The following is a 57,221-nucleotide window of genomic DNA, read 5'->3' on the forward strand; positions in this document are numbered from 1 at the left end:
GGCGCCGATGACCAGCTCGGCGAAGGAGCCGGCGAGCAGCGCCGCGATGGGGAGGAAGGCCCAACCGGGCTGCCCCAGCACCACCAGCACGACCGCGAGCAGCGCCAGCGGGGCCATCAGCCACGGCTGCCGCCGCTTGGAACCCCAGGCCACGACCGCCCAGGCGCCGATCACCAGCACCCCGACGATCCCGGCCACCGCGGTCAGCACCGTCAACTCCCTTCGCCACCGGGTACCGGCGGCCGACGAAGTCGTTCCGCGGCACCCCCTCGAATTCCAGGATCAGGGACCTCGGGCCCTTGTGGCGACCAAACTCACGGGTTGTGCCCAGGTTGTAGCCGTGATGTGACCGCCGGGAGCACCGGGGGATCTGAGCCCTCCGCAATCAGCTTTTCGGCCCGATGAAGGTGTCCAGTAGAGCGACGGAATCCCGCTTGGCGACGGAGAGGATGCCGGCGTCGCGGTGCTTTTCGTTCTTCAGCTTCTGCCAGCGCAGGGTCCACTCGACCCCGATGAGGTCCAGGGAGCGGGTGAGGATGGCGTGGATGTCGGGGGAGGTGTTGCTGAAGAAGTACCGGGGGTAGTCGTAGTACTTCCACTCGCCCCGGACCTTCCGGCGGACCCGGTTGTTGATCCGGCATCCGTCGGAATGGAACAGGCCGCGAGCGAGCTCCTGAGGGCATTCGCCGACTATTTCCTCTTGCCATCCTGCCAGGAGGATTCGTCGGCTGTGCTTCTTGCCGGGACCGTGCTGAGGGAACACGCAGGGCCAGTGCTTCGAGGCCGCCTTCACCTCGGTGCAGCCGACTCGCCGGACGCGGAAAGGTGTGCACGGGAAGACCTTCCCCATGCTCTCCTCGCACTGGCGGATGAGTGAAGGGTAGGAGTCGGTGCAGAAGACGGAGAGGTAGTGGACACCGCGCCGATGGCGGGTGATGTGGCCGTCTCCCAGATAGAGCCCGAGCAGATAGGAGTAGGCGGACCGGTCCAGGGCGGCTTTCGAGCAGATGGGGCAGTAGGCGGTCCGTTCTGCGCGACGCAGTTCGGTGCCGGGGGCGCGTCGGCGGCCGGTGCGCCAATGGCGTACTGATTGGATGGAGACGTCGAGCGCGGTGGCGACTTCTCGGTCGGTCCAGCCGAGCGTGTGCAGCAGGAGGGCTTCGTTCACGGTTTCACGGGGGTACATGGGGCAAGGATCGCCCATCGAGTCGAACTTGAGTTCGATTTCCACAGGAAAAAAAGAAGAGGCGCTGACGCGCCTCGAGGTTTTCTGTGGATGACTTTCCTGGTGCCGGAAGTGGGACTCGAACCCACACGCCCCGAAGGACAATTGCTTTTGAGGCAATTGCGTCTGCCATTCCGCCATTCCGGCCCTATTTCCTGACATCATCTAAATTGCGTAAGATGTCCGGTTTTTGGGGGTGTGGCTCTCCGTAGCAGGGAAGCCGACGTCCCGGAGTCTACACGTTCTCGGTACCCTCGTGTCCGTGACGACGACGCAGAGCCGCGTGGTGATCGCGGAAGACGAGGCCCTGATCCGGCTGGACCTCAAGGAGATGCTTGAGGAGGACGGCTATGCCGTGGTGGGGGAGGCGGGCGACGGTGAGACCGCGGTGCGGCTCGCCGGTGAGCTCAAACCCGACCTCGTCATCCTCGACATCAAGATGCCGGTGCTGGACGGCCTGTCGGCGGCCGAGCGGATCGCGGCCGAGCGGATCGCTCCGGTCGTCATCCTGACCGCGTTCTCCCAGCGGGACCTGGTGGAGCGGGCGCGGGACGCCGGGGCGATGGCCTACCTGGTCAAGCCGTTCAGCAAGACCGACCTGGTGCCGGCCATCGAGATGGCGGTCAGCCGGTACGCCGAGCTGTCCGCGCTGGAGGCCGAGGTCAGCGGGCTGCAGGACCGGCTGGAGACGCGCAAGCTGGTGGAGCGGGCCAAGGGCCTGCTGCAGAGCCGGCACGGGCTGAGCGAGCCCGAGGCGTTCCGCTGGATCCAGAAGAACTCCATGGACCGCCGGCTGACCATGCGCAAGGTGGCCGAGACCGTGGTCGAGACCCTGGAGCAGGAGGGGTAGCCGCCCGGGCGGGCGGCGGCCCCGGGCCTCCCGGGCCCTGCTCCGCCCTGCCCGCTCCGAAGGCGCCCCGAGGCGCGCGACGCCCCCGGCCGGAACCGGCCGGGGGCGTTCTGCGTGCGGGGCCGTACGCGGGGCCGCCGTGTGCGGAGCGGAGCCGTGCGCTCGGCCGGAGCGCCCCGGCCGAGGCGCTCCGGGCCTCGCCGCACCGGCGCCGGTGCTCTTCTCATGTTGGAAGTGTGCAGGTCAAGAGGGGGCGCTGGGTGCAGGAGTGGAGTGTGTTGCGATCCGGTCACGGATTCACACGAAGGGGTACCGGTTGCATCACGTCGCATTAGCGATGCTGAAAGGCTCCGATAAACCGGGCTAAACTCGCGCCACCGATGGATACCTCCCGGTTCCGGACGAACCGTCTGGAACCGTCAGTTCTCAGATGCGCAAGGAGCGCGCGTGCGCACACGCCTCGTGACTGTGCTGCTCGCCGTGATCGCCGCTTTCATGGTGATCCCAGGGGCGGCAGCGGCAGACGCCCAGGGCGGTGAGAACCTCAACGGTCAGATTCGTCAGCCCACCACCGTCGAAGGCCTGGAGATCACGGTCTACGAAGGTACGGAAGGCGACGAGGTGATCGGTGAGGCGACCACCGACTCTGAGGGAAGATGGGAAGTCGAGTTGCCCGGTCCGGGCGACTACCGGGTCGTCCTGGACGAGGAGTCGGTCCCCGACGAGTACGTGGTGCCGGAGAAGCCCGGCAGCGAGCTCGATGTCGAGGTCCGGCCCGACCAGCAGCGGACCGTGGTCTTCCGGTTGCAGACCCCGGAGGAGGCCGCCGAGGAGTCGGCCTCGCCGAGCGCGGAGGACGGCGCCGAGGGCGGTACCGGCGCCGGCGATGGCGGTGCGGCCGAGGAGGAGGGCGCCGAGGAGGTGCCCGGCGTCGACGCGGGAGCCTCGTTCGGCGACAAGTTCGTCCAGCTCGCCGTCTCGGGCGTGATCTTCGGTCTGATCATCGCGATCTCCTCGGTGGGGCTGTCGCTGATCTTCGGCACCACGAAGATGATCAACTTCGCCCACGGCGACATGGTCACCTTCGGCGCCTTCATGGCGATGATGTTCAGCACGATGACGCTCTTCTCGTCGCTGCACGAGTCGGTGGCGGGCGTGCCGGTCCTGGGCTTCCTGCTCAACCCGCTGGTGGTGGGGCTGGTCCTGGCGGTGGTGCTGGGCGGCGGGCTCGGCATGTTCCTGGAGCGCTTCCTGTGGCGCCCGCTGCGCAAGCGGCACGTGGCGCTGATCCAGATGTTCATCGTGACCATCGGCGTCTCGCTGATCCTGCGCCATGTGCTGCTGGTGCTCTTCGGCGCCCGCCGGGAGAAGTACGAGCAGTTCCGGATCCAGCAGCCGCTGGAGCTGGGGCCGGTCTCGATCACCCCGCGGGATCTGGCGATCCTGCTGCTGTCGGTGGCGGTGCTGGTCCTGGTGGCGAGCATGCTGCAGTTCACCCGGATCGGGAAGGCGATGCGGGCGGTGGCGGACAACCGGGATCTGGCGGAGTCGTCGGGGATCGACGTGGACCGGGTGACGCTGTACGTGTGGGGGCTGGGCGGTTCGCTGTCGGCCCTGGGCGGCGTCTTCTACGGGCTGAACCAGACGGTGCACTGGCAGATGGGCTTCCATCTGCTGCTGCTGATGTTCGCCGGGGTGATCCTGGGCGGTCTGGGCACCGCGTACGGGGCGATGGTCGGCGGCCTGGTGGTGGGCCTGGTGGCCATGCTGTCCACGCTGTGGTTCTCGCCGCAGCTGATGAACGTCTGGGCGCTGGGGATCATGATCCTGGTGCTGCTGGTCCGGCCGCAGGGCATCTTGGGCCGCCGCGAGCGAGTGGGCTAGGGGAGATACGGCGATGGACTTCTGGAACATCATCTCGACCTCCCTGACGACGGCCATCGGCCCGATCGCGGCGATCTACGTGCTGGCCGCGATCGGCTTGAACATGCATTTCGGCTACACCGGGCTGCTCAACTTCGGCCAGGTGGGCTTCATGCTGGTGGGCGCGTACGGCGTGGGCATCGGTGTGGGCACGTTCGGCCTGTCGCTGTGGGCGGCGCTGCTGCTGAGCGTGGCGTGTGCGGCGGTGCTGGCGCTGCTGCTGGGCGTTCCGACGCTGCGGTTGCGGGCGGACTATCTGGCGATCTCGACGATCGCGGTGGCGGAGGCGCTCCGGCTGCTGTACCGGGCGGAGTTCGCGCGGCCGCTGACCGGCGGCGTGTACGGGAGGCAGAGCCTGGCCGCGGGGTTCATCGGGGCCAACCCGATCCCGTCGGGCCGGTACGGCGTGGCGGGTGTGGAGTTCAGCGCGAACCAGCTGTGGACGATGCTGGTGGCGTGGGCTCTGGTGGCGGTGGCGCTGCTGCTGACCTGGGCGCTGATGCACAGCCCGTGGGGCCGGGTGATCAAGGGCATCCGGGAGGATGAGGACGCGGTCCGCAGTCTGGGCAAGGACGTGTTCGTCTACAAGATGCAGAGCCTGGTGCTGGGCGGTGTGCTGGGCGGTGTGGCCGGCGCGCTGCTGGCGATCCACCAGCAGAACATCACGCCGGACCAGTTCATGCCGCAGGTGACGTTCTACCTGTGGGCGATGCTGCTGCTGGGCGGTGCCGCGCGGACGTTCGGCGCGGTGCTGGGGCCGATGGTGCTGTGGTTCCTGCTGACGGCGTTCGACGAGACGCTGCGCTCGCTGCTGACGATCGGTGCGCTGCCGTTCCTGGACGGCGGGGACATCGGTGCGCTGCGGCATGCGTTCGTGGGGTTGGCGCTGGTGCTGCTGATCGTGTACCGGCCGCAAGGGCTCATCGGCAACCGCAAGGAGATGCTGGTCAATGTCAAGTGAGGCGAGCGCGGCGCGGGCCGCGGACCGCATGGCCGGTGTGGAGCCGGTGCCGGGTGTGCCCAAGCCGGATCCGATTCTGAAGGCGAGCGGGGTGCGGCGCACGTTCGGCGGCCTGACGGCGGTGGACGTGGAGCACTTGGAGGTGCAGCGGGGCACGATCACGGCGCTGATCGGTCCGAACGGCGCGGGTAAGTCGACGCTGTTCAACCTGCTGACCGGGTTCGACCGGGTGGATGCGGGCGAGTGGTCGTTCGAGGGGCGCCGGCTGAACGGGCTGGGCGGGCACCGGGTGGCCCGGCAGGGCATGGTGCGCACGTTCCAGCTGACCAAGGCGCTGACCCGGTTGACGGTGCTGGACAACATGCTGCTGGCGGCGCCGGGGCAGGTGGGGGAGCGCTTCCTGGGGGCGCTGTATCCGCCGGCGTGGCGCCGGCAGGAGGCGGTCCAGCGGGAGCGGGCGATGGACCTGCTGCGCAGGTTCAAGCTGGACGCGAAGAAGGACGATCTGGCGGGCAGCCTCTCGGGCGGTCAGCGCAAGCTGCTGGAGATGGCGCGCTCGCTGATGGTGGATCCGTCGATGGTGATGCTGGACGAGCCGATGGCGGGGGTGAACCCGGCGCTGGTGCAGTCGCTGCTGGGGCATATCACCGCGCTGCGGGACGAGGGCATGACGGTGCTCTTCGTCGAGCACGACATGGACGTGATCATGGGGATCAGCGATTGGATCGTGGTGCTGGCGCAGGGGCGGGTCATCGCGGAGGGGCGGCCGGAGGACATCCGCTCCGACGAGCGGGTGATCGACGCCTATCTGGGGACCCGGCACGACGGGCCGGGCGGGGGCGGCGAGGCCGCGCGGGACGCGGAGGAGGAGGCCTGATGGGCGACGTCGAGCGCGGGGCCGGGGAGGCTGCGGCGGCCGCTGAGGGCGCGGCGTCGCTGCAGGACGCCCGGGAGGAGGTGCTGGAGCACGCGGGTGCGGGGCCGGTGCGGGACTACGGGGAGTACCTGCTGGTCGCCGATGAGGTGGTGGCGGGGTACATCCCGGAGGTGAACATCCTCAACGGGTGCACGCTGACGCTGGCCGAGGGCGAGGTCGTGGGCATCATCGGGCCGAACGGCGCGGGGAAGTCGACGCTGGTGAAGACGGTGTTCGGGCTGCTTCCGGTCCGTTCGGGGGAGTTGGTGCTGCGCGGGAGGAGCATTGCGAACCTGAGCGCGCACGAGCTGGTGTCGCGTGGGGTGGGCTATGTCCCGCAGACGCAGAACGTGTTCCCGACGCTGACGGTGGAGGAGAACCTGGAGATGGGCGTGTTCCTGCGCCCGAAGGCGTTCCGGGGCCGGTTCGAGAAGGTGGCGGAGCTGTTCCCGCTGCTGGCGGAGCGCCGCCGGCAGAAGGCGGGGGCGCTGTCCGGTGGTGAGCGGCAGATGGTCGCGATGGGCAGGGCGCTGATGATGGAGCCGTCGGTGCTGCTGCTGGACGAGCCGACGGCGGGTCTGTCGCCGATCTTCCAGGACGAGGTGTTCCACCGGGTCAAGCAGATCAACTCGACCGGGGTGTCGGTGGTCATGGTGGAGCAGAACGCCCGCCGCTGCCTGCAGATCTGCGATCGGGGCTATGTGTTGGACCAGGGCCGGAACGCCTATACGGGCACCGGGCGGGAGCTGCTGTCCGATCCGAACGTGATCGAGCTGTACCTGGGCACGCTGGCGAAGGCGGACTGAGGGCTGCCGCGCCGGGTCTCGGCGCGGTGCGGCGGGGAGCGGGGCGGTGTCCGACGGGGGCGCCGCCCCGCTCCGCGGTGTGCGGGGGGGGGCGGGGCCTGGAGGTTGCGGGGTGCGGCGTCGGGTCCTCTGCGGGGGCGGCGGGGGAGGGGCGGCGCCCGGCTTCTCTGCGCCGTGTCCGCGGCGCTCGGGCGGGGCCGCGGCGCCGGGGGCCGGGGGGCCGCCTGGCGGGGGGTGCCTCCCGGGCATGGGGGAGGCCCCCGCGCGGGGTCGTCCGCGCGGGGGCCTCCGGTGTGCTCGGGCCCTCGGGGGCCGCCGGTCTCCCGGCGGCCTCAGGGGGTCAGGGAACGGTGATGGCGTCGACCTTGCTGTGCGCGCCCTTGTCGTCGAAGCCGTAGACCTGGAAGGTGGCCTGGGTGACGTCGCCGTTCTCGTCGAAGTTGATCGGGCCGCTCACGCCCTGGTAGTCGATGTCCTCTCCGTCGGCGATGAGCTGCTTGCACTCTTCGAAGGCGGTGCATTCGGTGCCGTCCTTGGAGACGGCCTCCATTTCGCCGACGAATTCGCCGGGCACGTTGCTGCCGGCCTGCTCGGCGGCGAGCGCGGTGACCATCATGCAGTCGTAGACCTGGCCGGCGAACTGGAAGACCTCGAGTTCGGGGGCGAACTCGCGGAGCCCGTCCATGAACGCGTCCTCGCCGACGTCGGGGGCGGTGCCCTGGAAGCCGGCGATGGTGCCGGCGTCGTCGGAGTCGACCTTCTCGCCGAGGGTCTCGTCGTTCAGGCCGTCGGTGGCGTACATCTGGTCGGCGGTGACGCCTTCCTCGATGAGGCCGGTGATGATCTGGACGCCTTCTTCGAAGGAGACCATGACGACGGCGTCGCTCTCGGCGTTGGCGATCTCGCCGACGACGGCGTCGAAGTTGGGGGCGTTGGGGTCGTAGCCCTCGTTGTAGTCGACGGAGATGCCGTTCTCTTCCAGCGCGTCGGCGGTGGCGTTGGCGAGGCCTTCGCCGTAGTCGTCGGCGCGGTAGGTGATGGCGACGCTCTGGTGGCCGTCGGAGGCGATCTTCTCGGCGAGCACGGGGCCCTGGAGGAGGTCGCTGGGGGCGGTCCGCCAGTAGTAGCCGGTCTCGTCCTCTTCGGCCAGGCCCGGGGCGGTGTTGGAGCCCGAGCACTGGACGACCTCGTTGGTGGTGACGTTGTCCATGATGGCCTGGGTCATGCCCGAGGCGGCGGCGCCGATGATGACGTTGGCCCCGCCGTCGATCAGGCGGGTCGCGGCGTCGTTGGCCTGCGCGGCGTCGTTGGCCTCGTCGCCTTCGAGGAAGTCGGGCAGGTCGGCGCCGTTGACGCCGCCGGCGTCGTTGATCTGCTGCAGGGCGTACTTGGCGGCCTGTTCCTGGGGCGGGCCGAGGTGCGCGAGGTCGCCGGTCTGCGGCAGGACGTAGCCGTACTGCAGGGCTTCGCCGTCCCCGCCGCCTCCGTCTTCCCCTCCACCGCCGCAGGCGGTCAGTCCCAGGGTCAGGGCCGCAGCCGCAGCTGTGAGGCTGATGGCCTTTCTGCTCGGCATCTGAGGTGTCTCCGTTCAAGCCGGCTGGATCGGTGTGGCTTCTGCGCGCTCGGTCCGCGGGAAGGCGGCGTGCTGCGCCGCGCTTAACCGATGGCGTTAGCGGAGCTTAATTCGCGGGCGGCGGGTTGCGGAAGGAGGCGGGAGGGGTTGCTGCCGAGTCGGGTTCATGCCGTTACCGGGTCGTAGTGAAGTCTGGGGTGCTTTGCGAATGTTCCGGGGGTTCTCGGCTGACCTGCGAGGACGCCGCGCGCGCCGGGGCGGTGCGGGTATGGCGGGGCCCGGCGGGAGGGGTCCCGCCGGGCCCGGTGCGCGGCGGGTCAGGCGTCGCGCAGCATGCAGGTGAGCCGGGAGGTGCAGACGCGCTTGCCGTCCTCGCGGGTGATCTCGATCTCCCAGGTGGCCAGGGTGCGGCCGGCGTGCACGGGCACGGCGACGCCGGTGATGTGGCCCTCGGTGGCGCTGCGGTGGTGGGTGGCGCTGATCTCGATGCCGACGGCGATCCGGCCCTCCCCGGCGATCAGGGCGGAGCCGACCGAGCCGAGTGTCTCGGCGAGCACGCAGGAGGCGCCGCCGTGCAGCAGGCCGTAGGGCTGGGTGTTGCCGGCGACCGGCATCCGGCCGGCCACGCGCTCGGGGGAGGCCTCGGTGAGCTCGATGCCCATCCGCTCGCCGAGGCTGCCGCCTCCGGCGGTGGAGCCCATGATCTCGGCGAGCCGTTCGGTGTCCACGCTCATCGGGGTCCGTCCCTTCAGGGGTCGTGCGCGGGGCGGGTCCGCCGGGCCGCGCGAAAAAGTCCGCCCCGCATCCTAGGATTCCCCATGTGGCGAAGACTCAGCAGACCCCCGCACAGAACAGCACGCCCTCGGCCCCGGCAGAGGGGGGTGGAGGCCGCCTGCTGCTGCTGGACGGCCACTCCATGGCCTTCCGCGCGTTCTTCGCGCTGCCGGCGGACAAGTTCGGCACCAGCACCGGGCAGACCACCAACGTGGTCTACGGCTTCACCTCGATGCTGATCAAGCTGCTCCGGGACGAGCGGCCCACGCACATCGCGGTCGCCTGGGACCTGTCCGGGCCGACGTTCCGCCACGACTCCTACGCCGACTACAAGGCGGGCCGGGCGGAGACGCCGCCGGAGTTCCCCTCCCAGGTGGAGCTGACCCAGGAGCTGCTGCGGCTGCTGGGTGTGGTGTCGGTGTCGGCGGAGGGGTTCGAGGCCGACGACGTGATCGCCACGCTGGCCGCCCAGGGGGGCGGGGCCGGCATGGAGGTGCTGATCGCCTCGGGCGACCGGGACGCCTTCCAGCTGGTCAACGGCGGCTGCACGGTGCTCTACCCGGGCAAGAGCCTGTCGGACCTGACCCGGATGACGCCGGAGCGGATCGAGGAGAAGTACGGGGTTCCGCCGGAGCGCTACCGGGACCTGGCCGCGCTGGTCGGGGAGAAGGCCGACAACCTGCCGGGCGTTCCGGGGGTGGGCCCCAAGACCGCGGCGAAGTGGATCCTGAAGTACGGGTCGCTGGACGAGCTGGTGGCGCGCGCCGACGAGCTCACCGGCAAGGCCGGGCAGAACTTCCGCGACCACCTCGACGACGTGCTGCGCAACCAGCGGCTCAACCTGCTCGCGCCGGACGTGCCGCTCGAGGTGGGCGTGGCCGACCTGGTGCGCGGCGCGGCCGACCGGCAGGGCGTCGACACCCTCTTCGACGACCTGGAGTTCGCCTCCACGCTCCGGGACCGGCTGTTCGCGGTCTTCGGCGAGGAGGCGGAGGGCGGCGCGGAGGCCGCCGCCGCGGAGGCCGAGGGGTTCTCCGACGAGGTGGAGGCGGCCGAGCCGGGCGGGCTGGGTGCCTGGCTGGCCGAGCACACCGCGCGGGGCCGCACCGGTCTGGCGTTCGACGGCGAGTGGGGCCGGGGCACGGGCCGGCTCTCCGGGATCGCGGCGGCCGCCGCGGACGGCGCGGCGGTCCACATCGATCCCGCGGCCCTGGGCGAGGAGGACGAGCGGGCGCTGGCCGCCTGGCTGGCCGACGCGGACCGCCCCAAGGCGGTGCACGACGGCAAGGGGCCGCTGCTGGCCGCCGCCGCGCACGGCTGGGACCTGGCCGGGGTCACCGCCGACACCGCGATCGCGGCCTACCTGGTCCAGCCGGGGCAGCGCAAGGCGGGTCTGGTCGACCTGTGCCGCAGCCACCTGAACAAGGAGCTGGAGCGCCGGCAGGAGGACGGCGGGCAGCTCTCGCTGGACCTCGGCGGGGAGGGGGCGGACGCCGCGGAGGCGGCCCGCGCCGATCTGGCGGTGGCCGCCCGCGCCACCGCGGAGCTGGCGGACCGGCTGGACGTGCTGCTGGAGCAGCGGGGTGCGGCGGGGCTGCTGCGCGACATGGAGCTGCCGCTGGTGCGGGTGCTCGCCGGGATGGAGCGGACCGGCATCGCCGCGGACCGGGCCTACCTGGACGGCCTGGAGGGCGAGTTCGCCGTCGAGCAGCGGCGGGCGGTGGAGGAGGCGCACCGGGTGGTGGGCCGCGAGTTCAACCTGGGCTCGCCCAAGCAGCTGCAGCAGGTCCTTTTCGAGGAGCTGGGGCTGCCCCGGACGAAGAAGATCAAGACCGGCTACACCACCGACGCCGACGCGCTGGCCTGGCTGGCCGCCCAGACCGACAACGAGCTGCCCGCGATCCTGCTCCGGCACCGGGACCAGACCCGGCTGCGCACCACGGTGGAGGGGCTGGTCAAGACGATCGCCGAGGACGGCCGGATCCACACCACGTTCAACCAGACGGTGGCGGCCACCGGCCGGCTCAGCTCGACCGAGCCGAACCTGCAGAACATCCCGGTGCGCACCGACGCGGGCCGGCGCATCCGGCGGGCGTTCGTGGTGGGGGAGGGGTACGACGCCCTGCTCACCGCCGACTACAGCCAGATCGAGCTGCGCATCATGGCGCACCTGTCGCAGGACGAGACGCTGATCGAGGCGTTCGCGACCGGGCACGACTTCCACGCCGAGATCGCGGCGCGGGTGTTCGGCACCGGGGTCGGCGAGGTCAGCGCCGAGGAGCGGGCCCGGATCAAGGCGATGAACTACGGCCTGGCCTACGGGCTCAGCGAGTACGGGCTCTCCCAGCAGCTGGGCGTCACGCCCAAGGAGGCGCGGGCGCTGATGGACGACTTCTTCCTCGTCTTCGGCGGCGTCCGCGACTACCTGCACGAGGTGGTGGAGCAGGCCCGGCGGGACGGCTACACCGAGACGATCCTCGGCCGCCGCCGCTACCTGCCCGACCTGACCAGCGACAACCGGCAGCGCCGGCAGATGGCGGAGCGGATGGCGCTGAACGCGCCGATCCAGGGGTCGGCGGCCGACATCATCAAGGCGGCGATGATCGACGTGGACCGGGCGCTGGGCGAGAGCGGCCTCCGGGCGCGGGCGCTGCTGCAGGTCCACGACGAACTGGTGCTGGAGGTGCCCTCCGGGGAGGTGGAGGACGTCCGGAAACTGGTTTCGGAGAAGATGGCGGCCGCCTATGATCTGCGTGTGCCGCTGGCCGTGTCGGTCGGCGTGGGTGAGAACTGGCGCGACGCCGCGCACTAGGGGCGCGGCGGGTCCGCGCGGACGAGGCGATGGGAGGGGCCGGCGATGGGCGGGAGCGGGACGCCACCGGGCGCCGGCCCGGAGCTGCCCGAGGCCGAGCTGGTCTGGCGGTTCTCCCGGTCGAGCGGGCCGGGCGGGCAGCACGTCAACACCTCCGACACCCGGGTGTCGGTCTCGCTGGACCTGGCCGCCACCTCGGCGCTGACCGAGCGGGAGCGGGAGCGCGCGCTGGAGCGGCTGGCCGGCCGGCTGCGCGGCGGGGTGCTCACCGTGACCGCCTCGGACAGCCGCTCCCAGGCGCGCAACCGGGAGCTGGCCCGGGAGCGCCTGGCCGAGCTGGTGCGCGGGGCGTGCGCGCCGCCGCCCAAGGCGCGCCGGGCGACCCGGCCGAGCCGGGCGGCCCGGCAGCGGCGGCTGGACGGCAAGCACCGCCGCTCCCAGCTGAAGCGGACGCGCTCCCGAAGGTTCGAGGACTGACCGAATACCCGGCGCCGGGGCGGTCGGGGAGGGCGTCCCCGCCCGGGGAGCGGTCGCGGGCGCGTGTAGCATGCGCGGAATACGGTCTTGGTCGCATTCGCCGCCCGGATTCCGATTGACCAGGACGCCCGCGTCTCATATTCTGGCCGGAGCATTGAGAACGCGCATGCGCTGTCCGGCCCCACAGACGGTACCGAGGGGCGGGGCGCGCGGCGGGCGCCCCGGTGAGACGGGGGTCGTGCGGCGGGCGGTGTCAGGGACGGTCCTTCCGTTCCTGCTTCTGTCGTCTTCACAGCCCTTGCTCTGATCCGGGCGGACGTGTGCGCTCTCGGTGTTACAACTTTCTGCCAATGTCCGTATCCGGAGTCCACCCACACATGACGAGCAGCACCGAGGCCACCTCGACACCCCAGGTAGCGGTCAACGACATCGGGTCCGAGGAAGCCTTCCTCGCGGCGATCGACGAGACCATCAAGTACTTCAACGACGGTGACATTGTCGAGGGCACCATCGTGAAGGTCGATCGAGACGAGGTCTTGCTCGACATCGGCTACAAGACCGAAGGGGTGATCCCCTCCCGGGAACTGTCGATCAAGCACGACGTCGACCCGGGCGAGGTCGTGGCCGTCGGCGACCACGTCGAAGCCCTGGTCCTCCAGAAGGAGGACAAGGAAGGGCGTCTCATCCTGTCCAAGAAGCGCGCGCAGTACGAGCGCGCCTGGGGCACGATCGAGAAGATCAAGGAAGAGGACGGCGTCGTCACCGGCACCGTCATCGAGGTCGTCAAGGGCGGTCTCATCCTCGACATCGGCCTGCGCGGCTTCCTCCCGGCCTCCCTGGTCGAGATGCGCCGCGTCCGCGACCTGCAGCCCTACGTGGGCCGCGAGCTCGAGGCCAAGATCATCGAGCTGGACAAGAACCGCAACAACGTGGTCCTGTCCCGCCGCGCCTGGCTGGAGCAGACCCAGTCGGAGGTCCGCCAGACCTTCCTCAACACCCTGCAGAAGGGCCAGATCCGCAAGGGCGTCGTCTCCTCGATCGTCAACTTCGGTGCGTTCGTGGACCTGGGCGGCGTGGACGGCCTGGTGCACGTCTCCGAGCTGTCCTGGAAGCACATCGACCACCCGAGCGAGGTCGTCGAGGTCGGCCAGGAGGTCACCGTCGAGGTTCTCGACGTCGACATGGAGCGCGAGCGCGTCTCCCTGTCCCTCAAGGCCACCCAGGAAGACCCCTGGCAGCAGTTCGCCCGCACGCACCAGATCGGCCAGGTCGTTCCCGGCAAGGTCACCAAGCTGGTTCCGTTCGGCGCGTTCGTCCGCGTCGAGGAGGGCATCGAGGGCCTGGTGCACATCTCCGAGCTGGCCGAGCGCCACGTGGAGATCCCCGAGCAGGTCGTCCAGGTCGGTACCGAGATCTTCGTCAAGATCATCGACATCGACCTCGACCGGCGCCGGATCAGCCTCTCGCTGAAGCAGGCCAACGAGAGCGTCTCGCCGGACCAGGAGGAGTTCGACCCGACCCTCTACGGCATGGCCGCCGAGTACGACGAGCAGGGGAACTACAAGTACCCCGAGGGCTTCGACGCGGAGACCGGCGAGTGGATGGAGGGCTTCGAGGCCCAGCGCGACGAGTGGGAGCGCCAGTACGCCATGGCGCAGTCCCGCTTCGAGGCGCACCGCAAGCAGGTCGAGGAGGCCCAGGCCGCCGAGGCCGAGGCCGCCGCGGCGCCCGCCTCCTACGAGGGCGAGTCCGAGGCCGGTTCCTCCTCCTCGGGCGGCTCCAGCAGCGCCTCGGAGAGCACCGGCGGCGCCCTGGCCTCCGACGAGGCCCTGGCCGCGCTGCGGGAGAAGCTCGCCGGCGGCGGCGAGTAGCGCTCACCGGCACCCGGTAGCAGCAGTACCCGAGGGCCGCTCCCCGGAAGGGGGGCGGCCCTTCGCCGTGCCCGGGGCCGGGCCGCGGCGGCGCGGCCCGGCCCCGGCGCCCGAACCGCTCGCCCCCGGCCGCCGCCCGCGCGCATCGGGGCGGCCGGAGGGGCCCGGCGCCGCCGAACGGGAATCGGGCCCTCCGCGGCGATTCGGCGGCGCGGCGGGGCCGCGCGGGGTATCGTCGGCCGCAGGCGGTCCGGACCGGCTGCGAGGAGGGTCATGGCGGCACCGGAGCGGGGCGGCGCGCCATCGGGCGTCGCCGTCACCGAGGCGGAGCGGGACGACATCGGGGAGCTGTGGGCGGTGCAGCGCGCCGCCTACGTCGATGAGGCCCAGATCTACGGGGACCCGTTCGTCCTCCCGCTCACCGAGAGCCGCGGCCAGCTGCTGCGCGCCGTCGACGGCGGCGCGGTGCTGCTCAAGGCGGTGGCCGGCGGGCGGATCGTGGGCGGGGCGCGGGGCAAGGCGGTGGGCAGCGCGGCCACCGTGGCGCGGCTGTTCGTCGCCCCGGACCGCCGCCGGGAGGGCATCGGCGCCGCCCTGCTGGCCGAGATGGAGCGGCGGCTGCTCGCCGCCGACCCGCCGCCGGCCGCGATCACCCTGTCCACCGGGCACGGCGGCCGGGCCGCCCCGGAGCTGCTGCTCGCCGCCGGCTACCGGCAGACCCACCGCGAGGCGCTGCACGACCACCTCACCCTGCTGCACTTCCGCAAGGAGGCCGGGGAGGCCGCGGAGGTCCGGCGGCCCCGGGCCGGCGGGCCCGGTGAGCCGGTGCAGGAGCGCGTCCCGTAGGCTCGGCGCCATGCTGCGCGTAGGACTCACCGGGGGCATCGGCTCCGGAAAGAGCGAGGTGTCGGGCCGGCTGGCCGCCCGCGGGGCGGTCGTCATCGACGCCGACGCCCTGGCCCGCGAGGTCGTCGAGCCGGGTACGCCCGGGCTGGCCGAGGTGGTCGCGGAGTTCGGCGAGGAGGTCCTCACCGCCGAGGGGGCGCTGGACCGCCCCCGCCTCGGCGAGATCGTCTTCTCCGACCCGGACCGGCTGGCCCGGCTCAACGCGATCGTGCACCCGAGGGTGGGGGCGCGCAGCGAGGAGCTGATGGCGGCGGCGCCGCCGGAGGCGGTGCTGGTCTACGACGTCCCGCTGCTGGTGGAGAACGGCCTCCAGGAGCTGTACGACGTGGTCGTGGTGGTCGACGCCCCGGAGGAGGACCGGGTCCGGCGGCTCACCGGGAACCGGGGCATGCCCGAGGACCAGGCCCGCGCCCGGATCGCCGCCCAGGCCTCCCGGGAGGAGCGCCTGGCCGCCGCCGACATCGTGGTGGACAACTCCGGGACCCGGGAGGAGCTGGACGCCCGGGTCGCCGGGCTCTGGCAGGAGCTGGAGCTGCGCGCCGCGGTCAAGCGCGCCGAAGAGGCCGGCGACGGGGCGCCCCGGGGCTGACCCGGCGCGGGGGCGCCCCGCCGCCCCCGCAGCGACCCCGCGGCGGCGAGGCATCGGGGGCCGCCCCGCGCCTCCCGCGCCGCTCTCCGCGCCGAGGCGGGGGCGGAATCAGCGGGGTCCGGGCCGGGTTGCACGGGGAGGCGGCCCCGGGGCGCGGCGGATCGGCGGCGCCTGTCGCAGGGCGGCTGTACGGTGGGCGGCAGCCCGGGCGCGTCGCCCGGTTGCGGCATCGGGGAGAGTGGGGACTCATGCGGCCGGTCAGCGGCATCCAGCGCAGGGAGGCGTCGTTCGAGGTCGTCTCGGACATGACGCCGGCGGGCGACCAGCCGGCGGCCATCGCCGAGCTCACCAGGCGGGTGCAGGCCGGCGACCCCGACACCGTGCTGCTCGGTGCGACCGGTACCGGCAAGACGGCGACGGTGGCCTGGCTGGTGGAGCAGGTGCAGCGGCCCACCCTGGTGATGCAGCCGAACAAGACGCTGGCCGCGCAGTTCGCCAACGAGCTGCGGGAGATGCTGCCGAACAACGCGGTGGAGTACTTCGTCTCCTACTACGACTACTACCAGCCCGAGGCCTACGTCCCGCAGACCGATACCTATATCGAGAAGGACTCCTCGATCAACGACGAGGTGGAGCGGCTCCGCCACTCCGCCACCAACTCCCTGCTCACCCGGCGGGACGCGGTGGTGGTCGCCTCGGTGTCGTGCATCTACGGCCTGGGCACCCCGCAGGAGTACGTGGACCGGATGGCGCAGCTGCGGGTCGGCATGGAGGTCGACCGGGACGAGCTGCTCCGCCGCCTGGTCGAGATGCAGTACACCCGGAACGACATCGCGTTCACCCGGGGCACGTTCCGGGTCCGCGGGGACACCGTCGAGATCATCCCGGTCTACGAAGAGCTCGCGATCCGGATCGAGATGTTCGGCGACGAGGTCGAGCGGCTGATGACGCTGCACCCGCTCACCGGTGAGGTGCTCGGCGAGGACGACGAGGTGTTCATCTTCCCGGCCTCGCACTACGTGGCCGGGCCGGAGCGGTTGGAGCGCGCGGTCGGCCGGATCGAGCGGGAGCTCGGCGAGCGGCTGGGCGAGCTGGAGGCGCAGGGCAAGCTGCTGGAGGCGCAGCGGCTGCGGATGCGCACCACCTACGACATCGAGATGCTCCGCCAGGTCGGCAGCTGCTCGGGGGTGGAGAACTACTCCCGGCACTTCGACGAGCGGGAGCCGGGCAGCGCCCCCAACACGCTGCTGGACTACTTCCCCGAGGACTTCCTGCTGGTCGTGGACGAGTCGCATGTGACGGTCCCGCAGATCGGCGGCATGTACGAGGGGGACGCCTCGCGCAAGCGGACCCTGGTCGACCACGGGTTCCGGCTGCCGTCGGCGCTGGACAACCGGCCGCTGAAGTGGGCGGAGTTCACCGAGCGGATCGGGCAGACGGTGTACCTGTCGGCCACCCCGGGCTCCTATGAGCTGGAGCGGAGCGGCGGCGACGTGGTGGAGCAGGTCATCCGGCCCACCGGCCTGGTCGACCCGGAGGTGGTGGTCAAGCCGACCGAGGGGCAGATCGACGACCTGGTGCACGAGATCCGGGTGCGGGCCGAGCGGGACGAGCGGGTGCTGGTCACCACGCTCACCAAGAAGATGGCCGAGGACCTCACCGACTACTTCGCCGAGCTGGACATCCGGGTGCGCTACCTGCACTCCGAGGTGGACACGCTGCGCCGGGTGGAGCTCCTGCGCGAGCTGCGCACCGGCGAGTTCGACGTGCTGGTCGGCATCAACCTGCTGCGCGAGGGCCTGGACCTGCCCGAGGTGTCGCTGGTGGCGATCCTGGACGCGGACAAGGAGGGCTTCCTGCGCTCCGAGACGTCGCTGATCCAGACCATCGGCCGGGCGGCGCGCAACGTGGCCGGGCAGGTGCACATGTACGCCGACCGGGTCACCGACTCGATGCGCGCGGCGATCGACGAGACCAACCGGCGGCGGGAGAAGCAGCTCGCCTACAACGCCGAGCACGGCATCGACCCGCAGCCGCTGCGGAAGAAGATCGCCGACATCCTGGACTCGCTGGCCCGGGAGGACGTGGACACCGCGGAGCTGCTCGGCTCGGGGTACCGGGCGCAGCCGGAGCGCGCCCCGGTGCCCGGCCGGCCGGGAGAGGGGGGCCGCCAGGACGCCGCCGGGATGCCCCGGGCCGAGCTGGCCGCCCTGATCCAGCAGCTGGACGAGCAGATGCACCAGGCCGCCGCGGACCTCCAGTTCGAGCTGGCGGCCCGGTTGCGGGACGAGATCAAGGAGCTCAAGCGGGAGCTGCGCGGAATGGACGCGGCCGGCGTGGAGTGAGCGCGCGCGGCCGCCGGGACCGCCTGGGAGCACTCCCGGGCGGTCCCGGCGTTTCGGCTCCGGAGGGCGTCGGATACCGTAGGCCGGGCGATAAAGCGTCTTATAAGGGATTGCATGGCGTCGATTTCGAAACGAATTCATGCCATCGGTCCGATTCGACCGACCGCCCGGCGGGTCGGCCGGTACGCTCGGCCGTGACCGGCGGGGAACGTACGGTCACGGTATGCGGCACCCCGCGGCGCACCGCGGGGCCGAGCCGCTCCCCGGTCCCGCTCGCTGCGCGGCCGGGTGCGACCCGGCCAGGGAGGGGGAGGATGAGCGGCTACGTGGCCCGTGTGCGCCGCGGCGACCTGCCCGGCGGCGGGACCGAGTTCGAGCGGCTGATGGAGTCCGCCGCACGGCGCTGGGCCTCGGTCGACCCGCTGCTGCCCGTGCCGCCGCGCCCCCGGCGCAGCGGCGACACGCTGCTGACCGTCTCCGACGAGGCCGGGCGGCCGGTGGCCGCCGGCACCATGCGCTACTCCTGGTACCAGCCCGGCGAGGTCGGCCGCACCTGGGGAATGCCGGACCAGCACTGGCTGACGCCCCTGGTCGGCGGCCCCGAGCCGGGGCGGGCGCTGGACTCCCTGCTCACCAGCTGGCGCGAGCAGCTGGAGGCGCTGCCGACCGGCACCGGGTCGGAGTCCTCGGCGCTGCTCACCTGGCCCGCCCGGGACCTCTGCGGGGTGGTGCCGCTGCAGCGGCACGGCCTGCAGCCCTACAGCGTGCTCGCGGTCCGGCGGCGCGGCAGGGGCGTCCCCCCGGTGCTGCCGCCGCGCGACGTGGTCATCCGGCTCGCCGACCGCGGCGACCTGACCGAGGCGGTCTCCCTGCTGATGGAGCAGCACCGCTTCGAGGAGCACTTCGGCGGGGTGTTCGTGCAGACCGAGACCGCCGAGCAGACCCGCGGGATACTGGCCCGCGCGCTCTCCCGCCGCCCCTCCTGGATCTGGGTGGCCGAGCGCCGCGGCCGCCTGGTCGGCCTGGTCTGGGTCTCCCCGCCGCAGCGCGCCCGCTGGGCCGCGCCGCTGGTCTCCGGGTCCTCCCCGGCGCACATCGGCTACGGCGTGGTCACCGAGGACGAGCGCGGAGCGGGGATCGGCACCGCCCTGGTGGAGCAGGCGCACCAGGCCCTGGACAGCAACGGGGCCCCGGCCGCCCTGCTCGACTACTCCCTGATGAACCCGGTCTCCGGGCCGTTCTGGCACCGGATGGGCTACCGCCCGCTCTGGACCACCTGGGAGGCGCGCCCGGCCCTCGCCCTGCGCTGAGGCCCGCCCCGCCACCCCGGCCGCCCCGGGGCCGCCGCCCTCCGGCTAGGGTCGGCCCTACCTGTACGGACGCCGGGGTCCGCTGGGCCGGCCCCGGACGGTGAAGGGAGTGCGGCGTGGCGGAGCGAGAGGCGCGCGGCCGGGGCGTGGAGATCGTCGAGGTCGGGCCGCGCGACGGCCTGCAGAACGAGGAGAAGACCCTCACCGTCGAGGAGAAGGTGGAGCTGATCCGGCGGCTGGTGGCGGCCGGGCTGCGCCGGATCGAGGCGGTCAGCTTCGTCAACCCCCGCCGGGTGCCGCAGATGGCCGGCGCCGAGGAGGTCATGGCCGGGGTGGAGCGGCTGCCCGGGGTCTCCTACATCGGCCTGGCGCTGAACCGCCGGGGCCTGGACCGGGCGCTGGCCGCCGGCGTGGACGAGGTGAACGTGGCCGTGCCGGCCACCGACGGCTTCTGCGTCCGCAACCAGGGCTGCACGGTCGAGGAGATGATGGACGCCTTCGACGGGATCGCCGCGGCCTGCCTGGAGGCCGGCACCCCGGTCAGCGTCACCGTCTCCACCGCGTTCGGCTGCCCCTTCGACGGGGAGACGCCGCCGGAGCGGGTCGCCGAGATCGCCCGGCGCGCGGCGGCCGCCGGCGCCTGGGAGGTCGCGATCGCCGACACCATCGGGGTGGGCGTGCCCCGGCAGGTGGCCGACCTGGTGGGCCGGGTCCGCGCGGCCGCGCCCGAGGCGGTGCTGCGCTGCCACTTCCACAACACCCGCAACACCGGCTACGCCAATGCGCTGACCGCGGTGGAGCAGGGCGTCACCGTGCTCGACTCCAGCGTCGGCGGGTTCGGCGGCTGCCCGTTCGCGCCGGCGGCCACCGGCAACATCGGCACCGAGGACCTGGTGTACATGCTGGAGCGGGGCGGATCGGGCACCGGTGTGGCGCTGGCGGAGACCTCGGCCGCCGCCGAGTGGCTCGGCTCCCGGCTCGGCAAGACGCCGCCGGCGCAGCTGAGCCGGGCCGGCGCCTTCCCCGCCGGAGGCTGAGCCCCGCCGGGGGCTGAGTCCCGCAGGAGGCTGAGCCCCGCCGGGGGTCGCGCCCTTCGGAACCCGCCCGGGGCCGGCGCCCGGGACCGCCGGCGCCCGGAGGGAGACCAGGGACACGCGGGGTGGCGCGAGCGGCCGCCCCGCCCCGCCGCGAGGGTCGGCGGGACCGGTCCCGGCGCTGGTCAGCGAGGGTGCGGGCGAGGGCGCGGGGGTGCCGCGCGGCGGGGCGCGGGGAGCGGTCCGGGCCCCGCGGGGCGCCGTGCCTGTTATCCTGGTGGCCCGTGGAGTCCGAGGCCCGGAGCGGGATCACCGCAGGGTCCGCGAGGGCGCCGCACGGCCGCCCGTCCGCGTTCGGGCGATCCGTAGCCATTCGACCACGGGAGCAACACTTGGCATCCGCCGCGAGCACCAAACACCTCTTCGTCACCGGCGGGGTCGCCTCCAGCCTCGGGAAGGGCCTCACGGCCTCCAGCCTCGGCCGGCTGCTGAAGTCGCGAGGCCTTCGGGTCACCATGCAGAAGCTGGACCCCTACCTCAACGTCGACCCGGGGACGATGAACCCCTTCCAGCACGGCGAGGTGTTCGTCACCGACGACGGGGCGGAGACCGATCTCGACATCGGCCACTACGAGCGCTTCCTGGACACCGAGCTCTCCGGTTCGGCCAACGTCACCACCGGGCAGATCTACTCCAGTGTGATCGCCAAGGAGCGGCAGGGCGCCTACCTGGGCGACACCGTCCAGGTCATCCCGCACATCACCAACGAGATCAAGGCGCGCATCTACGCGATGGAGAGCGCCGACGTCGACGTCGTCATCACCGAGATCGGCGGCACCGTCGGCGACATCGAGTCGCAGCCCTTCCTGGAGGCGGTGCGGCAGATCCGGCACGAGATCGGCCGGGACAACTGCTTCTTCCTGCACGTCTCGCTGGTGCCCTACCTGGCGCCCTCCGGCGAGCTGAAGACCAAGCCGACCCAGCACTCGGTGGCCGCGCTGCGCAGCATCGGCATCCAGCCCGACGCGCTGGTCTGCCGCTCCGACCGGCCCATCCCGCAGGCGATGAAGTCCAAGATCAGCCTGATGTGCGATGTGGACGAGGGCGGCGTGATCTCCTGCCCGGACGCCCCGTCCATCTACGACATCCCCAAGGTCGTGCACCGCGAGGGCCTGGACGCCTACGTGGTCCGCCGGCTGGGCCTGGCCTTCCGCGACGTGGACTGGACCGAGTGGGACGAGCTGCTCCGCCGGGTGCACGAGCCCGCGCACGAGGTCACCATCGCCCTGGTCGGCAAGTACATCGACCTGCCCGACGCCTACCTGTCGGTCACCGAGGCGCTGCGCGCCGGCGGCTTCGCGGAGAACACCCGGGTCAAGATCCGCTGGGTCGCCTCCGACGACTGCGCCACCGAGGAGGGCGCCCGGCGCGAGCTGGCCGGGGTGCAGGGCGTGCTGGTCCCCGGCGGGTTCGGGGTCCGCGGCATCGAGGGCAAGCTCGGCGCGATCCGCCACGCCCGGCAGAACCGCATCCCGCTGCTCGGCATCTGCCTGGGCCTGCAGTGCCTGGTCATCGAGTTCGCCCGGGGCGTGGCCGGCATCGAGGGCGCGAACAGCGCCGAGTTCGACGACAAGGCGGCCGAGCCGGTCATCGCCACCATGGCCGACCAGGCCGACGTGGTCTCCGGCGAGCGGGACATGGGCGGCACCATGCGCCTGGGCATGTACCCGGCCGACCTGGCCGAGGACTCCCTGGCGCGCGAGCTGTACGGCGCTCCCCAGGTCTCCGAGCGGCACCGGCACCGCTTCGAGGTGAACAACGCCTACCGCGCCCGCCTGGAGGAGGCCGGCCTGGTCTTCTCCGGCCTGTCGCCGGACGGGCGGCTGGTGGAGTACGCCGAGCTGCCCCGCGAGGAGCACCCGTTCTTCATCGCCACCCAGGCCCACCCGGAGCTGCGGTCCCGCCCGACCCGCTCGCACCCGCTCTTCTCCGGCCTGGTCGCCGCCGCGCTCAAGCACGACGCCGGCGGCCGCGGGTGACCGGCGCGCAGCGGACCGGGGCGGTCTCCGACTCGCAGGAGTCCGCCGAGGTCGTCGAGCGGGAGGAGCCGTTCCGCGGCGCCAAGACCGCGATGCGGGTGGACCGCTTCATGCTGCCGGGTGAGGACGGACCCGAGCTGGTGGCCCGGGAGTACATGGTGCACCCCGGCGCGGTCGCCGCGCTCGCCCTGGACGAGCGGGACCGGGTGCTGATGGTGCACCAGTACCGGCACGCGGTCGGCGCCCGGCTCTGGGAGCTGCCCGCCGGGGTCCGCGACGAGGAGGGCGAGCCGCCGCTGCGCACCGCGGAGCGGGAGCTGCTGGAGGAGACCGGCCACCGCGCCGAGCACTGGTTCGAGCTGGCCGACTTCTACCCGTCGGCGGGCTTCTCCACCGAGCGGATCCAGGTCTTCCTGGCCCGCGGCGTCACCGAGGTCCCGCCGGAGCGGTTCGACTACCGGCGGATCCACGAGGAGGCCGACATGGCCGTTGAGTGGATCCCGCTGGACGACGCCCTGGAGGCGGTGCTGTCCGGGCGGATGCGCAACGGGGCGACCGCCATCGGAGTGCTGGCCGCGGCCACCGCCCGGCGCGACGGCTACGCCTCGCTGCGGCCCGCCGGCTGAGCAGGCCCGGCACCGGCGCCGCACCCCCGCACCGGGGCGCGGCGCCGCTGCCGTCTCCGGACCCGCCCGGCCCCGCAGAGGCACTGCTACCCTCACCCGTGTCCGGCGCGGTTCGGAACCGAATGAAAACGGCCTCCCCGGCCGACAGGATCCCAGGTCAGGAAGTATCGGCCCCGCGTGCGCGGGGATGGTCCGATGAACAGCGCCCATGCAACCACGCCACTTTGATCGGCCCCGCGTGCGCGGGGATGGTCCGGCGCAGGGTTTCCTGTACGGCCTGTTCCGGCAATCGGCCCCGCGCACGCGGGGAGCAGTGAGCCGCCTCGGTCTCCAGCCCGGCCTTCAGGAGCGGTCGTGCCGACGCGGGCGGAACCCGGCGGATACCGCCCGTACCCCGGCGGGGTGTCCGATCTCCGTGTGAAACGCCGGGCGGCGCGGTGCGGCGGCGGCCCGGTCGAACCGCTCGGTTGTGGCATGATCTCTGCGGAAACGACGGAGAGCCGGGTGATGGCGACGGCAGCGGAGCGGGACGGGCGCGGTGCGGCGGCCGCGGAGGCGGCGCTGGCCTGCGCCGAGGTGCGCGGGTACCTGGACCACCTCGCGGTGGAGCGCGGGCTCGCCGCGAACACCCTCGCCTCCTACCGCCGCGATCTGCGGCGCTACGCCGAGTTCCTGGCCGAGCGCGGCATCGGCTCGCTCGCCGGGGTGGGGCCGGAGGACGTCGCGGCGTTCCTGCGCCGGCTGCGCGAGGGCGACGCCGACCACCCCCCGCTGGGCAGCAACTCGGCCGGGCGCGCGGTGGTGGCGGTGCGCGGCCTGCACCGGTTCGCGCTGCGCGAGGGCATCGCCCGGACCGACCCGGCCGAGGAGATCAGCCCGCCGCGGCCGCGCCGCCGGCTGCCCAAGGCGGTGCCGCTCTCCGACATCGAGGCGCTGCTTGCCGCGGCCGGGGTCTCCGGCGACGAGCGCGGGCTGCGCGACCGGGCCCTGCTGGAGCTGCTGTACGGCACCGGGGCGCGGATCTCCGAGGCGGTGGGCCTGGACGTGGACGACGTGGCCGGGGACTCCGCCGGGGTGGTCCGGTTCCGGGGCAAGGGCGGCAAGGAGCGGGCGGTGCCGATCGGCCGGTTCGCGCAGGAGGCGCTGGAGGCCTACCTGGTGCGCGGGAGGCCGGCGCTGGCCGCCTCCGGCCGGGGCGTCCCGGCGCTGTTCCTCAACGCGCGGGGCGGACGGCTGACCCGGCAGGGCGCGTGGGCGGTGCTGCGCGCCGCGGCGGCCCGGGCCGGCCTGGACGAGGTCTCCCCGCACACCCTGCGGCACTCCTTCGCCACGCACCTCATCGACGGCGGCGCCGACGTCCGGGTCGTCCAGGAGCTGCTCGGCCACGCCTCGGTCAGCACCACCCAGATCTACACGCTGGTCACGGTGGACCGGCTGCGCGAGGTCTACGCCGCCAGCCACCCCCGGGCCCGCTCGGTGCGCCAGGCGTGACCCCGCAGGGGATCGCGGCGCCGGGCGGGGCCGCGGAGCGGATCCGGAGCCGGACAAGTGCCGCAAGGGGGCGTTCCGAGCGCGTAGAGTGTCGCGTTGAATCACCCCGTGCGGTCGTTCTAGAGTCGCCGCACGACGGTAGGTCGCTGTCGACATATTGAGTTTTTTCCGACGGCCGGCCGACGGGCGGATCCGCCAGGTCCGGCCATGGCCGGTCCGTAGGGAGGTCAAAGGGTTGTGAGCTGGTCTCGATACGACGGCGCGGAGGCGCAGGCCCCGGCCGACGGGGGAGTGCAGGGCGGATCGGCGCACGACCCATGGGGAGAACCACGCAGCACGGGGGACGAACTGCAGACCGGGAGATCACAGCAGGCCGGCTATCCGGAGCCCGCTCCGGTGGAGCGCCACGGTCCGGCACGGATCGTAGCACTGTGCAACCAGAAGGGTGGCGTCGGTAAGACGACCACCACCATCAACCTCGGCGCGGCGATCGCGGAGTTCGGGCGGCGGGTGCTGCTCGTCGACTTCGACCCGCAGGGCGCGCTCTCGGTCGGGCTGGGGCGGCTCGACCCCCGGGAGCTCGACCTGACCGTCTACAACCTGCTCATGCAGCGGGACGTGACGGTCGGCGACGTCCTGCTCAAGACCGACGTCGACGGGCTCGACCTGATCCCGAGCAACATCGACCTGTCCGCGGCCGAGGTGCAGCTGGTCGGCGAGGTCGCCCGGGAGCAGATGCTGGCCCGCGCGCTGCGCCCGGTGATCGACGAGTACGACGTCGTGCTCATCGACTGCCAGCCCTCGCTGGGCCTGCTCACGGTGAACGCGCTCACCGCGGCAGACGGGGTCATCGTGCCGCTGGAGTGCGAGTTCTTCGCGCTGCGCGGGGTGGCGCTGCTGATGGACACCATCGAGAAGGTCCAGGAGCGGCTCAACGAGCGCCTGGTCATCGACGGGTTCCTCGGCACCATGTACGACCCGCGCACGCTGCACGCCCGCGAGGTGCTGTCCACCATCATCGACGGCTTCGGCGACAAGGTGTACGGCACGGTCATCAACCGGACCGTCCGGTTCCCGGACGCGACGGTGGCGGGGGAGCCGATCACCCGGTTCGACAGCTCGTCCGCGGGCGCCGCGGCCTACCGCGACCTCGCGAAGGAGGTGCTGGCCAGATGGCCAAGCAGCGGCCTCGCCGGGTGACGCTGCCGGGGGCGGACGAGATGTTCTTCCGCTCCGCGGATTCGGCCGGGGCCGAGCCGGAGCCCGCCGCTCCGGCCGGCGCCGGCGCGCCTGAGGCCGCCCCCGCCGAGCGGAAGAGGCCGGCCCGCCGCCGCGCGCCCGAGCCGAGCGGCCGGGAGCGGCACGACGAGAAGATCACCGTCTACGTCTCCGCCGCGGAGCTGCTCGCGCTGGAGCAGACCCGGCTGGCGCTCCGCGCCGAGTACGGCCTCAGCGCCGACCGGGGCCGCATCGTCCGGGAGGCGGTCGGCGTGCTGCTCGCCGACTTCGAGGAGAACGGCGACACCAGCCTGCTGGTCCGCCGGCTGAGCGGCTGATCCGCGGCCCCGGCGCGCCGGGCGCGCCCGGTCCGACCACCGGCGCGGCGGTGCCAACCTAGAGGAATGACAGAAGACGGCACCGGGGGCGAGGCCGGGGAGGAGAGCGGGGGCGGCGGCTTCCGGGTCCACCTGGACAACTTCGAGGGGCCCTTCGACCTTCTCCTCGGGCTGATCTCCAAGCACAAGCTGGACATCACCGAGGTGTCGCTGTCGAAGGTCACCGACGAGTTCATCGCCTACATCAAGGCGCACGGCGAATCCTGGGACCTCGACCAGGCCAGCCACTTCCTGCTGGTGGCGGCCACCCTGCTGGACCTCAAGGCGGCGCGGCTGCTGCCGCGCGGCGACGTCGAGGACGAGGACGACCTGGCCCTGCTGGAGGAGCGCGACCTGCTCTTCGCCCGGCTGCTGCAGTACCGCGCCTACAAGCAGGTCGCCGCGGTGCTGTCGGAGCGGATGGCCTCCCAGGGGCGGCGCTTCGCGCGGGCCGTGCGGCTGGAGGACCGGTTCGCCGAGTCCCGCCCGGACGTGCTGATCCGGCTGGGGCCGCAGGAGTTCGCGGCGCTGGCCGGCCGGGTGTTCACCCCCCGGGAGCCGCCCAGCGTGCCGGTCACCCACATCCACCAGGCCAAGACGTCGGTGCGCGAGCAGGGGGCGCTGGTGGTGGAGGCGCTGCGGGAGCACGGCAGCCTCACGTTCGCCGAGCTGACCGAGGACTGCACCGGTACCTTCGAGGTGGTCGCCCGGTTCCTGGCGCTGCTGGAGCTGTACCGGGCCGCCAACGTCGGCTTCGACCAGCCCGAGCCGCTCGGTGAGCTGCTGGTGAGCTGGACCGGTGACACCGTCGGCGAGGTGGCCGTGGAGGACGACTACGACGACGCCGCACCGCGCGAGGCGGAGAGCGGCGGGAGGGAGGGCGCGTGACCGTGGGAGAGGACGCCCCGGGGGCCGCCCCCGAGGCGGGACGGGCCGCCGACCATGCCCTGCGGCGCGACCTGGAGGCCGTGCTGATGGTGGTGGACCAGCCGGTGGAGGCCTTCGAGCTGGCCCGGGGGCTGGGCCGCCCGGTCGGCGACGTGGCCGACGCGCTGGAGGAGCTGTCCGCCGAGTACACCGCCGAGGGGCGCGGCTTCGACCTGCGCAGAGTGGCCGAGGGGTGGCGGATCTACACCCGCCCGGAATGCGCGGAGGTCGTCGAGCATTTCCTCAAAGAGGGGCAGGAGGTCCGGCTCACCCAGGCCGCTCTCGAAACGCTCGCGGTGGTCGCCTACCGGCAGCCGGTCTCCCGGGGCCGGGTCTCGGCGGTCCGCGGTGTCAACTGCGACGGAGTTATGCGTACCCTCGTACTGCGGGGGCTGATCGAGGAGGCGGGCCAGGACCGGGAGTCCGGCGCCATCCTGTATCGCACGACGAGCTACTTCCTGGAGCGTCTGGGGCTGATGAGCCTCGACGACCTCCCGGATCTCGCCCCGTTCCTGCCTGACGACATCGAAGGTATTGACGACACCGGTGAACACGCCACATAGAAACGACAGGTCCCGCGGTGAGCGGGACTCCTTCCGACCGCGCGGTGAGCGCGGACGAGGCGCCCCGCGCGGTGAGCGCGGCGACTCCCACCGCTCCGAGCGCCCCTTCCGGCGCGACGACCGCCGGGACGACCGCCGGGACGACCGCCGCGAGGACCGCCGGGACGATCGGCGCGGGGGCTTCCGCGACGAGCGGCGCTCCGAGCGCGGCTACGGCCGTGACGACCGCCGCGACGACCGCCGTGGTCCCCGTGCGGAGCGGGGGGAGGACCGGGGCCGCCCGTTCGGCGACCGGGACCGCCGCCCGCAGGGCGATCGGGACCGGGGGGACCGGCGCCCCTACGGCGACCGCGACCGCCGCGACGACCGCCGCGACGACCGCCGCGACGACCGGCGGGACGACCGGCGCGGGGGTTTCCGGGACGACCGCAGGGACGACCGCCGGGGCGGTTTCCGGGACGACCGGCGCGGGGACGCGCGCGGCGACCGGGGCCGCTCCTACGGGGACCGGGACCGGCGCCCTTACGGCGACCGCGACCGCGACGAGCGCCGCGGGGGCTTCCGCGACGACCGCAGGGACGACCGCCGAGGCGGTTCCCGTGACGACCGTCGTGACGACCGGCGCGGTCCCCGTGACGACCGTCGTGACGACCGGCGCGGTCCCCGTGACGACCGTCGTGACGACCGGCGCGGTCCCCGTGACGACCGTCGCGACGACCGCCGTGGTCCCCGCGACGACCGCCGTGGTCCCCGTGCGGAGCGGGGGGAGGACCGGGGCCGCCCGTTCGGCGACCGGGACCGCCGCCCGCAGGGCGACCGGGACCGGGGGGACCGGCGCCCCTACGGCGACCGCGACCGCGGCCGTGAGGACCGCCGCGACGACCGGCGGGACGCCCCCCGGGGCGAGCGCCGCTTCGACCGCAGGGACGACCGGCCCCGCGACGACCGCCGCGACGAGCGCCGGGACGACCGGCGCGGGGACGCGCGCGGCGACCGCGGCCGCTCCCACGGGGACCGGGACCGCCGCCCCGGCGGCGCCGGCGGCCGGGCCGCCGAGCGGTCCTCCGCCCCCGCACCGGACCAGGGCGGTGCGCGCAGCGAGCGCGAGCTGTCCCCGGCGGCGCGCGCCCGGCTGAAGGCGCTGCGCTCGGAGTACGACCCGGCCGACGAGGACCGCTCCGACGGCGGTCCTCGGGACACCTACCAGAACGTCCCCGGCGGCATCCGGCTGCAGAAGGCCCTGGCGCAGGCCGGGGTGGCCAGCCGGCGGGCCTGCGAGGAGCTGATCTCCGACGGCAGGGTGACCGTGGACGGCCAGGTGGTGCGCCGCTTCGGCGCCCGGGTCGACGCGGAGACCTCGGAGATCCGGGTGGACGGGATGCTCGTGGCGGCCTCCCCGGACCGGCTCTACTTCGCGCTGAACAAGCCGCGCGGCGTGGTCAGCACCATGTCGGACCCGGAGGGCCGGCCCACCCTGGCCGACTACGCGGGCCAGACCGAGGAGCGGCTGTTCCACGTCGGCCGGCTGGACACCGAGACCGAGGGCCTGATCCTGCTCACCAACGACGGCGAGCTCGCCAACCGGCTCACCCACCCCCGCTACAAGGTCATCAAGACCTACATCGCGAAGGTGCCGGGCCCGGTGTCGCGCGAGGTCGCGCGGGAGATCCGCGACGGCGTCGAGCTGGAGGACGGCCCGGTGGAGGTGGACTCCTTCCGGGTGGTGGAGAACCTGGAGCCCAAGGCGCTGGTGGAGATCCGCCTGCACGAGGGGCGCAAGCACATCGTGCGCCGGCTGATGGAGGCGGTGGGCCACCCGGTCTCCGACCTCGCGCGCACCCAGGTCGGCCCGATCGACCTGAACGTGCTCAAGCCGGGCACCATGCGCGCGCTCACCGCGCGCGAGATCGGCGAGCTGTACGCGGCCGCCGGAATGTAGCCCGGACCGGTCGGGGCGCGGAATACCCGCGCCCCGGCCGGATGGTGCACAGTGGTGCGGGCAGAGGAACGACGGCCAGTAGAGGAACGGAACCACAGTGGCAGTTCGAGCGATCCGTGGTGCGGTGCAGGTGGACGCGGACGAGCGGGAGCTCGTCCTGGAGGCCACCGCGGAGCTGGTCTCGGAGGTGATGCGGCGCAACGGGCTGCACACCGACGACGTGATCAGCGTGCTGTTCACCGCGACCACCGACCTCACCTCGGAGTTCCCGGCCCTGGCCGCCCGCAAGCTCGGCTTCTCCGACGTGCCGCTGATGTGCGCGAGCGAGATCGCCGTCCCGCACGGGCTGCCCCGGGTCGTCCGGCTGATGGCCCACGTGGAGACCGACCGGCCCCGCGCCGAGCTGCACCACGTCTACCTGCGCGGCGCCCAGGCGCTCCGGCTGGACATCGCGCAGTGACCCCGCCCGCCCGGGCGCCCCTCCGCCGGCGGAGGGCCCCGGGCCGGGCCGGCGCGGCCCCCGCCGCTCCCGGCGGGGGCCGTTCCCGTCTCCGGGCGGGCCCGCCCGGCCGATGACCCGGCAGGCCGGATCCTGGCCCGGGCCGAAGCGCTCCGCCCCTGGCCGCCGGCGAACCCGCAGGGCTTCCGGCTGATCTACGGCGACCCGGTCCCCGGCTACCGGCCGCCGGAGGGCGGCCCGGCGGCGGAGGCCGAGCGGCGCGCCTGCGCCGGCCTGACCGGGCTGGTCGCCGCGGCCCGGCCCGCCGGGAACCACCCGGTCGGCGGGTCCGCCTGGTCGGACCCGGACGCCGACCCGGCCGGGCACGTCCGGGAGGAGTCCCCGGACCGCCGCCGGACGCGGTGGCCCGCGCCCTGCGCATCCGGGGGCGGATGCACGGCCTGCTCGCCCTGGAGGTCCATGGCCGCCTGGGCCCGCTCATCGCCGCCCCGGGAAGGCTCTACCGGGGGAGATGCTGGACCCGGTCCGCTCGCCGGGGCTCGCGGCGCCCGGAGCGGCGGGGGACTGACCCCCGCGGGCCGATTGCTCCCCCGAGCGGGTCGGTTTCCCCGGTACGCTTGGGGTCTCCGCTGATCAGCGGGGTGAGGACCGGAGGGAAGGGGCCGTGGGGGGATGATCGACCGCGCCGTGGTCGTGGGCGCAGGGCTGATCGGGACGTCGATCGCGCTCGCGCTGCGGGAGCACGGGGTGCGGGTGGGGCTGTACGACCCCGACGCGCGCAACCTCCGCCTGGCCTGCGACATCGGCGCCGGTGAGGCGGTCGACCCGGCCGACCCGGGGCCGCCGGCCGACGTCGCGGTGGTCGCCGCGCCCCCGGCGGTGGTGCCCCGCGCGCTGCTCGCCGCCCAGCGGGCCGGGCTGGCGCACGTCTACACCGACGCGGCCAGCGTCAAGGCCGGGGTGGTCGCCGAGGCCGCCCGGATCGGCTGCGACATGGCGAGCTACGTCCCCGGACACCCGATGGGGGGCCGGGAGAAGAGCGGCCCCGCCGCCGCCCGCTCCGACCTCTTCCTCGGCCGCTCCTGGGTGCTCTGCCCGACCGCCGAGGCCGGGCCGAAGGCCGTCGCGGCCGTCACCGAGCTGGCCCGGCTGTGCGGCGGCGAACCGGTGGCCATGGCCCCCGGCGCCCACGACCGGGCGGTCGCGCTGGTGTCGCACGCCCCGCACGTGGCCTCCTCCGCGGTCGCGGCGCGGCTGGTCGAGGGCGAGGCGGAGGCGCTGCGCCTGTCCGGCCAGGGGGTGCGCGACGTCACCCGGATCGCCGGCGGGGACCCCGGCCTGTGGACCGAGATCCTCCGGCACAACCCGGGCCCGGTGGCCGACGTCCTGGAGGCCATGGCGGCCGACCTGGCCGGCGCCGCCGAGCGGCTCCGCGCCGAGCAGCGCGGCACCGGCGGCGGGATCCGCGACATCCTGGAGCGCGGCCGCGCCGGCCGCGACCGCATCCCCGGCAAGCACGGCGAGCCGGAGCGGGCCGCCCCCCGCTACACCGAGCTGGCCGTGGTCCTCCCGGATGAACCGGGGGCGCTGGGCCGGCTGTTCGCCGAGGTCGGTGCGGCCGGGGTGAACATCGAGGACGTCCGGATGGACCACTCGCCCGGCCAGCCGCTGGGTCTGGCCCAGCTCTCCGTGCTCCCTGAGGCGGCCGGGCCGCTGGCCGCCTCCCTCAAGGAGCAGGGCTGGTCGGTGCACGGCTGAGCGGCCCTCCCGGCCCGCCGGGACGCGGGCGGAGCAGGGGATGTGCGGCTGTACCCTGGGTCGTTGAGATGAGATGGAATCAGACCCCTGGGGAGAGGACCGACGTGAGCGCGCAGGGCAACGCCGGGGAAGGCGTGGAGGGCACGGCCGGGCCGGGCATCGTCATCGCCATCGACGGGCCGTCCGGTTCGGGCAAGTCCAGCACGTCCAAGGGCGTCGCCAAGGCGCGCGGCCTCGCGTACCTGGACACGGGGGCGATGTACCGCGCCATCACCTGGTGGATGCTGCGGAACGGCATCGGGGCGGAGGACGCGGTGGCCGTCGCGGACGCCGCATCGAAGCCGGTCATCACCATGGGCACCGACCCGTCGGCCCCCACCGTCCAGGTGGACGGCACCGACGTCGCCCGTGAGATCAGGACCCAGGAGGTCACCTCGTCCGTCAGTGCGGTCAGCGCCGTGCCGGCGGTGCGCGAGCGGCTCGTGGCCATGCAGCGCGACACGATCGCGCGGGCCCGGCGCGAGTCCGGCGGGATCGTGGTCGAGGGGCGCGACATCACCACCGTCGTCGCCCCCGACGCGGAGGTGAAGATCTTCCTCACCGCCAGCGCCGAGGCGCGCGCCCAGCGGCGCAGCAAGGAGAACAGCAGCGACGACGTGGCCGGCACCCAGGAGGCGCTGGCCCGCCGGGACCGGCTGGACTCCTCGCGCGCCGTCTCCCCGCTGACCCGCACCGCGGACGCGGTGGAGCTGGAGACCACCGGCCTCGGCCTGCAGGAGGTCGTCGACCTCGTGTCCGGCCTGGCCGACGAGGCCGCCGCCGCGGAGGCGAGCCCCGCGGCCGGATGAGCCGGCGCGGCCCGCACGGGGCCGCGCGGAACGGGCGCCCGGCCGGTCCGGCCGGGCGCCGACACTGCCGTCCTCACGGCACGCGGCCTGGGCGCGTGGGGGCGATGTACCGGGATTGGATTTCGCATGAGTGAGAACACCGAAGCCTTCGAAGCCGAGGCGGCCGAAGGCGAAGAGGTGGCTGTCAAGCCCGTCGTCGCGGTCGTCGGACGACCCAACGTCGGCAAGTCGTCGCTGGTCAACAGGATCATCGGGCGCCGCGAAGCGGTCGTGGAGGACGTTCCGGGGGTCACCCGGGACCGGGTGGCCTACGACGCCTCCTGGCAGGGGCGGGCGTTCACGCTCGTCGACACCGGCGGCTGGGAGACCGGCGCCGAGGGCCTGGCCGCGATGGTCGCCCGGCAGGCCGAGTACGCGGCGCAGACCGCCGACGTCATCCTGTTCGTGGTGGACGCCACCGTCGGCATCACCGACCCCGACGCGGCCGTCACCCGGGTGCTGCGGGCCACCCGCCGCCCGGTGGTGCTGGCCGCCAACAAGGTCGACGGCGAGCTGCAGGAAGCCGACGCCATGGTGCTGTGGAACCTGGGCGTGGGCGAGCCGTTCCCGATCTCCGCGCTGCACGGCCGGGGCACCGGCGACCTGCTGGACGCGGTCGTCGGGGCGTTCCCGGAGCAGGCCGGCGGGAGCCCGGAGGCCGAGGAGGGGGGCCCGCGCCGGATCGCCCTGGTCGGGCGGCCCAACGTCGGCAAGTCCAGCCTGCTGAACCGGCTCGCCGGCGAGGACCGGGTGGTCGTCGACTCGGTGGCCGGGACCACCCGGGACGCGGTCGACGAACTCATCGATCTGGGCGGCATCACCTGGAAGTTCATCGACACCGCGGGAATCCGGCGCCGGTTCCGCCAGCTGCAGGGCGCCGACTACTACGCGACCGTGCGCACCTCCTCGGCGCTGGAGCGGGCCGAGGTCGCGGTGGTGCTGATGGACGTCTCCGAGCCGCTGGCCGAGCAGGACATCCGGGTCGTGGAGCAGGTGGTCGAGTCCGGCCGGGCGCTGGTGCTCGCCTTCAACAAGTGGGACACGCTCGACGAGGACCGCCGCTACTACCTGGAGAAGGAGATCGACCGGCAGCTCTCCCGGGTCGCCTGGGCGCCGCGGGTGAACATCTCCGCCAAGACCGGCCGGAACGTGGAGAAGCTCGTCCCGGCGATCGAGACCGGCCTGGAGGGCTGGGACACCCGGATCTCCACCGGGCGGCTGAACAGCTGGCTGAAGGACCTGATCGCGGCCACCCCGCCGCCGGTGCGCGGCGGCAAGCAGCCCAAGATCCTCTTCGCCACCCAGGCCGACACCCGGCCGCCGCACTTCGTGCTGTTCACCACCGGGTTCCTGGAGGACAACTACCGGCGCTTCGTGGAGCGCCGGCTGCGCGAGGAGTTCGGCTTCGAGGGCACCCCGGTGAAGGTCAGCATGCGCATCCGGGAGAAGAAGGGCGGCACCCGGGCCTCCAAGGGCAGCGTCCGCAAGGACTGGCACCGCTGAGGCGCCCGCGCCCCGGCGCGGGGCGCACCGGTGCGTAGGATCGGAAGGGCGGGGCGGCCGGGGGCCGCTCCGCCCGCGGCGTCCCCGACCGGGCCGCCGCACGGGGGAGGGAGCCGAGCCGTGCACAAGGTCATGGTCAGCGCCTGCCTGATGGGGCGGCCGGTGCGCTACGACGGCCGGGCCAAGACGTCGGAGCACCCGGTCCTGGCGCGCTGGCGGGCCGAGCGGCGCCTGGTGGTCTTCTGCCCGGAGGTCTCCGGCGGCCTGCCGGTGCCGCGCCCGCCCGCCGAGATCGAGGCGGGCGCCGGCGCCCGCGCGGTCCTGGACGGCGCCGCCGCCATCCGCACCGCGGACGGCACCGACGTCACCCGGTACTTCACGGACGGCGCCCGGGCGGCCCTGGCCGCCGCCCGCGAGCACGGCGTCGCCGTCGCGGTGCTCAAGGAGGGCAGCCCCAGCTGCGGGCTGCACCGCGTCTACGACGGCTCGTTCACCGGTTCCACCGCACCCGGACCGGGCGTCACCGCCCGCCTGCTGGCCGACGCCGGCATCGCCGTCTTCACCGAGGACGAGATCGGCGCGGCCGCCGCCCGCCTGCGGGCCCTGGAGGCGCGGGGCTGAGCCCCGCCCCGGGGCGCGGTGGCCGGATGAGGCCGCGGCCGGGCGCCCGCCACCGCCGTGACCGCAGGAAACCCCTGGGGCGCGAGGGGGCCGGGGCGCCCGCCGGTTGCGGTGCTTCGCCGGGGGACACGAGAATGCGCGCAGCGGCCGCCGCCCCGGCGCCGCGCTCCCGGCCCGATGGGAAGTGACGCAGATGACCGGCACGCCTTCCGGCGACGGCGCCCCCTCGGGCGTGGACACCACGGTGGCGCATTCGGCGCGGGTGTGGAACTACTGGCTGGGGGGCAAGGACAACTACCCGGTCGACCGGGAGCTCGGCGACCGCATCATGGACGTCTACCCGCAGATCGTCCAGGGCGCCCGCGCCGACCGGGGCTTCCTGGTCCGCTCCGTCGGCTGCATGGCCCGGGAGGAGGGCGTCCGGCAGTTCCTGGACATCGGCACCGGGCTGCCCACCCACGGCAACACGCACGAGGTGGCCCAGGAGGCCGCGCCGGACGCCAGGGTGGTCTACGTGGACAACGACCCGATGGTGCTGGTGCACGCCCGCGCCCTGCTGGCCGGCACCGAGGAGGGCGCCACCGAGTTCGTCGACGCCGACCTGCGCGAACCGGAGAAGGTCCTGGAGGCGGCGGGCCGCCTGCTCGACTTCGACCGCCCGATCGGGCTGACCGTGCTCGGCACCATCGGGCACATCCCCGACTTCGCGGAGGCCCGGGCCCTCATCGGCCGCTACGTGGACGCGCTGCCCTCGGGGAGCCTCCTCGCCCTGTGCGACCTGGTGCTGCCGGAGGACCCGGCCAGCGCCGAGGCCCTGGAGCGCTGGAACGCCGGCGCCGCGCTGCCCTACCGGGCGCACACCCCGGCGGAGATCGCCTCCTACTTCGACGGCCTGGAACTGCTGGACCCCGGCGTGGTCCCGGCCAACCGCTGGCGCCCCGAGTCCGGTGCCGGAGCCGACGTCGAGCAGTACTGCGGCCTGGCCCGCAAGCCCTGACCCGGGAGCGCGGGGGCGGCCCCGGCGGAAGCCGCGGCCCCCGCCGCCGGCCCCGGGGAGCTAGGAGCCCCGGGCGGCCAGCGCCTCGGCGGCGCGCTCCAGCAGGGAGCGGAGCCGGTCGGCCTCCTCGGGGGTGAACGCGCCGAGGAGGCGGCGCTCCACCGCGACCGCGGCGCCGTCGGCCTCGGCGAGGAGCGCCGAGCCGTCCTCGGTCAGCCGGGTGACCAGGACCTGGGCGTGGTCCGGGGAGGGGTGCCGCTCGATCAGGCCGCGCGACTCCAGGGTCTTGAGGACCGTGGTCATGCTCTGCGGGGTGACCGAGCAGAGCCGCGCCAGCCGTGCTCCCGAGGCGCCGGGAGCGAGCGACAGCGCGTAGAGCGCGGCGTACTGCGGGACGGTCAGCCCGAACGGGCGCAGTACCCGGGTCTTCTCGGCGATCAGCGCCTGCTCGGCCTGCTTGATCGCGCTGCCCGGCCGCCAGGCCACCGAGGCGCGGACCTTCTCTTCCTCCGCGGCGCCGTGTTCCGCCATGCCGCCTCCTCCCGCCGGACCATCAGGGCCCTGATGTGCCCATGGACCCTACCAGTCAGGTTGACGCGGCCCCGCCCTTCGTGCAAGCTCTGATGTGTATAAGGGCTCTGATGGTAATCAGAGTTCGAATGCATCGGTCTCCGCGGCGGGCGGGCCGAGAGGCGCGCACGCTCCGGCGCCCGCCCCTGCCGGCCGCCCTCCGCCGCGCCGACCCGAGACCGCCCCCCGATACCGATCAGCGAGGAGAATCGGCGATGCCGATCGCAGACGTCCCCCTTTCCGCCGGCGGCGGCAGAGTGCACTACCTGCGCGCCGGAACCGGGCCCGGGCTGGTGCTGGTGCACGGCACCGGTGCGACCGCCGAGGGCAACTGGGCGCCGCTCATCGAGGCCGCCGCGGACCGGTTCACCGTGGTCGCCCCGGACCTGTCGGGCTCGGGGGCGACCACCGACCCCGGCGGTCCGATCACCGTCGACGACCTGGTGGCCGAGGTGCTGGGCGCGGCCGGGCACGCCGGGCTGGACCGGTTCCACCTGGTCGGCCACTCCCTCGGCGCGGTCGTCGCCACCGCCGCCGCCGGTACGGCCCCGGACCGGGCGCTGTCGCTGACCGCGCACGCCGGGTGGGTCCGGACCGACCCGCACCTGGCCTTCCAGTTCGACCTGTGGCTGCGGCTGATGCGCACCGACCCGGAACTCCAGGCCCGGCTGCTGCAGGCCACCGCGATGGGCGAGGAGACGCTGCGCTCGCGCACCGCCGCCGACTTCGAGGCGGCCGCGGCCGGGTTCGCCGCCCTGCTGCGCGGCGCCGCGGACGGCTTCGTCCGCCAGGTCGAGGCGGACCTCGCGGTGGACGTCGCCGGGCTGCTCCCCGCGATCACCGCGCCCACCCTGCTGATCTCCGGAACCGGCGACCGCATCGTCCCGCCCCGGCACCAGGAGGAGCAGGCCCGGCTCATCCCGCAGGCCGAACTGCTCCGGCTGCCCGGCGGCCACGCCCTGCCCTTCGAGGCGCCGGAGGCCTTCACCGCCGCGGTCCTGGACCACCTGGACCACCTGGAGCGGCGGCCCGCCCGGTCCGGCTGACCGCCCGGGCGGGGGCGGCGGCCGCCCCGAGGGCCCGGTGCCGCGCTCCGGCGCGTCCCGTCCGCATACTGGGGGCAGGGCGCGGCCGCCCGGCCGCGCGGAAGCCGGGAGGGCGGCGATGGGCGTGCGCGAGGCCTGCGACAGCGTGATCCTGGCCGGCGGGCGGGCCGACCGGATGGGCGGGCGGGACAAGCCGGGCCTGGAGGCCGGCGGGGCGACGCTGCTGGAGCGGGTGGCCGCCGCTGCGCCGGGGCGGGTCGTGGTCGTGGGGCCGGAGCGGGAGCGGCCGCGCGCGCTCTACGTGCGGGAGGATCCGCCGGGCGCGGGCCCGGTACCCGCGCTGCGCGCCGGGCTGGCCGAGGTCGGCGCGCCCTGGACCGCGCTGCTCGCCGGGGACCTGCCGTTCCTGCGCCCCGAGCGGATCGACGCGCTGCGCGCCGCCGCCGAGGGCCGCTCCGGCGCGGTGCTGCTGGACGGCGGGGGCCGGGAGCAGTGGCTGCTGGGCGTCTGGCGCACGGACGCGCTCCGAACCGCCCTGGGCGGCTACTCCGGCGGCTCCCTGCGCGGGCTGCTCGGCCCGCTGCGGCCGGTGCCGGTCCCGCCGGCCGGCGAGCAGGACCTGACCGCGTTCGACTGCGACACCCCCGAGCAGCTGGCCCGCGCCCGCGAGGTGCTGGACGCCGCCCGGCGCCGCGCCCGCTGAGCCCCGCGGTCTCCCGGTCCGGTGCCGCTCCCGGAAGCGGCGGGGTCAGCCCTCGAACTCGTCGAAGGGGACGGTCTCCCGGAGGAAGCCGCGGAGGTCGAGGAAGCCGGCGAGGTACTCCCGGTGCTCGTTGCAGGCCAGCCAGGTCTTGCGGCGGTCGGGGGTGTGCACCTTCGGGTTGTTCCACACCAGGGCCCAGCGGGCTGCGGCCCGGCACCCCTTGCGGGAGCACACGGGGGGCTCTGCGGGGGCGGCGGCTGCGTCGTCGTTCAACTCGGGACTTTCCTGGTGCGGCTCGTGCGGTCCGCGCTCGGGAGGGGCGGAGGGGCACCGGTGCGGCGCGGCCGGGATCGGGGCGAGAAAAAGGCGACGCCGGGTGGCTACGGGGGCAAACCACCCGACGTCGCGCGCAGTGTTCCGACGGGGGCTCGAAACACTGGCCAAGCGCTTCGACGGGGGACCGAAGCGCCGAAAACCAATGTACACCGCGACCCCCTCCGGTACGTCAAGAGTCGGTTACGACGTGATCTCGGGACAGTCCAGCGAAGTGCGCTTTTGTCGATGAATGGCGAATTGTCTGGCAAGGGACCTATGGCACTGCAGAGGGTCCGGTAAAGGGGCGGGAAAGCAGGCGTGGTGGGCGGATTGCCGGTCTTCCCGAGTGGGAACGAGGCGGAGACGGAAAGGGAATGTGGTGTACGACACATCTCTTCCCGGTCGGGGAGAGAACGGTACGACCGAGGAGGCGGCATGACCGACCACACCTACCGCGTCACCGAGATCGTGGGCACCTCTACGGAGGGCGTCGACGCGGCGATCCGCAACGGGATCGCCCGGGCCGGCGAGACGCTGCGCGGGCTGGACTGGTTCGAGGTCACCCAGGTGCGCGGCCATTTGGAGAACGGGGAGATCGCCCACTACCAGGTGGGGATGAAGGTCGGCTTCCGCCTGGAGGCCACCGGAGGCTGAGCGCCGCGCGGAGGAGGGCCGGGCGGGGGAGCCGGCTCCCGGCTCCCCCGCCCCCGCCCCCCTGCGTCCCGCGGGCCGCTCCGGCCCCGGCGCACCGCCCGGTGCGCCGGGGCCGGCCGCGGAGCGCCTCAGGACGCCTTGCTCACCGTGGACATGTTGAAGTCCGGGATGCGCAGCGCGGGCATCTCCGTGCGCGGGAAGTAGTCGCCCATCTCCCGGGAGAGCGCCGGCACCGGCGCCCCCGCCTCGGTGGCCCGCCGCAGCAGGCCCACCGGGGACTCGTTGAACCGGAAGTTGTTCACCGCGCCGGCGATCCGGCCGTCCTCGATCAGGTAGACCCCGTCCCGGGTGAGGCCGGTCAGCAGCATCGTCTGCGGATCGACCATCCGGATGTACCACAGGCAGGTCAGCAGCAGGCCGCGCTCGGTGGAGGCCACCAGGTCGTCGGTGCCGCCGGCGGCGCCCTCCTGCTCCAGCACCAGGTTGTCCACGAACCCGGCGGGCGGCGTGCCCAGCCGGGCCGCGGTGGCCCGGGTCTGCCCCAGCGCGGACAGCACCCCGTTCGAGACCCACTCGGTCCGCCGCAGCGGGAGCCCGTTGTCGAAGGCGCTGACGTCCCGGCCCGGGGCGTCGGCGGCGACGAACGGCGCGCACTCCAGGCCGGGGCGGGCCGGGTCGCTCAGCAGGGTCAGCGGGAGGCCGGCGATCCGCTCGCCGATCCGCACCCCGCCCTCGCCGTCGGAGAACGCGCTGCGGCCCTCTGAGGCGTCCCGGGCCCCGGAGTCGAAGTACATCGGCACCATCATGTCGGCCACCGCGGTGGGCGGCAGGACCGTCTCGTACCGCCCGGCCGGCAGTTCGACCGGGGTGCGCGCCCACTCGGCGCGCCGGGCCAGCTCCGCGTCGAGCGCGTCCGGGTCGACGTCGGTGAAGTCCCGGGTGGCCCGGCCCACCCACGCCGAGCGCGGGTCGGCGCCGCCCGCGGAGTTCCCCCGGGTGTTCATCTCGATGGTCCCGGTGGGCTGGTCGTGCCGGAGCCGCACCCCGGTGGAGGTGCCGAGGAACACCGACTCCACGGTGTGCTCGGCGTAGCCGTAGTGCAGCCGGCCCGAGTCCGCGGAGGCGCGGAACGCCCGGCCCAGCCCGGTGGCGGCGGCGGAGAAGACGTCCACGCCGGTGGCGGCGGGCGGGGCGTCCCAGGCGCCGCCGGAGCCCGCCTCGGCCGGGCCGAGCAGCGGCGCCGCCTCCTCGCTGGGCAGCGCCGACCCGCTCGCCGCCTCGGCGGCGCGCACCAGCTCCTCCAGTTCGTCGTCGCGCAGGCCGCTGCGGGCCATCACGCCGACCGAGGTGCCCGACGGGCCGTCGGTGAGCGCGATGACGGTCACCGTCCGGCTCCGGGCGACCCCGTTGGTCGTCAGCGAACTGCCGGCCCAGCGGAGGTCGGCGGTGCTGCGCTCGCGCACCAGCACCATGCAGGACGAGGAGCGGGAGAGCTCCAGTGCCCGCTCGACCACTGCCTGAGGGGAGGACCCGCTCACTTTCCTGCCTCCTGCGCGGTGTTGAGGACGCGGACATCGGTGAAGGCCGCCGACGGGCAGCCGTGGCTGACCGCCGCGACCTGGCCGGGCTGGCCCTTGCCGCAGCGGAACGTGCCGCCCAGCACGTAGGAGGCCGGGCCGCCCACCGCGGCCATCGAGTTCCAGAACTCGGTGGTGCTGGCCTGGTAGGCGACGTCGCGCAGCATCCCGTCCAGGCGCCCGCCGCGGATCCGGTAGAACCGCTGCCCGGTGAACTGGAAGTTGTACCGCTGCATGTCGATGGACCAGCTCCGGTCGCCGACGACGTAGACGCCGTCCTCCACGCCGGCGATCAGCCCCTCGGTATCGGGGCCGGTCGGGTCGGCGGCCAGCGACACGTTGGCCATCCGCTGGATCGGCATGTGGCCGGGGGAGTCGGCGAACGCGCAGCCGTTGGAGGAGCGCAGCCCCTGGGCCGCGGAGATCCGGCGGTCCCGCTGGTAGCCGGTGAGCACCCCGTCGCGGACCAGGTCGAAGGAGGAGGTGGCGACGCCCTCGTCGTCGAAGCCGATGGTGGCCAGCCCGTGCTCGGCGGTGCGGTCCCCGGTGACGTGCATCGACGGCGCGCCGTAGCGCAGCTCGCCGAGGAGGTCGGGGGTGGCGAAGGAGGTGCCGGCGTAGGCCGCCTCGTAGCCCAGGGCGCGGTCCAGCTCGGTGGCGTGCCCGATGCTCTCGTGGATGGTCAGCCACAGCTGGGAGGGGTCGATCACCAGGTCGTAGCGGCCCGGCTCGACCGAGGGGGCGCGCAGCTTCTCGTCCAGCAGCGCGGGCAGGTCGGCCAGCTCGGCCTCGACGGTCGGCAGGTACTCCCAGCCGCGCCCGGCGGGCGGGGAGAGGGTGCGCATGCTGTCCAGCAGGCCGCCGCGGTTGGCCACCACCTCCACCTCGGGGGCGATGCGGACCCGCTGCTGGGTGGTGCTGGTCCCGGCGGTGTCGGCGTAGAACTTCTGCTCCTTGGCCTGGAGGAGGGAGGCGTCGACGTGGTCGACGCGGCCGTCCTCCATCAGCCGCCGGCACCAGCCGGAGAGCAGCGCCGCCTGCGCCCGCATCGCCACCTCGAACGGGTCCTCCTCGTAGGAGGAGACCCATACCCGGTCGGTGTGGACGGGCTCGGGGGCCAGCTCGACGCGGTCGGTGGCGAGCGGGGCGGCGACCTCCGCGACGGCGACCGCCCGCTCGGCGGTGCGCGCCGCCGCGTCGGGGGTCAGCGCGTCGGCGGAGGCGAACCCCCACACGCCGCGGTGCACCACCCGCACGGCGAAGCCGAGCGCGTCGCCCTCGGCGGCGGTCTCCACGGCTCCGTCGGAGACGGCCAGCGTCCGGTCGCGGATCCGCTCCAGGCGGAAGTCGGCGTGCTCGGCGCCGAGCTCGGCGGCCCGCCCGAGAGCGGCGTCGGCGAGCTCGCGCAGGGGAAGGGCGAGGAAATCCGGATCTATGTCAGGCACGCGGGCCAACCTACTTCGCCCCGCCCCTCCCGGGCCAGGGGGACGTGCCGGGTCAGCCGCCGCGCTGGACGTCGACGTGGACGTGGTCCAGGTGGCGGAGGATCTCGTTGCCGGGGTCGGGCGCCATGTAGTCCCACCAGCCGCGCGCGGAGCCGCGGGCGTTCCAGATCTTGTCGTCGAAGATCACGTTGGCCACGTCCAGCTCCTCGGCGTGCGCGACCAGCCAGTGCGCCAGCAGCCAGCCCTCGCGCCGGTTCTCCTCGCTGACCGGCCGGTAGAAGACGTCGACGGCGCGGCCGTCGTAGTGCGCGGAGTCGGCGCCGTGGCCGGCGTCCACGCCGCCGGGCTCGTAGCCTCCGAGGCTCTGCTCGCCGAAGACCTCGCCCATCTCCTCCAGCACCCGCTGGGCGCGCGGGGTCAGCCCGGTCTCGGTGAGCTCTTCGCGCTCCAGCCCGGATGCGGGTGAGACCCGGCAGGTCAGGCTGGGGCCCGCGTCGTCCGGGGGCCCTTCGGCGAGGCGCTCCAGCGCGGCCGGGTCGATGCCGGAGGTGTCCGGGCCCTCCTCGCCGCGGGCCTGCAGCGCGACGGCGGTGGTGGCGGTGCGGGCCTGCTCGGCGGTGAGGGCGATCGAGCCGTCCCCGGTCCGCACCGAGCACTCGGGCCCCCAGGGGAGGGCGGTCTCGTCCAGGCCCAGCCGCGGGGCGAACACCACGAGCCCTCCGGTCACCAGCACGATCAGGGCCAGCGGCAGCAGCAGGCAGCCGGCGAGGCAGCCGCCGCGCCGCTTCCGCCTCCGGGCGCCGCGCCTGCGGCCCGGCCCCCCGCCGCTCGGCTCTCGGTCCTGGGGCCCCTCTTCTCCACGTGTGGTCACGGAACGTAGGACGGCCGGGGCGCCGCAGGGGTTCCCGGAGCGGTGGGGCCTGGGACCCGGCGGCGGGTCAGAGCGCGCTCCACAGCACGAAGGCGCCCCCGGCGATCAGCGCGAACGCCCAGACCCGGTCCATGGTCACCCAGCGCAGCCGCATCGCGTGCACGCCGAGGAAGTCGTAGGCGAGCAGGGCGACGACGCCCGTCGCGGCGAACATCGCCGCGGTGTGCACCGCGGTCGCGGTGAGCCCGATCAGGGTGGTGTCGAACAGCTCCCAGGCCGGCGCCGCGGCGGCCGGCTCCGCCCGGGCGGCCGCCGGGGCAGGCGCGGCGCCGTGCGCGTGGTGCCCGCCGTGTCCGCCCGCCCCGCCGCCCTCCGGGCCCAGGTCGCCGGCGAGGACGGGCAGCAGCATCAGCCCGGCGCCGTGCACCGAGGCCATCAGGAACGACCAGACGCCCAGCTGGGGCAGGGACATCCGCACGTCGGCGCGGTGCGCGTGGGCCCGGGAGAGCAGCAGCCACGACCCGGCCGCGGCGAGCAGGGCGCCCCCGGCCGCGGGCACCCAGTGCGAGGCGGTGAGCGAGCCGGTGGCGGTGATGATCACCGCGACCGCCGCCACCGAGGCGGCGTGCCCGGCGGCCAGTGCCGGCAGCGACCGGATCAGCGCGCCGCGGCCGCCCTCCTGCAGCCCCCGGGACAGGGCGAGCAGCCAGCCCATGCCCGGGTTGGCGCCGTGGAAGACCCCCAGGCCGATCAGGGCCCACAGCTGGGCGCCGGTCACCGGGGAACCGCCATGGCGGGGGCGGTGAGCGGGAGGGGCGCGGCCCGCTCCGGTACGGCGCGGCCCGCTCCGCGGTGCCCTCCCCGGTGCTCCGGCTCCGCGGTGCCCGCCCGTTCCCCGCCCGTTCGCGGCGGGGAGGCGGCACGGGCACCGGAGGCGGGGCGCGGTCTCCTCCGGAGGGCGGGGGATCCTCCTCCTCCGCCGCCGGCCGGGCCGGGCGGCCGGTGCGCGCCTCCGGGCGGCGGTGCCCCGGCGCCGCGGGCCTCCGGTCCGGCCCCCGCCTCGGCGGGCCCCGGGGGCGGGGCGGCCCGGGAGAGGGGATCGCGGACCGGGGCCGCGGGCCCGCGCGCGGTGCGCGGCGGGGCCCCGGGAGCGGGGGAGCGGGGGCGGTGCGGGGGAGCAGGGGCCAGGGCGGCCTCCTCCTGGGGCGGGCGGCGCGCGGTCCGGTGCGGGCCGTCCGCGTGCGCCGCGGCCGGGCGGGGAGACGGCAACGGATCCCTCCGATCACCTCGGGGCGGCCGCCGGGCGGGCCACCGCGAGCGTCACACGGCGCGATGGCATGATCAACGGGGAGCGACCAGGTGACCGGGACCGGCCAGCCCCGGGCGCCGGCCGCCGGGTCTTCTCCGGGCGGTGCCGCCGATCCGGGGCACCGCTCCGCGAGGCGCCGGCCCGCCCGCCCCGCGCGGAGTCCGGGGCCGTCCCGCCCGGTCCGCGGAGGGCGGCCTTGCGCGAGCGGGCGGTCCGAGTCCACCCTGTGTTCCGGTGGCCGCCGGCCTCCGCGGCCGGAGGGGCGAGGGCCGGCCGAGCCGGGCGGGAGCAGGGTGATCCGGAGCGCACCGGGCGCCTCCGGGGCCGCCGCGCGGAATAGCCGCAGCCCGACCGGGGCTGTTCCTGGACGGCGGCCCATGCGGCCGCGACCCGGCGAGGACGTCGATGAGGAACCAGGGAAGGCGAGGCGACCCGTGCGGACACCCCCGAGCGGTCCGGCAGCGCAGGCCGGCGGCGAACCGCGGTCCCGGCACCAGTGGAGCGGCTCCGGGGAGCGGCCGCCGGGCGGGGAGCGGGCCGGCGCCGACATCGGGGCCGAACGGTTCCGCCAGGTCATGGGCAGGCACCCGGCGGGCGTCGTGGTGGTCACCGCTGCCCCGGACCAGGGGCCGGTGGGGCTCACCGCCACCTCGTTCACCAGCGTCAGCCTGGAGCCGCCGCTGGTCTCGTTCTACATCGACGGCCGGGCCTCCAGCTGGCCGGGCATCCGCGACGCCCAGGCGTTCGCGGTCAACCTGCTCGCCGAAGACCAGCACGGCGTCGCCGCGCGGTTCGCGTCCCGGGGCGTGGACCGCTTCGCGCCGCCCACCCGCTGGTGGCACGGGCCCGCCGGGGTGCCGCTGCTGCACGGCGCCTCCGGGCACGTGGTCTGCCGCCGCCACGACGTGCTCGCCGTCGGCGACCACTGGCTGGTCGTGGGCCGGGTGGCGGCGACCGCCGTCGCCGGCGAGCAGCACGTGCTCGGCGTCCAGAGCGCCCCCGACGCCGCCCCGGGGTCCTCCCCGGGCCCGCTCCTCTACCACCGGGGCCGCTACGGCTCCTTCACCGCCCGCGAGGACTGAGCGCACGGGCGGAGCGGAAAAAGGGCCGCGAAGGGCGGCCAGCCCCCTCTCCTCCGCGGCGGCCCCGGCGTCGCGGGGCCACCGGTGCGCGCCGCAGGTCCCGCAACGCCGGGATCACCGCCCCGGAGGGCCGCTCCTCCGGCGGACGGCCGGCGGTCCCGGCCCGCTCGGAGCGGGGCACGGGCGGCACCGCGGCCGCGGCGCGCCGCTCCGGGGGCCGCCCGCGGGTCAGCCGCCTTCGAAGGTGATCTCCACCCGGCGGTTCTGCGCCCGGGCGGAGGGGATGTCGGCGCCGTCGGAGTCGGTCTCCTCGGCGAGCGGCTCGTCGGAGCCGCGCCCCTCGGCCTCGATCTCGGGGGCGTCCGCGCCGAGCTCCTCCTCGATCGCCTCCTTGACCGCCTCGGCGCGCCGCTCGGAGAGCTCCTGGTTGTAGGAGTCCTCCCCGATGCCGTCGGAGTGGCCCACCACCTGGACGGTGCCGGAGGCGCCCTCCAGCCGGCCGGCCAGGTCGGCGATGGTGCTCCGGGCCGCCTCGGCCGGCTCGGCCTCGTCGAAGGCGAACAGCACGTCGGCGGAGATGGTCACGGTCGTACTGGAGCCCTGGATCTCCTCCGTCTCCAGCTCCTCGACCGATCCGGCGGGGTCGATGCCGATGACGCGGGAGGACGGGTCGATGGCGGCGACGGACGAGTCGACGGCGGCCTGGGAGACCCGGTCGGGATCGCCGTGCAGCGGACCCTCCTCGTCGGCCGCGGCGGCGACCGGGGCCAGCAGCAGGAGCGGGAGCGCCCCGGCGAGCAGCCCGGCGCGGCGGGCGGAGGGGGTCACCGCTCCTCCTCGACCGGCACGTCCATGATCGGCTGCATGCCGTACAGGTAGACGTCGAAGGTGTCGGCGCCGTCGCGCGGGGCCGCGAAGAACGCGGTGAAGGAGTTGGGCTCGTCGTAGGCGAGCACGGTCGTGGGGTGGGGCTGGAGGAGGTCCCCGTTCTCGTCCTCGACGACGGTGTAGCGGCGCAGGTTCTCCATGTCGACCAGGTCGATGTGGGGCTCGGTGAGGGAGACGCCGAACAGCGTCCAGATCTCCGGGTCGGATTCGGCGTCGGACTCGGGGGTGCCGGGGGTGATCGTGTAGTCGAGCTGCATCAGCTCGCCGCGCACGGTCAGCGCGTGGATCTCGAAGGCGGCCTCGCCCTCGTGCTCGCGGTAGGGGAAGGTGCCCTCCGCGATGACGTCCTCGGTCGAGGGCTGCCCGGGGGAGGCCCCCTGGCCGCCCTGCGCGTCGGAGCCGTCCCGCGCGTCCTCGCCGCCGCCGGAGCAGCCGGCCAGGAGCAGGGCGAGGGCGATGGCGGGGGCGGCCGCCTTGAAGAACGGGCGCACGTCGGTGCTCCTCCGTGGTTCAGGGGAAAGGGGATGCGGCCGGGAAGACGCGGAGCGTGCCCGCGCGGTTCCGGGCCGGAGGCGGACTGGCCGGTTCCGGACGGCCCCCACCGGGGGCGGGCGCCCGCGGGTGCGGACGCGGAGGCGCCCGCGCCCCGGCGGTGCGGCCGGGGTGCGGGCGCCCGTCCCGCCGGGGCGGGACCGCCCCGAAGGGCGTCTCGGCCGGGTGCTCAGGGGCAGATGGCGTCCAGCGAGGTGGCGTCGTCGCCGACCTGGCGGCCCGGGGTGGTGGGGGAGGGCTCGGGCAGGCCGGTGTAGTCCTGCCACTCGGTGCTGTCGCCCTCTCCGCCGCCTTCCCCGGCGCCCTCCTCGGAGGGGGAGGGGGACGGCGCCGAGGCGCTCGGCTCCGGCTCGCCCGCCTGGTCGCCCTCGCCGCCGTCGTCCTGCTGCGCGGAGACCGCGTCGGCGACCAGGCCGCGGATCTCCTTCCAGTCCGGGTAGGCCGGGTTCACCTGGGGCGGGGAGAGCTGGAGCGCCTTCATCCCGCCGTCCTCGGCGACGGTCTCGGCGAGCTCGATGAAGGCGGGCAGCTTGGCCTGCGGGATGTCGGTGCGCAGGGTCTTCTTGGTGGCGCCGGCGAGGTCCTGGAAGCTGGTCAGCACGGTGGCCGGGTCGGCCTGCTCCACCACGTACTTGACCAGGCAGCCCTGCCGGCCCATCCGGGTGTAGTCGTCGCTGTTCACCCGGCTGCGGCCGTACCAGAGCGCCTGGTTGCCGTCTAGGTGCTGGTCGCCGGCCTCCAGCACGGCGCCCTCCTGGCCGTAGGGGATCGGCTGGTCGATGTGGACGTCGATGCCGCCGATGGCGTCGATGACGGCCTCGAAGCCCTTCATGTCCACCAGGGCGTAGTACTCCGGCTCCAGGCCGGTGATGTGCCCGACGACGCCCTTGAGGGTGTCCGCGGCCGGGTCCGTGGCCTGGGGGTTCTCCGCCAGTCGCTCGGGGTCCTCGGCGACGGTCTGGTAGATCTCGTTGAAGATGTCGTCGAACCCGTAGGGCGGCGGGTAGGCCTCGGCCATCTTGGAGTCCTCGGGGAACTGCACGTCCTCGAGGTTGCGCGGCAGGCTGATCAGGACCGTGTCGCCGTCGTGCACGTCGATGCTGGCCAGCATGGTCGAGTCGGTGCGCATGCCGTACCGGTTGCTGCCGGAGTCCCCGCCGATGAGCAGCACCTCGATGCGGTCCCGGCCGTTCCACGGGTCGGCGTCGTCGTGCGGCTTGCCGTCCAGGTCGTCGTCGCCGAACACCGAGCTGAGGGTGTCGTAGGCGGTGTAGCTGGTGTGCATCACCGCGCCGGCCGGGGCGGCGATGCACAGGCAGAGCAGCAGGACGAGGGCGGCTCCGCCGATCCTCGCCCCGGCGCCGGCCGGCCGCGGGCGGGTGATCACCCAGGAGTGCACCACCACGGTCATCCAGAGCACCGCCAGCACGAAGGCCGCCGCGCCCGCGGTGAGCAGCCACTCGCTCTGCACCGCCATCCGGGCGCCGCGCGCGATGTTCCCGGCGAGCACGAACGCGGCCGCCACCGCCCCGGCGATCAGCAGCGCGTAGAGCGACAGGATCGTGATTCCGGCCGCGCGCCGCCCCGAGCGCAGGTGGGCGATTCCGGGCAGGACCACCGAGGCCGCGGTGAGCAGCAGCGCGCGCCCCGTGCCCGACCGGTTTCGGTCGGACTCTTTTCCGTCCGCCTCCGGCCGCTCGTCTGCCCCTTCGTTCGCCATCGGGGTCCCTTCTAGATGCCCGTGTCCGTCCCTCGGTGCGCCGTCCCCGCCGGTGCGTGTCCCCGGGGGCCGCCGGGGCGGGGGGCGCGCCGCCCCCGGTGCCCCCGGCGCCGGCGACGATCATGCCGGACAACAGTGTCTCGCTTTGCCGGAGTTGTTCGTACGCGGAGTCGGTCGGAAGGCACTCCGACCGCATGCCCGTGATGTAGCAGAGAATGCCCGTTTGCCTGGTACCGATGCCATCCGTGGTCGAAGACGGGCTTGTTTATTTCGTGATCAGTAGTTAAGGAACGCCGCAACTGCCATGATCTGGCCGCAGGAGGGGGCGGCGCCCCGGGGGAGCATGGGGGCCGCCGATGAACGAAAGGCGAACATATCGTGCTCGACGCGGTCGACGTGGCGCTGATGCGCGCGCTGCAGGGGGACGGAAGAGCGACCTATCAGGCCCTCGCCGACGGGGTGGGGCTGTCGCGCACGGCGGTGCGCGCGCGGGTGCGCCGGCTGGTGTCGGTCGGAGCCATCCGCATCGTGGGGGTCCTGCACGCGGGGGTCCTCGGCAGGGAGGTTTTCGGGCATATCTCATTCACCGTTTCGGGTCCGGTCGGCCCGCTCCTGGCCGAGCTGGCGGAGCGGGAGGCGGTGGTCTTCGCCGCGCAGACGGCGGGGCGCTTCCCCGCCGTGGCCCAGGTCCGGGTCCGCGACGACGAGGCGCTGGCCGAGGAGACCGCGGTGCTGCGCGCCCTGCCCGGGGTGACCGGCGCCGAGGTGTTCCGGGCCGGCACCGTGGTCAAGGATGCCGACAGCGGCGTCCGGGAGCTGCGCGACACCCCGCTCGACCCGCTGGACTGGCGGCTGGTCCGGCACCTGCAGCGGGACGGCCGGGCCTCCTACGCCGAGCTGGCCCGGAGCGTGGGGCTCTCCCAGGCGGCGGCGCGCTCCCGGGTGGTGCGGCTGATCGAGTCCGGGGTGGTGCACGTGACGGCCGTGGTGGAGCGCTCCGCCGTGGGCGCGGACGAGCGGCTGGGGTTCGGGGTGCGCTGCCGCGGCGGCTCCGCGGCGCTGGCCTCCCGGCTGGCCGGCGTCGCCGGCGTCTCCTTCCTCGCCGCCGGCTTCGGCCGCTACGACCTGGTGGGCGCGGTGGCGGCCGCGGACCGGTCCGGGCTGGTGGACGCGGTGGAGGCGGTCCGCTCCTGTCCGGACGTCGGGATCCTGGAGACATGGGAGCATCTGCGGGTGGCCAAGGAGCGGCTGCGCGGCGACGGCTCCGCCCCCGCGCCGCCCAGGGAGCGGAAAGGGGTCGCTGCGTGAGCGGAACCGCGGGAGAGGCGGGCCCCCGGCCCGGCGGGGTGCTGCGGCTGCGCGGCCGGGTCTTCGGGCCGGGGCGGCACGCGGTGATGGGCGTGGTCAACCGGACCCCCGACTCCTTCTACGACCAGGGGGCGACCTTCGCCTTCGAGGCGGCGCTGCGCGCGGCCGACGCGGCGGTGCGCAACGGCGCGGACATCATCGACGTCGGCGGGGTGAAGGCCGGGTACGGCGACGAGGTCTCCCCCGAGGAGGAGATCGGCCGCACCGCGCCGTTCGTCGCCGAGCTGCGCGCCCGCCACCCCGGGGTGGTGATCTCGGTGGACACCTGGCGGGCGCGGGTGGGGGAGGAGTGCCTGCGCGCCGGGGCGGACCTGATCAACGACACCTGGGCCGGCGCCGACCCGGACCTGGCCCGGGTGGCCGCCGAGGGCGGCGCGGGCCTGGTCTGCAGCCACAGCGGCGGACTGGGGCCGCGGACCGACCCGCACCGGGCGCACTACGCCGACGTGGCGGCCGACGTCGTCGCCACGGTGACCGGGCTGGCCGAGCGTGCCGTCGGGCTGGGCGTCGCCCCGGACCGGGTGCTCATCGACCCCACCCACGACTTCGGCAAGAACACCTACCACTCGCTGGAGCTCACCCGGCGGCTGGGAGAGCTGGCCGACACCGGCTGGCCGGTCCTGGTGGCGGTCTCGAACAAGGACTTCATCGGGGAGGCGCTGGACGCCCCGCTCACCGACCGGCTGGCCGGGACGCTCGCGGTGCTGGCCGTCTCGGCCTGGGAGGGCGCACGGGTGTTCCGGGTGCACGACGTCGGGGCCGCGCGGGCCGCCCTGGACGCGGTGGCGGCGGTGGCCCCGCCCGCGGAGGAGACCGCCGGTCGGAGCGGATCCGCAGGCCCGAACGTGTAACCGCCGGTAGCGTTTTTTGCTCTTTTCCGTGCCGGACGTCTTGCGTCGCGGTGAAGTTACCCGTGAGTATGAGGGGGTCGGGCCGCCGGCCCCCTCCACGGGGTGCGGCGGCCCGCTCAGGCGCGTGTATTGGAGGCAGACGTGGCGCTTGCGGACACCTTGACGGCGCTCGGAACGGCGGCGCTGACCAGGAGCGGGGCGCGCCCCCTCGGCGCCCACCTGTTCCCGGTCCAGCCCGGGCCGGGCCTGGCGGCCACGGTATTCCCGGTGCGCTGCGCCCCCGGCGACAACCTGGCGCTGCACGCCGCGGTCGCCCAGGCGGCCCCCGGGACCGCACTGGTGGTCGACGCCGCCGCCGAACCCGAGTACGGCTACGTCGACGAGATCCTGGCGGTCGCCGCGCGCAACCGCGGACTGGCCGGCATCGTCATCGACGGCTGCGTCCGCGACCTCGCCGCGATCGCCCGCGCCGGCCTGCCGGTGGTCAGCTCCGGGGTGGCGCTGCGCTCCCCGGGCCACGACGCCGGCGGGGCGGTCGGCCAGGACATCCTGATGAACTCGGCCGACTCGGCGCCCACCCCGGTGCGCCGGGGCGACTGGGTGGTCGCCGACGACGACGGCGTCGCCTGCCTGCCCCGGGGCAAGGCCGCCGACATCGTCGCCGACGCGCTCCGCGGCGTCCGCGCCGACCAGGAGCTGGTCGACGCGGTCTGCGCCGGCGCCAGCACCATCGACCTGCTCCACCTGGACCCGTCCCGGGTGGCCGGCTGGGAGGGCGGCCCCGGCCGCCTGCACGCCGCCCCCGCCGCCGGCGAGGTCTGACCCGGGGGCGGTCGGGAGCCGCGGCCGCGGCTCCCCCGGCCCCGCGCCGGAACGCGCACCGATACGCCCGGCCCGCCTGCCCGCCCGAGGCCCGCCGGGGCGTACGGGCGCGTCCGCGCCGCCGGGCGGCGCGGACGCCGCCCGCCGCGGGGCCCGCCCCCGCGAAACCTCCCCCGCAGCGGCCGCGGCGGCACCGGGCCCCGGACCGCCGCTCCTCCCCCGGCCCGCGCCCGGACACTCCGGGCGGCCGTTCGCACACCCGACGGTCTCTGAGCGGGACGCGGATGGGGCGGGGCCACCGCGGCCTCGGCCGGCGTGCCCGTCCGGCCGACGGGGTCCGGCCCGCACCGGACGGCGGACGGGCGCACCGGCCGCGGTGGCCCGGGGTCAGTTCCGCGCGCCCCCCTGGGCGATCGCGCCCACCACGGAGCCGGTCAGGCCGTCGACGACGACCTCCTCGGGGACCTCGGGGTGGTCCAGCCACCACTCGCCGGAGGCCTGGACCATCCCCACCACCGCGTGCGCGGTGATCTGCGCGCGCAGCGGGTCGGCGATGTGCCCCTCGGCGACGAGCATCGCGGCCAGCTCCTCGCCGAGGCGGCGGACCATCATCCCCACGTCGCCGCGGGTCCGCGGGTCCTCGGAGGTGGCCCGGTCCATCAGGAACCGGTAGAGGTTCAGGTTCCGGCCGATCATCTGCAGGTAGGCGCCGACGGTGGCGCGGGCGCGCAGCCGCAGCGTCTCGCGGCCGTGCAGCTCGGAGCGGATCCGCTCGATGAGCGGGTCGACGTGCCGCTCGGCCAGCGAGCGGTACAGCCCGCCCTTGTCGCCGAAGTGGCGGTAGAGGATGGGCTTGCTGATCCCGGCCTCCGCGGCGATCGCGGACATCGGCGCGTCCGGTCCGTCGCGCTGGATCACCCGGTCGGCGGCGTCCAGGATGGCGCGGCGCCGCTCCGGGCTGCGGCCGCGGGCGGGCTTGGTCTGCTGTGCGGGTTCGAGGGCCACAGCGAACCACGTTAACCGGGCCGCCACCGGGAGCGCACCCGGCGGCGGCCGCGGGCCGGGCGCTACCCCGCGGCGGTGAACGCCGCGACGTCCACGGTGATCCAGACGGCCTCGGCGGCGGCGATCCGCGCGCCCTCGTGGTCGTACAGCGCCGTGGCGGTGAAGACCTTGCGGCCCTCGGAGCCGAGCAGCCGGCCGGTGACCACGTGCTCGCGGCCCACCTGCGGCGGGCGCAGCACCTCGGCGGTCATCCGGCCGAGCAGCATCGGCCGCTCCAGGATGTCGCTGGACCAGCCGCCGGGGCAGTCCAGCGCCGCCCAGGCGGCCTCGGGGCCCGCGTAGCGCGTCCCCGGTACAGCCAGCGAGGCGTCGGGCGTCCAGGCGGCCGCGACCAGGCCCCCGTCCGAACCGGGCACCGGGCCGGCGAAGATCCGCAGGCCGTCGCCGGGGTCCCGGTCCGGCCCGCACACGAAGCAGGTGCCGAACGGGTGGCCGGAGAACCCCCGGTAGGCCCGGGACGCCTCCCGGGCGAGCGGTGCGGCGACCCGCTCGGCCCGGACCCGCACCGACCCGGCCGGCGCCGGCTCCGCCTCGGCCACGGTCTCGGCCCCGTCCCGCAGCCGCAGCCCCGGCCCGTCCGCGGACTCCAGCGCCATCGCGGTGTCCAGCGGCGGCGGCTTTCGCAGCGTCACCCGCACCGCGGGCGCGCCGAGGCGGGCGGCCAGCAGTCCGCCGATGTGCCCGCCGTTGGCGGACCCCGGGGGCCCGTTGAAGCGGCGGTCCACGGTCAGCTTGTCGGAGGCGTCGATGCCCGGAATGTCGGTCATGGGGCCAGCGTATGCACCGCCCCGCCCGGAGCCCCGGGCCGCCCCCGCCGATCCGCGCGGGACGGCGGTGCGCGGCGCGAGGAAGGCGGAGGGCCCGGCGGCAAAGGGATCCGCGGCGGGCGGTGACGGGCGGGCATGGAGGGCGGGGCAGCGGTGCGGGTGGTGATCGTCGAGGACAGCGCGATCCTCGCGGAAGGGCTGGAGCTGCTGCTCACCTCCTCGGGGCTGGAGGTGGCGGCGGTGACCGGGGACGCGGAGTCGTTCCTGGCCGCGGTGGCCGAGCACCGGCCCGACGCGGCCGTGGTCGACGTGCGGCTGCCCCCGTCCTTCACCGACGAGGGCGTGCACGCGGCCCTGGCCGCCAGGAGGATCGTCCCGGCCCTGCCGGTGCTGGTCTTCTCCCAGTACGTGGAGCGGGTCTACGCCCGCGACCTGCTCTCCGACGGCGCGGGCGGGGTGGGCTACCTGCTCAAGGACCGGGTGGCGCGGGTGGACGACTTCCTGGACGCGCTGCGCCGGGTGGCCGGCGGCGGCACCGCGCTGGACCCGGAGGTCGTCTCCCAGCTGCTCACCCGCCGCTCCGACCCGCTGGGCGGGCTGACCCCGCGCGAGCGGGAGGTGCTGGAGCTGATGGCCCAGGGGCTGGGCAACACCGAGATCGCGGCCCGGCTGGTGGTCACCGAGCGGGCCGTGCACAAGCACGTCGGGAACATCTTCGCCAAGCTCGGTCTGGCCCCCGACGACGGAGGCCACCGCAGGGTCCGCGCGGTCCTGGCCTACCTGGACGCCTGACGGCGGCGGGCGGACCGCGTGCGGCCCCGGCCGCAGACGGCCCGGGGAGCGCCGTTCCGCACCCCGTGCGCGGCCGCTCCGGCCGGGCACCGCTCCGGACATGGAACCGGGACGAACCGTGCGGCGGGGGCGGAACCGGTCGGCGGGGCGGGGCGCCGCCGACCCTTTTCCGTCTCGCAGTGCGGAAACGGTCCGCCTCCGGGCGGTTGCGCACCCCGCCCCACCGGGTAGGAATCCCCCTCGGAAGCCCGCTCGGGCCGCCCCTCCCGGCGGCGCCGGGCGATGCCCCGAACCACCCGCCCCGCTACCCTCCGTCGATGTACGATGGCGGCCCCTCTCCTCCTGGCAGTACCCCCCTTACCCTCCGCACCGATCAGACCGGGAGTCGAACGTGAGCGAGCGCTCCGCGAAAGGAACGGACTGGACCGTTTCCGCCATGCCGCAGCTGGACATGTCCGTGCCCACGGTGGCCCGGACCTACGACGCCCTCCTCGGCGGGAAGGACAACTTCCAGGCCGACAGGGAGGCGGCCGCCGCCTTCGAGGAGCTGAGCCCCGGGATCGTCCGGCTCTCCAAGGACAACCGCGGCTTCCTCTCCCGGGGCGTCCGCTACGTCGCCGAGCAGGGCGTCCGCCAGTTCATCGACCTCGGCTCCGGGCTGCCGACGGTGGAGAACACCCACCAGGTCGCGCAGCGGGCGACCCCGGACGCCGCCGTGGTCTACGTCGACATCGACCCGATCGTCCTGGCGCACGGCCGCGCGATCCTCGTGGACTCGCCGCAGACCACGGTGATCACCGCGGACCTGCGCGACGTCGACCAGGTGCTCTCCGAGCCGGATACGCGGCGCCTGATCGACTTCGCCGAGCCGGTCTGCATCATGCTGGTCAGCCTGCTGCACTGCATCCGCGACGAGGACGACCCGTTCGGCCTGGTCCGGCGGTACTTCGAGCGGCTCCCCGCCGGTTCGGCGCTGGTCTACTCCCACCTCTGCTCCGACGACGAGGATTTCGCCCGCACCTTCACCAAGAAGTGCCACGACTTCGGGATGGACTGGGGCCGGGTCCGCTCGCCCGAGGAGTGCTCAGAGGTCTTCGACGGCCTGGAGCTCGTCTCGCCCGCCTCGGACGGCTCGATGCCGCCGATCCCGGTGGACTGCCCCACCTGGCGCAACGGCGACGTGCAGCCGGTCCCGCTGCCGGACAAGAAGCTCTGGGAGCACTCCGGGGTCGCTTTCAAGCGGAGCTGAGGGCACCGCCCGCCCCCGGCCGGGCGGGCCCTCCACCGGAGCCGGGTCCGGGGCGGGCGCCGCTCGGAGCCGTTCAGAGCAGCAGCGCCCGCGCCCCGGGGATCCGGCGCACCACCGCCACCGCCGCGAGGCTGAGCAGCGCCGCCGCGGCCGCGTATCCGAGCGCGGCGCCCACCGCCTCCCAGCCGTCCGGGGCGCCGAGCAGGTCGCGCAGCTCGCGCAGGACCATCACGTGCACCAGGTAGACGCCGAAGCTCAGCGCGGAGATCCGGCCGACCGCGCGCCGCACCGCCCCGGCGGCCCGCCCCTGCGTGCGGGCGAGGCGCAGCCCGGCCGCGCGCAGCACCAGGAACGCGCCGACCGAGCTGAGCAGCACGGCGGGGGAGAGGTAGTCGTAGACGTAGTCGGCCCCGGCCTCCCAGGCGCCGGCGGCGTCGGCGAGGGCCCAGGCGGCCCCGGCGGTCGCGGCGGTGCCGGCGAGCAGCGCCGCGGCGGCCGGGCGCGCGGTGCGGGCCCCCGGGGCGGCGGTGTGCAGCAGCCACCCCAGCAGGTAGTAGCCGAGGAACGGGAGGAACCGGGTGGCGGCGCTGGCCCCGCCGGCCCCCTCCACCAGGGTGAGCGCCTGGTCGGCGACGCCCAGCGCGGTGGTCGTCCCCGCGAACCACCACAGCCCGGACCGGGGGGTGTGCTCCACCACCGTGCGCAGGAACGGGGTGAGCAGGTAGAGCCCGGCGATGACGTACAGGAAGTACAGGTGGATGCTGGGCGCGCCGGAGGCCGCCTGCCGCCAGGCGGTCTCGGTGTCCATCCCGTGCCGCCAGACCTCCCAGAGCAGGTAGGCGGCGGTCCAGGCGACCAGGGGCAGGCCGATGCGCGCCCACCGCTTGCGGTAGAACTCCCGGGGCGCCTCCGCCTTGGGGGCCAGCAGCAGCGCTCCGCTGATCATCACGAACACCGGGACGCACCAGCGCAGCGCGGCGTCCAGCGTGTTGGCCGCCCACCACGGGGCCGTTCCGAGCTCGGTGTGCGAGGCGGTCACCAGCGGCGCCACCGCGTGCACCAGCACCACGGCGCCCATGGCGCACACCCGGGCGAAGTCGATCCAGTCGGTCGAGGGCCGAGGGGGCGCAGGGGCGGCGGACGGAGGAGCGGGGCCGCCGGACGCAGGCCGCGGCGCTGCCGCACCCCCGTCCGCGCGGATGTCGTCGACGCGCATCCCCTATCGATACCACTTCGTTACACTGCGGCTCAACCGCCCTTCCCGCGGCGCCTTCCGCCCCGCACCCGGCCCGCGGCGGGGCCGCCCCCGCCTCCGCCCAGGCCGTCCGCGGTCCGCCCGGTGCGCCGACCGGGAGCGCCCGGGAGGCGAACCGGGCGGCGGTGCGGAGACGGCCCCGGGGCAGGACCGCGCAGGGCGGCGCGGCGTGCGGTCGCGTGATGAGGAGGAGCGCGCTGATCGCCGGCGTCACCGCGGCGGTCCGGGGCCGTTGCCGCGCGGCACGGCCGGCGCGTCGCCGGCGAGGACGGCGGTGGCGGTCGGCATGGGCCGGCCGGCGGGCGGGACGCGGCCCCGGCGATCAGGATGAAGGCGAAGAGCCCCGGGGCGATGCCGCGCACGGCCTTGGCGGGCGGTCGGGCCCGGAAGGTCCGGTCCCCGGTCGGCGTGCCGGGGAAGCCGAGGCCGGCCGGGACCTCGACCCCACTCAGAGACCGCCGGGTATGCGGGCGGCCGCGCGGTTCGCCCCGCGAGGCGCCCCCTCCGCCCCGGTACGCCTCTCGCAGCGCCGAGACCCATGG

Annotated in this window: 52 protein-coding genes and 1 tRNA gene (1 of these 53 running past the window's edge); 36 read left to right on the forward strand and 17 right to left on the reverse strand. The window is 74.5% G+C overall.

Annotated elements, in window-relative coordinates:
• The 3 genes from J0910_RS12565 to J0910_RS12575 form a co-directional block, all read right to left on the reverse strand.
• Positions 1–210, reverse strand: partial view of a DUF1266 domain-containing protein gene (locus tag J0910_RS12565; RefSeq protein WP_420158682.1) — the start only. 831 nt of this gene lie to the left of the window's left edge; only the first 210 of its 1,041 coding nucleotides appear in the window; it begins with the start codon at positions 208–210; the stop codon falls past the left edge of the window.
• 175 nt (positions 211–385) lie between these two features.
• Complete coding sequence (locus J0910_RS12570) at positions 386–1,186, reverse strand: helix-turn-helix domain-containing protein (RefSeq protein ID WP_420161975.1); 801 nt, start codon at positions 1,184–1,186, stop codon at positions 386–388.
• Positions 1,187–1,286: 100 nt separating this feature from the next.
• A tRNA-Leu gene (locus J0910_RS12575) sits at positions 1,287–1,372 on the reverse strand.
• Positions 1,373–1,508: 136 nt separating this feature from the next.
• On the opposite strand from J0910_RS12575, the gene J0910_RS12580 reads away from it, so the two are divergent.
• From J0910_RS12580 to J0910_RS12600, 5 genes are all read left to right on the forward strand, one after another.
• On the forward strand, positions 1,509–2,075 hold the full coding sequence (locus tag J0910_RS12580; RefSeq protein ID WP_017591265.1) for an ANTAR domain-containing response regulator: 567 nt from the start codon (positions 1,509–1,511) through the stop codon (positions 2,073–2,075).
• Between the two features lie 468 nt (positions 2,076–2,543).
• Positions 2,544–3,959 (forward strand): ABC transporter permease subunit, encoded by a 1,416-nt coding sequence (locus tag J0910_RS12585; protein WP_420161976.1) that lies wholly within the window; start codon positions 2,544–2,546, stop codon positions 3,957–3,959.
• Positions 3,960–3,972: 13 nt separating this feature from the next.
• Positions 3,973–4,959, forward strand: a complete 987-nt coding sequence (locus J0910_RS12590) for a branched-chain amino acid ABC transporter permease (protein WP_420158683.1) — start codon at positions 3,973–3,975, stop codon at positions 4,957–4,959.
• Positions 4,960–4,987: 28 nt separating this feature from the next.
• Complete coding sequence (locus J0910_RS12595; protein ID WP_420161977.1) at positions 4,988–5,836, forward strand: ABC transporter ATP-binding protein; 849 nt, start codon at positions 4,988–4,990, stop codon at positions 5,834–5,836.
• Positions 5,836–6,681: an ABC transporter ATP-binding protein gene (locus tag J0910_RS12600; protein ID WP_420158684.1), complete on the forward strand. Its 846-nt coding sequence runs from the start codon at positions 5,836–5,838 to the stop codon at positions 6,679–6,681. The genes J0910_RS12595 and J0910_RS12600 overlap by 1 nt, the downstream gene beginning before the upstream one ends.
• Positions 6,682–7,021: 340 nt before the next feature.
• Here the strand turns inward: J0910_RS12600 and J0910_RS12605 are convergent, their stop codons facing one another.
• Positions 7,022–8,254: an ABC transporter substrate-binding protein gene (locus J0910_RS12605; protein WP_420158685.1), complete on the reverse strand. Its 1,233-nt coding sequence runs from the start codon at positions 8,252–8,254 to the stop codon at positions 7,022–7,024.
• Positions 8,255–8,571: 317 nt separating this feature from the next.
• A complete protein-coding gene (locus J0910_RS12610) occupies positions 8,572–8,988 on the reverse strand; it encodes a PaaI family thioesterase (protein ID WP_420158686.1) in 417 nt (138 codons plus the stop codon).
• A gap of 86 nt (positions 8,989–9,074) precedes the next feature.
• Here J0910_RS12610 and polA point away from each other — a divergent pair, with 86 nt between their 5' ends.
• From polA to J0910_RS12720, 22 genes are all read left to right on the forward strand, one after another.
• A complete protein-coding gene (gene polA / locus J0910_RS12615; RefSeq protein ID WP_420158687.1) occupies positions 9,075–11,840 on the forward strand; it encodes a DNA polymerase I in 2,766 nt (921 codons plus the stop codon).
• A gap of 45 nt (positions 11,841–11,885) precedes the next feature.
• The gene (gene arfB / locus J0910_RS12620; RefSeq protein ID WP_420158688.1) at positions 11,886–12,317 is read left to right on the forward strand and encodes an alternative ribosome rescue aminoacyl-tRNA hydrolase ArfB; all 432 of its coding nucleotides are present in this window, start codon (positions 11,886–11,888) and stop codon (positions 12,315–12,317) included.
• A 377-nt stretch (positions 12,318–12,694) separates the two neighbouring features.
• A complete protein-coding gene (gene rpsA / locus J0910_RS12625) occupies positions 12,695–14,188 on the forward strand; it encodes a 30S ribosomal protein S1 (protein WP_420158689.1) in 1,494 nt (497 codons plus the stop codon).
• A gap of 273 nt (positions 14,189–14,461) precedes the next feature.
• The gene (locus J0910_RS12630; protein ID WP_420158690.1) at positions 14,462–15,034 is read left to right on the forward strand and encodes a GNAT family N-acetyltransferase; all 573 of its coding nucleotides are present in this window, start codon (positions 14,462–14,464) and stop codon (positions 15,032–15,034) included.
• A 10-nt stretch (positions 15,035–15,044) separates the two neighbouring features.
• Positions 15,045–15,683, forward strand: coding sequence for a dephospho-CoA kinase (coaE, locus tag J0910_RS12635; RefSeq protein WP_420158691.1), 639 nt, complete (start codon positions 15,045–15,047; stop codon positions 15,681–15,683).
• A gap of 248 nt (positions 15,684–15,931) precedes the next feature.
• A complete protein-coding gene (uvrB, locus tag J0910_RS12640; RefSeq protein ID WP_420158692.1) occupies positions 15,932–18,028 on the forward strand; it encodes an excinuclease ABC subunit UvrB in 2,097 nt (698 codons plus the stop codon).
• A gap of 314 nt (positions 18,029–18,342) precedes the next feature.
• The gene (locus tag J0910_RS12645) at positions 18,343–19,338 is read left to right on the forward strand and encodes a GNAT family N-acetyltransferase (RefSeq protein ID WP_420158693.1); all 996 of its coding nucleotides are present in this window, start codon (positions 18,343–18,345) and stop codon (positions 19,336–19,338) included.
• 116 nt (positions 19,339–19,454) lie between these two features.
• Positions 19,455–20,375 carry a hydroxymethylglutaryl-CoA lyase gene (locus J0910_RS12650; RefSeq protein WP_420158694.1) on the forward strand — a complete coding sequence of 307 codons (921 nt, stop codon included), beginning with the start codon at positions 19,455–19,457 and terminating at the stop codon, positions 20,373–20,375.
• A 389-nt stretch (positions 20,376–20,764) separates the two neighbouring features.
• Positions 20,765–22,411, forward strand: coding sequence for a CTP synthase (locus J0910_RS12655; protein ID WP_420158695.1), 1,647 nt, complete (start codon positions 20,765–20,767; stop codon positions 22,409–22,411).
• Positions 22,408–23,037 carry an NUDIX domain-containing protein gene (locus J0910_RS12660; RefSeq protein ID WP_420158696.1) on the forward strand — a complete coding sequence of 210 codons (630 nt, stop codon included), beginning with the start codon at positions 22,408–22,410 and terminating at the stop codon, positions 23,035–23,037. The genes J0910_RS12655 and J0910_RS12660 overlap by 4 nt, the downstream gene beginning before the upstream one ends.
• Positions 23,038–23,544: 507 nt before the next feature.
• On the forward strand, positions 23,545–24,528 hold the full coding sequence (gene xerD / locus J0910_RS12665) for a site-specific tyrosine recombinase XerD (RefSeq protein WP_420158697.1): 984 nt from the start codon (positions 23,545–23,547) through the stop codon (positions 24,526–24,528).
• A gap of 237 nt (positions 24,529–24,765) precedes the next feature.
• Positions 24,766–25,728 (forward strand): ParA family protein, encoded by a 963-nt coding sequence (locus tag J0910_RS12670; RefSeq protein ID WP_420158698.1) that lies wholly within the window; start codon positions 24,766–24,768, stop codon positions 25,726–25,728.
• Positions 25,701–26,084 carry a hypothetical protein gene (locus tag J0910_RS12675; protein ID WP_420158699.1) on the forward strand — a complete coding sequence of 128 codons (384 nt, stop codon included), beginning with the start codon at positions 25,701–25,703 and terminating at the stop codon, positions 26,082–26,084. The genes J0910_RS12670 and J0910_RS12675 overlap by 28 nt, the downstream gene beginning before the upstream one ends.
• A 66-nt stretch (positions 26,085–26,150) precedes the next feature.
• Positions 26,151–27,011, forward strand: coding sequence for a segregation and condensation protein A (locus J0910_RS12680; RefSeq protein WP_420158700.1), 861 nt, complete (start codon positions 26,151–26,153; stop codon positions 27,009–27,011).
• Positions 27,008–27,613: an SMC-Scp complex subunit ScpB gene (gene scpB, locus J0910_RS12685; RefSeq protein ID WP_420158701.1), complete on the forward strand. Its 606-nt coding sequence runs from the start codon at positions 27,008–27,010 to the stop codon at positions 27,611–27,613. Before J0910_RS12680 ends, scpB begins: the two co-directional genes overlap by 4 nt.
• Positions 27,585–29,552, forward strand: coding sequence for a pseudouridine synthase (locus J0910_RS12690; RefSeq protein WP_474646592.1), 1,968 nt, complete (start codon positions 27,585–27,587; stop codon positions 29,550–29,552). The genes scpB and J0910_RS12690 overlap by 29 nt, the downstream gene beginning before the upstream one ends.
• A 97-nt stretch (positions 29,553–29,649) precedes the next feature.
• Complete coding sequence (aroH, locus tag J0910_RS12695) at positions 29,650–30,012, forward strand: chorismate mutase (RefSeq protein WP_026119970.1); 363 nt, start codon at positions 29,650–29,652, stop codon at positions 30,010–30,012.
• Positions 30,013–30,684: 672 nt separating this feature from the next.
• Positions 30,685–31,770, forward strand: a complete 1,086-nt coding sequence (locus J0910_RS12700; protein ID WP_420158702.1) for a prephenate dehydrogenase — start codon at positions 30,685–30,687, stop codon at positions 31,768–31,770.
• 104 nt (positions 31,771–31,874) lie between these two features.
• Positions 31,875–32,618: a (d)CMP kinase gene (cmk, locus tag J0910_RS12705; protein WP_420158703.1), complete on the forward strand. Its 744-nt coding sequence runs from the start codon at positions 31,875–31,877 to the stop codon at positions 32,616–32,618.
• A 126-nt stretch (positions 32,619–32,744) separates the two neighbouring features.
• The gene (der, locus tag J0910_RS12710) at positions 32,745–34,160 is read left to right on the forward strand and encodes a ribosome biogenesis GTPase Der (protein WP_420158704.1); all 1,416 of its coding nucleotides are present in this window, start codon (positions 32,745–32,747) and stop codon (positions 34,158–34,160) included.
• Positions 34,161–34,280: 120 nt separating this feature from the next.
• A complete protein-coding gene (locus J0910_RS12715; RefSeq protein WP_420158705.1) occupies positions 34,281–34,781 on the forward strand; it encodes a 2-thiouracil desulfurase family protein in 501 nt (166 codons plus the stop codon).
• Positions 34,782–34,974: 193 nt separating this feature from the next.
• Positions 34,975–35,778 carry an SAM-dependent methyltransferase gene (locus tag J0910_RS12720; protein ID WP_420158706.1) on the forward strand — a complete coding sequence of 268 codons (804 nt, stop codon included), beginning with the start codon at positions 34,975–34,977 and terminating at the stop codon, positions 35,776–35,778.
• A gap of 60 nt (positions 35,779–35,838) precedes the next feature.
• On the opposite strand, the gene J0910_RS12725 is transcribed toward J0910_RS12720, so the two are convergent.
• Positions 35,839–36,309: a MarR family winged helix-turn-helix transcriptional regulator gene (locus J0910_RS12725; protein WP_420158707.1), complete on the reverse strand. Its 471-nt coding sequence runs from the start codon at positions 36,307–36,309 to the stop codon at positions 35,839–35,841.
• A gap of 254 nt (positions 36,310–36,563) precedes the next feature.
• On the opposite strand from J0910_RS12725, the gene J0910_RS12730 reads away from it, so the two are divergent.
• Both J0910_RS12730 and mobA read left to right on the forward strand, forming a co-directional pair.
• The gene (locus J0910_RS12730; RefSeq protein ID WP_420158708.1) at positions 36,564–37,394 is read left to right on the forward strand and encodes an alpha/beta fold hydrolase; all 831 of its coding nucleotides are present in this window, start codon (positions 36,564–36,566) and stop codon (positions 37,392–37,394) included.
• A 118-nt stretch (positions 37,395–37,512) separates the two neighbouring features.
• Positions 37,513–38,097 (forward strand): molybdenum cofactor guanylyltransferase, encoded by a 585-nt coding sequence (mobA, locus tag J0910_RS12735; RefSeq protein WP_420158709.1) that lies wholly within the window; start codon positions 37,513–37,515, stop codon positions 38,095–38,097.
• 45 nt (positions 38,098–38,142) lie between these two features.
• Here the strand turns inward: mobA and J0910_RS12740 are convergent, their stop codons facing one another.
• Complete coding sequence (locus J0910_RS12740) at positions 38,143–38,370, reverse strand: hypothetical protein (protein WP_420158710.1); 228 nt, start codon at positions 38,368–38,370, stop codon at positions 38,143–38,145.
• 477 nt (positions 38,371–38,847) lie between these two features.
• On the opposite strand from J0910_RS12740, the gene J0910_RS12745 reads away from it, so the two are divergent.
• Positions 38,848–39,066, forward strand: coding sequence for a dodecin (locus J0910_RS12745; RefSeq protein WP_420158711.1), 219 nt, complete (start codon positions 38,848–38,850; stop codon positions 39,064–39,066).
• Between the two features lie 128 nt (positions 39,067–39,194).
• Here J0910_RS12745 and J0910_RS12750 read toward each other — a convergent pair whose 3' ends face one another.
• The 4 genes from J0910_RS12750 to J0910_RS12765 all read right to left on the reverse strand — a co-directional run bounded on the left by J0910_RS12750 (position 39,195) and on the right by J0910_RS12765 (position 43,737).
• The gene (locus J0910_RS12750; RefSeq protein ID WP_420158712.1) at positions 39,195–40,604 is read right to left on the reverse strand and encodes a metallopeptidase TldD-related protein; all 1,410 of its coding nucleotides are present in this window, start codon (positions 40,602–40,604) and stop codon (positions 39,195–39,197) included.
• Positions 40,601–42,088 carry a TldD/PmbA family protein gene (locus J0910_RS12755; protein ID WP_420158713.1) on the reverse strand — a complete coding sequence of 496 codons (1,488 nt, stop codon included), beginning with the start codon at positions 42,086–42,088 and terminating at the stop codon, positions 40,601–40,603. The genes J0910_RS12750 and J0910_RS12755 overlap by 4 nt, the downstream gene beginning before the upstream one ends.
• Before the next feature lie 52 nt (positions 42,089–42,140).
• On the reverse strand, positions 42,141–42,959 hold the full coding sequence (locus J0910_RS12760; protein WP_474646593.1) for a VldE C-terminal domain-containing protein: 819 nt from the start codon (positions 42,957–42,959) through the stop codon (positions 42,141–42,143).
• Positions 42,960–43,026: 67 nt separating this feature from the next.
• Complete coding sequence (locus J0910_RS12765) at positions 43,027–43,737, reverse strand: cell wall anchor protein (protein WP_420158714.1); 711 nt, start codon at positions 43,735–43,737, stop codon at positions 43,027–43,029.
• 965 nt (positions 43,738–44,702) lie between these two features.
• On the opposite strand from J0910_RS12765, the gene J0910_RS12770 reads away from it, so the two are divergent.
• Complete coding sequence (locus J0910_RS12770; RefSeq protein WP_420158715.1) at positions 44,703–45,350, forward strand: flavin reductase family protein; 648 nt, start codon at positions 44,703–44,705, stop codon at positions 45,348–45,350.
• Positions 45,351–45,578: 228 nt separating this feature from the next.
• On the opposite strand, the gene J0910_RS12775 is transcribed toward J0910_RS12770, so the two are convergent.
• From J0910_RS12775 to J0910_RS12785, 3 genes are all read right to left on the reverse strand, one after another.
• A complete protein-coding gene (locus tag J0910_RS12775) occupies positions 45,579–46,178 on the reverse strand; it encodes an OmpA family protein (protein ID WP_420158716.1) in 600 nt (199 codons plus the stop codon).
• On the reverse strand, positions 46,175–46,729 hold the full coding sequence (locus J0910_RS12780; protein ID WP_420158717.1) for a hypothetical protein: 555 nt from the start codon (positions 46,727–46,729) through the stop codon (positions 46,175–46,177). Before J0910_RS12780 ends, J0910_RS12775 begins: the two co-directional genes overlap by 4 nt.
• Positions 46,730–46,959: 230 nt before the next feature.
• Positions 46,960–48,510 (reverse strand): LCP family protein, encoded by a 1,551-nt coding sequence (locus J0910_RS12785; RefSeq protein WP_420158718.1) that lies wholly within the window; start codon positions 48,508–48,510, stop codon positions 46,960–46,962.
• Positions 48,511–48,888: 378 nt separating this feature from the next.
• Between J0910_RS12785 and J0910_RS12790 the strand changes: the two genes are divergently transcribed.
• The 3 genes from J0910_RS12790 to J0910_RS12800 all read left to right on the forward strand — a co-directional run bounded on the left by J0910_RS12790 (position 48,889) and on the right by J0910_RS12800 (position 51,551).
• Positions 48,889–49,818 carry an Lrp/AsnC family transcriptional regulator gene (locus J0910_RS12790; protein WP_420158719.1) on the forward strand — a complete coding sequence of 310 codons (930 nt, stop codon included), beginning with the start codon at positions 48,889–48,891 and terminating at the stop codon, positions 49,816–49,818.
• The gene (gene folP / locus J0910_RS12795) at positions 49,815–50,729 is read left to right on the forward strand and encodes a dihydropteroate synthase (protein WP_420158720.1); all 915 of its coding nucleotides are present in this window, start codon (positions 49,815–49,817) and stop codon (positions 50,727–50,729) included. The genes J0910_RS12790 and folP overlap by 4 nt, the downstream gene beginning before the upstream one ends.
• Before the next feature lie 141 nt (positions 50,730–50,870).
• Entirely contained in the window at positions 50,871–51,551 is a 681-nt protein-coding gene (locus J0910_RS12800) for an RraA family protein (RefSeq protein ID WP_420158721.1), read from the forward strand.
• A gap of 387 nt (positions 51,552–51,938) precedes the next feature.
• Here J0910_RS12800 and J0910_RS12805 read toward each other — a convergent pair whose 3' ends face one another.
• Complete coding sequence (locus tag J0910_RS12805; protein ID WP_420158722.1) at positions 51,939–52,556, reverse strand: TetR/AcrR family transcriptional regulator; 618 nt, start codon at positions 52,554–52,556, stop codon at positions 51,939–51,941.
• A 62-nt stretch (positions 52,557–52,618) separates the two neighbouring features.
• On the reverse strand, positions 52,619–53,383 hold the full coding sequence (locus J0910_RS12810) for a hypothetical protein (protein ID WP_420158723.1): 765 nt from the start codon (positions 53,381–53,383) through the stop codon (positions 52,619–52,621).
• 153 nt (positions 53,384–53,536) lie between these two features.
• On the opposite strand from J0910_RS12810, the gene J0910_RS12815 reads away from it, so the two are divergent.
• Together J0910_RS12815 and J0910_RS12820 are read left to right on the forward strand one after the other, a co-directional pair.
• Entirely contained in the window at positions 53,537–54,175 is a 639-nt protein-coding gene (locus J0910_RS12815; RefSeq protein WP_420161980.1) for a response regulator transcription factor, read from the forward strand.
• A 436-nt stretch (positions 54,176–54,611) separates the two neighbouring features.
• On the forward strand, positions 54,612–55,424 hold the full coding sequence (locus tag J0910_RS12820) for an SAM-dependent methyltransferase (protein ID WP_420161981.1): 813 nt from the start codon (positions 54,612–54,614) through the stop codon (positions 55,422–55,424).
• Positions 55,425–55,497: 73 nt separating this feature from the next.
• Here J0910_RS12820 and J0910_RS12825 read toward each other — a convergent pair whose 3' ends face one another.
• On the reverse strand, positions 55,498–56,640 hold the full coding sequence (locus tag J0910_RS12825) for an acyltransferase (RefSeq protein WP_420158724.1): 1,143 nt from the start codon (positions 56,638–56,640) through the stop codon (positions 55,498–55,500).
• Positions 56,641–57,221: the final 581 nt, after the last annotated feature.

Origin of the sequence: Nocardiopsis oceanisediminis (genome assembly GCF_048595525.1) — a bacterium.
Taxonomy (GTDB): domain Bacteria; phylum Actinomycetota; class Actinomycetes; order Streptosporangiales; family Streptosporangiaceae; genus Nocardiopsis_A; species Nocardiopsis_A oceanisediminis.

What these genes read in the sequence shown, in the direction of transcription:
- J0910_RS12570 (WP_420161975.1), bottom strand. Translation starts at nt 1,186, where the DNA reads ATGTACCCCCGTGAAACCGTGAACGAAGCCCTCCTGCTGCACACGCTC.
- J0910_RS12590 (WP_420158683.1), top strand. Translation starts at nt 3,973, where the DNA reads ATGGACTTCTGGAACATCATCTCGACCTCCCTGACGACGGCCATCGGC.
- J0910_RS12595 (WP_420161977.1), top strand. Translation starts at nt 4,988, where the DNA reads ATGGCCGGTGTGGAGCCGGTGCCGGGTGTGCCCAAGCCGGATCCGATT.
- J0910_RS12600 (WP_420158684.1), top strand. Translation starts at nt 5,836, where the DNA reads ATGGGCGACGTCGAGCGCGGGGCCGGGGAGGCTGCGGCGGCCGCTGAG.
- J0910_RS12605 (WP_420158685.1), bottom strand. Translation starts at nt 8,254, where the DNA reads ATGCCGAGCAGAAAGGCCATCAGCCTCACAGCTGCGGCTGCGGCCCTG.
- J0910_RS12610 (WP_420158686.1), bottom strand. Translation starts at nt 8,988, where the DNA reads ATGAGCGTGGACACCGAACGGCTCGCCGAGATCATGGGCTCCACCGCC.
- arfB (WP_420158688.1), top strand. Translation starts at nt 11,886, where the DNA reads ATGGGCGGGAGCGGGACGCCACCGGGCGCCGGCCCGGAGCTGCCCGAG.
- rpsA (WP_420158689.1), top strand. Translation starts at nt 12,695, where the DNA reads ATGACGAGCAGCACCGAGGCCACCTCGACACCCCAGGTAGCGGTCAAC.
- J0910_RS12630 (WP_420158690.1), top strand. Translation starts at nt 14,462, where the DNA reads ATGGCGGCACCGGAGCGGGGCGGCGCGCCATCGGGCGTCGCCGTCACC.
- coaE (WP_420158691.1), top strand. Translation starts at nt 15,045, where the DNA reads ATGCTGCGCGTAGGACTCACCGGGGGCATCGGCTCCGGAAAGAGCGAG.
- uvrB (WP_420158692.1), top strand. Translation starts at nt 15,932, where the DNA reads ATGCGGCCGGTCAGCGGCATCCAGCGCAGGGAGGCGTCGTTCGAGGTC.
- J0910_RS12645 (WP_420158693.1), top strand. Translation starts at nt 18,343, where the DNA reads ATGAGCGGCTACGTGGCCCGTGTGCGCCGCGGCGACCTGCCCGGCGGC.
- xerD (WP_420158697.1), top strand. Translation starts at nt 23,545, where the DNA reads ATGGCGACGGCAGCGGAGCGGGACGGGCGCGGTGCGGCGGCCGCGGAG.
- J0910_RS12675 (WP_420158699.1), top strand. Translation starts at nt 25,701, where the DNA reads ATGGCCAAGCAGCGGCCTCGCCGGGTGACGCTGCCGGGGGCGGACGAG.
- J0910_RS12680 (WP_420158700.1), top strand. Translation starts at nt 26,151, where the DNA reads ATGACAGAAGACGGCACCGGGGGCGAGGCCGGGGAGGAGAGCGGGGGC.
- J0910_RS12700 (WP_420158702.1), top strand. Translation starts at nt 30,685, where the DNA reads ATGATCGACCGCGCCGTGGTCGTGGGCGCAGGGCTGATCGGGACGTCG.
- der (WP_420158704.1), top strand. Translation starts at nt 32,745, where the DNA reads ATGAGTGAGAACACCGAAGCCTTCGAAGCCGAGGCGGCCGAAGGCGAA.
- J0910_RS12720 (WP_420158706.1), top strand. Translation starts at nt 34,975, where the DNA reads ATGACCGGCACGCCTTCCGGCGACGGCGCCCCCTCGGGCGTGGACACC.
- J0910_RS12725 (WP_420158707.1), bottom strand. Translation starts at nt 36,309, where the DNA reads ATGGCGGAACACGGCGCCGCGGAGGAAGAGAAGGTCCGCGCCTCGGTG.
- J0910_RS12730 (WP_420158708.1), top strand. Translation starts at nt 36,564, where the DNA reads ATGCCGATCGCAGACGTCCCCCTTTCCGCCGGCGGCGGCAGAGTGCAC.
- mobA (WP_420158709.1), top strand. Translation starts at nt 37,513, where the DNA reads ATGGGCGTGCGCGAGGCCTGCGACAGCGTGATCCTGGCCGGCGGGCGG.
- J0910_RS12745 (WP_420158711.1), top strand. Translation starts at nt 38,848, where the DNA reads ATGACCGACCACACCTACCGCGTCACCGAGATCGTGGGCACCTCTACG.
- J0910_RS12785 (WP_420158718.1), bottom strand. Translation starts at nt 48,510, where the DNA reads ATGGCGAACGAAGGGGCAGACGAGCGGCCGGAGGCGGACGGAAAAGAG.
- J0910_RS12810 (WP_420158723.1), bottom strand. Translation starts at nt 53,383, where the DNA reads ATGACCGACATTCCGGGCATCGACGCCTCCGACAAGCTGACCGTGGAC.
- J0910_RS12820 (WP_420161981.1), top strand. Translation starts at nt 54,612, where the DNA reads ATGCCGCAGCTGGACATGTCCGTGCCCACGGTGGCCCGGACCTACGAC.
- J0910_RS12825 (WP_420158724.1), bottom strand. Translation starts at nt 56,640, where the DNA reads ATGCGCGTCGACGACATCCGCGCGGACGGGGGTGCGGCAGCGCCGCGG.